The following is a 57671-nucleotide window of genomic DNA, read 5'->3' as shown; positions in this document are numbered from 1 at the left end:
GGGCCGATTACTTTGGCTGGAGCAATGATGCGACATCGATCTACTGGTCCGTGGGTTCGACAATTTACCGGGTGGCCTTAGACGAGGTTGTGGCTGAAGGTCCCGGATCGCAGCGTTCAGTGCCGGTTGAAGCGTCTTATCCGGACGTGAGAACCATCACCGTCAGCAAGCCTCGCGTCGAATCGGGGCGTGCCGTGCTTTTGACGGGCGCAACCCTTTTTCCGATGGACGACCGCACCCAGCCTCAGCGCTCGCTGGCAAACGCCGACATCCTCCTGGCGGACGGCAAGATCGTCGCTCTCGGTGCTGCTGGTACAGTTCAGGCGGATGATGACGTGCCACGCATAGACCTTTCAGGACATTATATCATCCCCGGTCTGATTGACGCTCACTATCACGTCGCTGACATCCGGCGCGATGTCCTTCAGCTCGACAGCTGGGGCCTTCGGACCAATCTGGCGTTCGGCATTACAACGCTGTTTGACCCGTCATCGTTGACGATCGACATGTTGACCTATCAAGACCTGATCGAGACCGGCGACGTTGAGGGATCAAGGCTGTTTACGACTGGCCCTGCAATTTTCGACTTCAATGACTTTCGCGCCAAGGAGCAGGTGGAGGCCGTTCTCACACGCTATCGGGACCATTATCGTCTTCGAAACCTGAAACAGTATCGCGTGGGAAACCGGCGCGTGCGCCAGTGGTTTGCCCAGGTCGCAAACGAGCTCGGCATGACGCCGACGACGGAAGGCGCGCTCTCCTACAAGCTGGGGCTTAGCCAGATCCTTGATGGCTATTCGGGCAATGAACACGCCATGCCACCGCCTGTGCTGCACCGGGATGTGACGGAGGTTTTTGCACGCAGCGGTACCAGTGCCACGCTTACATTGATGATTACGCATGGCGGCAAGCCGGCGGACACAAGTTTCATTGCAAGACGTCAACCGCTCGACGACAGCAAGTATGCGCGCTTCGCCCCTGACTGGTTCATCCAGCGGGAATTCGCGGACGCTGGGGAACTCAATCCTGAGCAGTACCTGTATCAGACCTTCGCTGCCAGTGCGCGCCGTATCCAGCAAGCGGGAGGGCGCGTCGGGGTTGGGGCACATGGTGACCTTCCGGGCCTGGGCACGATCTGGGAAACGCAAGCCTATGTGGAAGGGGGGTGGACCCCTGCTGAAGCTTTGTGGGCTGCGACAATGGGCAGTGCGGAGACAATTGCACGCGACGAGACCCTTGGAAGCCTGGTGCCCGGAAAGGTCGCCGATCTCGTCGTTCTCGACGCCGACCCTACGCAGGACATTCGCGCGATCGAGACGGTCGTCCAGGTCATGAAAGACGGTCATCTCTATGATGCCGACACCCTGGTTGAAAGCCCGCTGACGCGCACGCAGTAACCGGCATGTGAATTCGGCAGTGCTTGAAAAAGCAGCACCAGACGGCGTGTTTTTGGCCATCTGCGTGCGATCAGGTCATATATTGTCTATAGTGGGCCAAATCGCGCGTCATTGAATTGTCATATCAGTTCTGACCAGCATCATCACTGGACCCATCGAGAATACATGAGCTTGATATGAAGAGCACCGTCGATATCGATCTGGATTGCAGAGCCGTCGTGGGCCTGGCAGACGAATATCCTGCCGGCTTCAGGGACCCCGAACATTCACATGAGCGGATACAGCTTCTCTACGCGTCATCCGGCGTGATGTCCGTCGTAACCGACACGACAAGTTATGTGATACCGCCGCAACGTGCTGTGTGGATTCCGAGCGGTGTCCCTCATGAGGTGTCGTGCCGGGGGCCTGTGTCACTTCGGTCGCTATACATCGATCCAAGATATGAGCGTGGAGAACCGTATTGCCACATCGTCGAGGTGAGCCAGCTTCTCAAGGCATTGATCATTGAGGTTACCCAGATCCCGCTCGACGCCGAGCTGACTGATCGCGATGAGCAGGTGATGAGCCTGCTGATCCGCGAGGTCATCGACTCCCGCAAGATTCCGTATGCTGCGCCAATGCCGAATGACCGGCGACTGGTGCGGGTGTGCCGGGAGATACTGGAAGATCCTGCAGATCAGCGTGACACGAATGAGTGGGCCTCCATGGCCGGGATGAGCCGTCGTTCCTTCACACGCGCTTTCAAGCGGGAGACAGGTATGGGCGTGGCGGTGTGGCGCCAGCAGGTCCGCCTTCTGGAAGCAATTTCTCTCTTGTCCACGGGGGCACCGGTGACCTCAGTGGCGATGGATGTGGGATATGAAAGCCCGAGCGCATTCTGCGCCATGTTCCAGAAAACCTTTGGCGTCCCGCCAAGCAAATACGCCTTTTGAACAAGGCGGGTCCAGCATGCACACGGGCTCACGCAGTGTTGCTCGCCGGTTCTTGCACTCTTGTCACCCTGCAGGATCAGGGGGCTGACGTCTGCGATTTGGTCTTTCGTTGATCTGACCGGACAAGGGCTGATCAGGCTTGGTTTGCGTCCCGTGTGCACTGAGAACTCGTCCATTGGTGCTTGAGGGCATGAGCTTCTTCATACGATGCAGTACGATTTCCATCAGCGTCAGGGCGGACCCTCCACCGTTACATGAGCGAGGCCGCCGGACTCACATTCTACAGTCTGGCCACTATCTATGCCTGGCGATGACACTCGAGAATGGTTGGATCTGCGATGAAAACTGACCTCAGATCAACCAGCTGAACCACTGACGGACAAACTTATACCAGCGGCCACGCCTGTGCTTCGCATACGTGTCGCCGCACCATTTTCGATATCGCGTACGAAGGAAGAACGGTTATCGGCGTCGGCGCGCGCAAACAGTCCAAGCTCGATCGTGTCTGAAATCAATCTCGACGTACCCAGTTCCATGCCGACATAAGAACGAGTCGCTGATATGTCTCCGGGACTGACGAAACCAGCGCGTAGCAGCACATGGTGTGTCCAGTCGCCGGTGTTCCAGCTTGGCTCGACGAATGCTTCAAGCCCCCAGTCTTCGAATTCCACATCATGGAAGGCAATGACACCGGGGGCGAGTGGCGCATCAAAATTGAAGATGCCCAGCAATTCCAGACTGTGCTCTGCACTCTCACCAGGATAAGTCAGCAGATTGGCGGAGAGGTCGGCAATCATGGCATCGCCATTTATGATTACTCCCAAGGCGTAATCGGCTTCGTCATCGAATGCTTTCTGATCGTTCCCAACAGGCAGGAGGCGATAGAAAGACGTGTAAACGGAAGCGCTCGGAAGCGCGACTTCCATGCCTGCACTAAACTCTACAGTCTCGCCTCCAATTTGCTCACCACGATCAAACACCGCAGAGGACGCGGCGACATCGACGGTCCATTCGTATGATTGCTGTGCATCGGCTGCTTTTGTCATGAAAGCCACAGCCGCCGTCAGGACAATCCAGTGCATTGATCTGCGACGGGTGCTCTCAAAGATCGGGCGGTAAGGGACCATCATTTCCTCGGTGAATTATCGAACCGTCGGGCCGGACGGATTCGCGGGTGGACCGTTTCAAGCGGGACTGGAGAGTCGGCGGCCAGTCTGCGAAGTGAGTGACCGGATATCGAGACGCTCCTGCCGCTTGTGCTGTTCCTGCACTCTCCAGGTGAGATGCTGGATATGACGCTCGAAGCCATAGTTCAGGCTGGAGTGAGCTGACCGTTCATCGCTGTGAGCACTTCAGGATGTGTAATTTCTCCTGCCCTGATGTTCAGACCCGCTGCCAGGTGCGGGTTTGCTTCGAGCGCTGCGTCGGTGCCTTGGTTTGCGAGCGCAAGAGCAAATGGCAAAGTGGCGTTTGAAAGCGCAATCGTTGAGGTCCGGGCGACAGCGGCCGGCATGTTGGTGACGCAGTAGTGACAGACGCCGTCGATGAAATAGACCGGTTCATCATGTGTTGTCGGTCGGCTTGTCTCGAAACACCCGCCCTGATCGATCGCGATGTCGACAACCACTGAACCTGGTTTCATCAGGGCAATCTGTTCCCGACTGACAACTTTCGGTGCTGTGGACCCTGGAAGCAGAACTGCGCCGATAACCAGATCTGCGGTTTTCAGATGGCTCTCGATCGCGGCGGAGGTGGAGAACAGGCAGCGGGCACGTCCATCAAAAATCTCGTCGAGCTCGCGCAGGCGGTCCAGCGACGTATCGAGGATGGTGACATTGGCCCCAAGGCCAATGGCCATTTCCGCCGCATTCTTGCCCGCGACGCCGCCACCGATGACGAGGACATTTCCTGGGGCCACGCCGGTCACGCCGCCGAGCAGTGTGCCCGAACCCCCATTTGCAATCTCTAGATACTTTGCGCCAGCCTGCACGGAAAGCCGACCTGCGACTTCGCTCATCGGGGTAAGAAGGGGGAGGCGGTTGAACCGGTCCGTAACGGTCTCGTAAGCAATGCAAGTTGCGCCAGATTTCATCAGGCCGCGGGTTTGTTCGGGATCCGGCGCAAGATGGAGGTAGGTGAACAAAGTCTGCCGGGGTTGAAGGCGCGCGATTTCTACAGGTTGAGGCTCCTTGACCTTCACAATGAGGTCAGAGTTTTCAAACAGTGCGTCTGCGTCAGGTGCGATCACGCAGCCGGCCTCCTGATACATCTCATCGGCAAAGCCGACTGCGGCGCCAGCATTCGTCTCAACAAATACGGTGTGGCCTGAGCGGACCAGTTCCTGAGCCCCTTGAGGCGTCAGGCCAACCCGGTATTCGCGATTCTTGAGTTCTTTGGGGGTGCCAATGCGCATTGAAATGTCCTCGTGTCGAAGAGTGTTTGGTTTGGGAGGAAGCGCCGCTTGTTCTTTAGAATTCGGCGACAAGATTGAAGCGGACGCGTTGTTGCCAGTCGGTGCTTGGTAGCCCGCCGAGTTCGATGTCCTTCAACCGGTAGGCATAGATATTTGCGCCGAGATCGATGTGGTCGGTCAGTGCGTAAGTCAGGCCTACGGCGTGCTGCAGATAATTTGACCCGAGCGGAATATTGTCCTGTGCGAAGGCAGCGAAGACAGCGTCAGCTTCGGCGACATGGTAGGCATAGTCGACGCTCAGGCTGCCAGGTGTAGCCGTCTGCCCGGCTGAAGCAGAAAGCATGTACCCGGTATCGTAGTCATCAGCCCCGAGATTCTCGACATACTCCGCCGCAAGGCTGATGGGCCAGCGCCCGCCAAGACCATCATAATTGACGCTGGCAATGATATCGAAAAGGTCAAAGTCAGATATGTAAGCGCCGTCGGAGCCGAGCCGGTTGGTCCGCGTATCGCCGGCGTTCGCAGTCGCCATCGCCTCGATTTCGTAGTCGTAGTAGCCGGCGGCGAGTCCGAAGTTCCACTTGTCCGAGGCTTGCGTGTCCAGCGTGATCTGGCCGCCTCTTGCCGTGCTGTCAGGGCCAACGACCGACCTCTCAATCGGAAAATAAAGAACGTTGCCGGCAAGCCGAGCTACATTGTTGTCATACGCCACATATTGCGCGGCGATGCCTTGAGGGTTTACGTCACCGTCCCAGACCAGATCAGTGCGTCGGAACGGGTTCGCAAACTTGCCTCCCGTCAGGCTTAGGCTGCCGAAGGACTTTTTAACATAGAGCTGGTCGAGGCTGACTTGCAGATCGTCCGCGAAATTTGAAAGCGAAACATCGGCGGAATTTGGATCATCCGGGTCGCCGGTGACGATGCGAGCTCCAATCTCAAAGCTTGGTGAAAACTGGTATCTCGCAGCAAGTCTTGCGCGCAATGCGCCGCGGGAATCGCTGCGTCGGCCGTCCGAGGCGTTATTGTGTTCGTAACGCAGACGAGCATCGCCGCTCACCGATAATTTCGGCAGGGCCGGAGAGGCTGTCGTCGGCTCAATCCCATTGACCCGTGACGTGGCGAGACGCTGGGTCTCTTCGCGCATGGGTGCCGGATTTACCGGCTGAGGGGCGCTCTCCAGCAGCGCTTCGAGGCGGGCCAGACGTTCCTCCTGCGCACTTAGCCTTTGCTGAAGTTCAAGGATCTGCGCATCCTTGTCCGGCAGGTCGCCCGATTGGGCTGTTGCCGAAAGACCGGAAAGGGCGATGATCGCCGTGAGGCTGACGGCTCGAAGGCATTGGCTCCGAATAGTTGCGCGCTGTTGGAGCTGTCGGGACATCATATACCTCCCATCGCGATGTATTTGATGTCGAGATAATCATCGAGGCCGTACTGCGAGCCTTCACGCCCCAGGCCGGACTCCTTGATGCCGCCAAATGGCGTTTCTGCACTGGAAATGGCGTTTCCGTTCAGGCCAATCATGCCGGCTTCAAGTCTTTCGGAAACGGACCAGGCGCGTGACATGTCGCGGGTCCAGAAGTAGGCGGCAAGGCCGTACGGCGTATCGTTGGCGAGCTGAACAGCTTCTTCGTCAGTATTGAATTCAATGACGGGAGCCACCGGTCCGAAGATCTCGGTGTTCGCGATGCTCATGTCGACCGTCACGTCTGAGAGTATGACTGGGTCGAGGAAGCAACCGGTCCGGTCCGTGTGTTGGGCGGTACAGCGTTTGGCGCCGCGGGCGAGAGCGTCTTCTACAAGCGCAATCGTCTTCTGTTTCGCCGTCGCATTGATCATCGGACCGATATCGCAGCTCGGATCGAGTCCTTCGCTGACGCGAAGGCCGTCGACGGCAGCGACGAATTTTTCAAGGAATGCCTCCTTGATAGAGGTGTGGACGAGAAAGCGGTTTGCGCTGACGCAGGTCTGGCCGGCATTTCGGAACTTCGCAGCCACGGCACAGGCGACAGCCTTGTCGAGGTCGGCATCGTCAAAGACAATGAACGGCGCGTTGCCGCCAAGTTCGAGCGACAGGCGCTTAACGGTGTCCGCAGCCTGACGCATAAGCAGTTTCCCAACGCGCGTTGATCCTGTGAAGGATATCTTGCGCACGCGCGGATCGCTTGTGAGGACGCCCGCGACATCTTCAGCCGTGCTCGAGGTGATGACCTGAAAGACGCCAGCGGGAATACCCGCCTCGTCGGCCAGGCAGGACAATGCCAACGCCGAAAGCGGAGTTTCTTCTGAGGGTTTCAGGATCACGGCGCATCCTGCGGCCAGCGCGGGCGCTGCCTTGCGCGTGATCATGCCGCTCGGAAAGTTCCATGGGGTGATTGCGCCTACAATGCCAACCGGCTGCTTGACGACAATCTGTCGTTGGGTGGGAAGGGCTGTCGGAATAACATCGCCATAGGCGCGCTTTGCTTCTTCCGCGAACCACTCGACGTAATTGGCGCCGAAAGTGACTTCCCGGCGGGCCTCAGCGAGCGGTTTGCCCTGTTCGCGCGTCAGAATTTCGCCCAGTTCAAGTTCGTGCGCCACGATCAGGTCGAACCAGCGACGCAAAATACTGCTTCGGTCCTTGGCAGAAAGCGCGGCCCAGGCCGCCTGAGCAGGCGCGGCAGCGTCGACCGCTATTCTTGCGTGCGAAGCCCCGAGATCTGCGACCTTTGCGATTTCCGACCCGTCCGCCGGATTGACAACCGCGAAGGTGGTGCCGGCTGTGTGTTCAGCGATTTTGCGCGATATGCGCTGCCATAGAGAAGGGGTTCCGGCGCCCGTCGGGGCCGGCTTTTCGAGCTTGATATTCATGTTAGTCGAGTCCCAGCCTGGAAGCGGCTTCACGAAGTCCGGCATCTGCCTTGTCGATCATTTCGTCGATTTCAGCATGCGTAATGGTGAGAGGCGGGCAGATAACCATCGCCTGTCCGACGGCCCGCATGATAAGACCTTTCTCAAGACAGATGTCCCGGCAGATCATGGCAGCGTTATCCTCAGCGGCGAATGGCTCGCGTGTGTCGCGGGACCGTACAAGCTGAAGGCCGGCAAGCGCCTGGGCGCCGCGAACTTCACCAATTATGGAATGGCGCTCATAGAGGTGGGCAAGGCCGCTCTGAAGGTATGGACCGATGTCGTTCCTTACCCGTTCGACCAGGCCTTCACGCTCGATGATGTCGATATTGGCGTGAGCAACCGCGCATGAAACCGGGTGTCCGGAATAGGTGTATCCATGCGAAATTGGACCGCCTTCGTTCAGCGTCTCGAAGATGCGGTCGCTAAAGGCCACAGCCGAGATGGGCAGGTAGCCAGAGGACATGCCTTTCGCCATCGGCATGATATCGGGCTGAACGCCATAATACTGGCAGCCAAACCACTCGCCGAGCCGGCCAAATCCGCAGATGACTTCATCAGAGACGAACAGGATGTCGTGTTTGCGGCAGATGCGTTCAATCTCCGGCCAATATCCCGGCGGCGGCGAGATTACACCGCCCGCGCCCTGTATCGGTTCACCAATGAATGCAGCGATATTGTCGGCACCAATCTCGAGAATCTTGTCCTCGAGCGCCTGCGCTGCGCGGAGGGCAAATTGTTCCGGGCTCAGATTCCCGCCATGAGCGAACCAGTGCGGTTCCATGATGTGTTCGAAACCGGGCAAGGTCGACGACCCCATATCATGCATATGCTTCATGCCGCCGAGGCTGGTCGCTGCCAGCGTGCTGCCATGATAACCGAGGTGGCGGCCGATGAACTTGTACTTCTCCGGCTTGCCCTTCAGGTGCCAATAGTGCCGCGCCATCCGGATTACGGTGTCGTTGGCTTCTGATCCTGAATTGGCGAAGAAGAAGTGGTTGAGGTCACCAGGGGTGATTTTGGAAAGGCGCTCCGCAAGAGCGATCTGGCTCGGTGTAGAGCTCTGGAAGAATGAGTTGTAGAAAGGCAGCTCTTCCATCTGCCGTGCGGCGACGTCGACCAGTTCCTGACGGCCATAGCCGACATTTACGCACCACAGCCCCGCCATACCGTCGAGAATCCGGTTTCCATCACTGTCTTCCACATAGCAGCCATCTGCCTTGGTGATCACTCTGGTTCCGCGCTCTGCGAGCGACTTCGGATCGCAAAACGGATGAATGTGATGTGCGGCGTCGATAGCTTGCAAGTGCGCCGTTCTGGTCTGAGTGATCGCCATCTGGATTCCCCTTGAGAGTAGTTAAGGCCAATTGACCGCCCAAACGCGCCTGAGTGGAGATGACTAAAGTGATGAGGGCGGTGCGCTTAGAGCACCGGTGGCCTGCAAGCTTGCTCTAATCTTCATTTCCGAGGTTGCGCATCAATGCCGCGATCTGGGCTTCCGCTACGCCTGGAAGGGCTTCCAGCGCAGCGATGACCCGCTCCCGATCGGCAGGTGGATGCTTCTGGCTGAGTTTGGTGACGCCATCTATGCGCTCGACAGTTATCTGGAAGGAGCGGATGCGCGGTAGCAGGCTGTCGATCTTGCCGGCGGGCGCGTCCTTCATGAGCCAGCTGGTGCCGGTTCGTGCCTCGCTGCGGTCGATCGTCTTGCGCATGATGGCCAGCTGCTTTTCATCATCATCGATCGGAGTGAGGGTGCCTCGCACCTGGGCGGCGACATAGTTCCAGGTCGGGACAGTTGGCTGGTCCTTGTACCAACTCGCGGAGATATAAGTATTTGGACCGTGGAAGGTGGCCAACGCCTTCATGCCGGACATCAGTGTTGCAGCCTGCGGATTGTCGCGAGCCATATGTCCGAACAGAATGCGTTCACCCATCGGACCATCTTCAAGATACATGGGCACACTGGTCGCATACGGCATACCATTGTGCGCCGTTACGATCTGACCAAATGCATGATGGCTGATAATGGCTTCCGGGTCAGACGCTCGATAGGATTGAGGAACGAACATTCTCCAAGAGCTGGCTATGTCAGTCATGATGACCTCCTGAGTCTACAATTGACTCTGAGTGTCGCGGTAGAGAATTGACTTGTCCGGCGCGTAATCAGGACTGCCTGGTGATAAATCAGCACCGCATCCAGACCGCTTAGCACCTGAGCCATATCCCGACAGACGCTACGGTCTCACCCAACTGTTGAAGAACACCGGCTTGGCCGGACATTCAGGAAAGGGAGATGGTCCTGTGAATGGTCTAGTATCAAAGTCAGATGCCCGCTTCGAAGAACTTGGCGATATTGTCGATGCCTATGCCGGCAAGCTTATGCCGAACGTGCAGATGCAAACCTTTGCGAACACTCACGAGATCTTTCCGACGCGAACAATTTCGAAGGGTGGCGAGGTTTCAGCGATCCCTGAGGCCGATGCATCCCTTATCGATTTGATCATACCGTCAGGCGGAGCGAGCTATGACCTGTATGATTATGTATCCCGCAACCGGCTTGTCGGCCTCCTGGCGTTGAAGGATGGCGAAATCGTTCACGAATATTACGATCAGGGTATTGATCGAGAGACGCGCTGGATGTCGATGTCGATGGCCAAGTCGGTGTCTACCACACTCGTAGGCGCTGCTATCAGGGATGGTTTTATCGACAGCGTCGATGACCAACTGGTCAAATACATGCCGGAGCTGTCAGGTAGCGGCTATGATTGTGTTTCCATCCGTCACCTCATGCAGATGACGTCTGGCGTGAAATGGGACGATACCCATACCAATGCAGATTCGGAGCGTCGTACGATGCTGGATCTTCAGGTCGCTCAACAGCCCGGTGCGATCATGGAATTCATGGCCTCCCTGCCACGAATTGCCGAGCCGGGATCAGTGTGGAATTACAGTACTGGCGAAACCCATGTGGTTGGAGCGTTGGTGCATGCGGCGACCGGAAAATGGCTCGCCGATTATGCGTCGGAGAAGATCTGGTCGAAAGCTGGAATGCAGCAGGACGCAGCCTGGTGGCTCGAAGCGCCCGATGGTCTTGAGGTTGCCGGCAGCGGCATTTGCGCATCTTTGCGTGACTATGCTCGCCTCGGACAATTTGCACTGAACAGAGGCGTCGTCGATGGGGAAGCAATGGTGCCGGACGACTGGTTCACCGAAGCGACCAAGGTGCGTGTGGTGAACGCCGATACGCTCAATTACGGTTATATGTGGTGGCCCGTGCCGGACCGTGAGGGAAGCCATCATGAGGGCGCATACAGCGCACGCGGCATCTTCGGACAGTACATTTATGTCAACCCCACCCGGAATATCGTGCTGACCGTCATGAGCTGCAGGGCCAAGCCGAAATTTTCTGAAGCCATCCCGGATAATGACTTCTTCAACGCTGCTGCTACAGCGCTGGGCTAAGCAGCGGGAACGAGCTCCGGCATGTCCTTCGCAACGGTTCCGGCGAGCCAGGTGCGAAAGCGCCTGAGGCTCGCTTCGTCCCAACGATCCCGGCGCGCGATCAGCACATAATAGCCGGGACGTGGTGGGAAAGCAGGATTATCCTTTCCGATCCAGACAAGGTCCCCGCGCGAAAGGTGCTTTGACGCGACCATAGGGTTTGTGAGCGCGATGCCGCGGCCATCACGCGCTGCGTCTGTCGTCAGGTTGCCTTGCCAAAGGCGAGGCCCTTTGAGCCCACTCCCGCAATCAACACCCAACGAAGTCAGCCACAACTCCCACGTTCTGGTTGTATTTTCATGGAGCAACTGGTGCGCCAGCAGATCGCTCGGAGAAGTTATCTCGGGATGCCGTTCGAGGTAATCGGGACTTGCGACCGGGATGATCGGGGATTCTGCGAACGTTTGATACCGCAAGTGTGCCGGCAGTTCGTCCAGATCTTCGTAAGAAGACCAGAATCGAATGTCTGCATTGGCTTCGTGTGACAGAAAGTCAGGTTCGGTGACTGAAGGCTTGAGCTCAATTTCCACGCCCTTGTTGGCCTTCTCAAGCGAAGCCAGGCGCCGTGACAACCATTGCTGGGCAAAACCCGGAGTGCTCCAGATCATCAATTGATGATGGATGCCCTGGTTCATCAGGTCGAGCGTCGCATATGAAATGGCGTCGAGCGACTTGGCGATCGAAGCGTGATAATCCTTGCCGGCTTCTGTCAGAACCAGGCCTGTCGGAACACGCTCGATGAGCGCAATACCGACCCATTCTTCCAGTTTGCGGAGGTGCCGACTGAGGACGGCATGGTCACGGTCGAGCCACTTCGCCGCTTTGCGGACGCCCCCTAGACGCGCCACTGCATCAAATGCTCTCAGTCCTTCAAAAGGTGGAAGCGATTTTCGGGCAGGCGGCTGCTGTCCGAGATACAATGAAGAGTCGGTGGGGTCGGCCAAGACTTGTCTCCTGCGTTCATCAAAGTGACACAGACAGTACACGGCACGGTTTTCATCGAAGTCAAGCTGCATTGGTGCGTTTTTAGCAACACAGTTGTTGGTGCGCTTGAAACTTTGGCAAAAGCCTATTTCAGCGATCTGCAGAACGAGCAGATCGTTGACCAACCGCACGTCGAGTCAGCCAGAGTCGGATGCCGAAATAGGCCATGACAAGAAGCCAGATACCTACGGCAAAGTTGATCAGTCTTCCTGGCAGGTCGCCAATCTGGCCGGTGTGGAGCGGATAGAGCGCTTCAGAAAGTCGTTCATTGGCTGAGCTGTTTGCCGCGTCATGGCTCATCAGCACATCGCCTCCGAGACCGACATAGACCCTCGTCGCTCCATAGAGACGGGGCATTTCTCCCGGTGCCTTGAGGCGGAACCGGTACCACTGCCGGGTTTCAGAAGGCAGCGAAATCGCGATCAGTTCTGAGCCTGGATACTCAGCCAGGGCCGTCTCGATGGCCTCGGCGAGACCGACCGGCGTTTCGACAATCGAGTCGACGTTGTCCGGTGTTGGCTCGGTGACATTGATAGCTTCGTCCAGGGCATCAGCCTGGGTGAGCGCGGCCCCCGCCAGCACGACGATCAGTGCAGGCAGAGCACCCCATAACCCGACCCTCCAGTGCCAGCCGGAGAGCGACACCCCGGGTGGAGCGCTGTTGGCCTTTGCAAATTCCTTGAAGCGTCGCCGTCTCGACCAGCCCATGACGATGGCGAAAATGATGTTGGACGCGAGCAGAAGACCCGACACACACAAGAAGAGGTAGCCAACGGTTCCCAACATCAAGGACTTGTGAAACTGGGTCACCGTTTCAAAAACTGCGCCTTCCGAAAAGAGCGCGGAGTCTGAACGCTCGCGGATCCGGTTGCCTGCGCCGTCGATCCTGACTGTTTGGGAATCGCCATCGCGCATCAGGTAGGCATCGTACTGGCCGTCGCGCCCGCCTGAAATCCAGATGGACGAAATGTCCGCCCCTTCTTTCTGCAGGCTTTCTACGGCATTGGCGAACGCCTGCGCATCAGTCTCCCGGGCCGGATTGCCGATCAGGAAATCATCAATGTCGGCCCTGAACGCGATTACCAAGCCTGAAGCGGCTTGCAGAATCCATAAAGTGACGAAAATCAGACTCAGCCACCGATGGATGATGCGGAAGGTAGCAAAACTCATGATGAACCCAAATTCAGTGGAAATAACGCAGCCCAATGTATCGCAGGTGAGGCACGCATTGCCCCAGATGCGAAGTGTGCGGAGAGTGGTGATATAAACGCACCGCCTGATGCGCGCTTAGCGTCTTCGCGCATGACAGCTGTGCATGATGAGTTTGAGATCGGAGGAATTGGCGGAATCATCATGCCGCGTGATGGTGGTGATGTTCGAACGCCGTCAGTGCCAGCCGGAGGAGGAACACGATGGGAAAAACAAACCTGATAGCTGCGACGGTTGCCGCGGCAATCTTCGCCGCAGGTAACTCCAGTGCGCAGGACTGGGACGTCACCAATACGGGCGAACCCTACAAAAATGTCGAGTTCACCGTGGACGAGGGCACCTGGATCAGCCTCGATATCAGCCCGGACGGCCAGACGATCGTGTTCGACCTGCTCGGTGATATCTACCGGATGCCGGCTAAAGGTGGCGTGGCCACACTTGTTCATGGTGGGCCCGCAATGCAGCATTCACCGCAATTCAACCCGGATGGAACCCGCATCGTCTATATCAGCGACGTGGATGGCGGCGACAATGTCTGGACATCTGACCCGAATGGCTCTCGCCCGACACAGGTTTCATTCGAAACTTCTAGGGCGGTTGTCGAGCCAACATGGAGCGCGGATGGTCAGACAATAGCGGCCGCAAGACATTTCGACACCGCCGACAAGCTGCATTCGTCGGAGCTAGTCACATATCCAGCCGGAGGCGGGCCTGCCGAACAGATTGTCGCCATGCCGGAAAATGGTGAAAATGTGCATGACGCTGTCTATGGGCCCGATGGCGAGAGTTTGTTTTTCGTCGAAAAAATCTCGCATGTTCACGCGTCAGGCGTCTATGTCGATGCCAGTCACAAGAACTTTGAGATCCGCAGAAAGCAGCTCTCCACCGGCGAAATAAAATCCATTGTTGGCGGGTTTGGAGGCGCAACCACGCCGGTCATTTCGCCCTCCGGAGACCGAATGGCTTTCGTCCGGCGTGTCCGCGACGAAACCATGTTGTTCATCTATGATTTCGGGACGCGTTCCCAATATCCGATTTATGACAAGCTGGACCGGGACGGTCAGGCCGACTTTCTCGGACAGGGAAATTATTATCCTCGGTTTGACTGGTTCCCCGATGGGGAGGCCATTGCCATCTGGGCCGGCGGCAAGATCAAACGCATCGACGTGACAACAGGCGCCGCCGAAATCATTCCATTCTCGGTAACCTCGCGCCATCGCCTGACTGAGCCGGTACGGGTCACGCAGGATCTCGCGCCCGAGACATTCAAGGTGAAAGCTGTGTCCCGGATTGGCCTTTCACCTGACGGTCAGAACCTTGTCTTCACAGCGCTGGGCAAGATTTGGGAACAATCGGTTACCGGCGGCGATCCAGCGTTGGTCGCTGATACCGCAGCATCTCAATCGGAAGCCACCTATGCACCGAATGGTGAAGCAATTGCGTTCGTCGAGTGGGACGATGTTCATGGCGGCGCGCTGAAGCTTCGCACAACCGGCGGCGCCGTACGTACCTTGTTCTCTTCACCCGGTATTGTTCGGCAACCGACCTATTCGCAAGATGGCTCAAAAATCCTTTTCCAGATTGCGGAGGGCGATGATTGTCTCGGGGGGTACAGGGCAGACCCCGGACTCTTCTGGATCCCGTCACAAGGCGGTGAACCGACCAGGATTGAGGCAATTGGCGGCAACCCACGGTTTTCTCCCGACGGCACACGCGTATTCTTTACGACAGAAGCCTATGTCGACGGTACGCTCGTCACGACTCTGGAGAGCGTTGCGCTCGACGGGTCTGAAAGACGGGTCCACCTTCGAACGGCCGATTCCGACACCAATGAACTGAAGCTCAGTCCGGACTTCAGCCACGTCGCGTTCCGCCACTATCAGAATTACTACATCGCCGCTTTTAGTGCAGACGATGCTGAACGCGTTCTGGACGGCAACTCGGGCACGAAAATCGAAACGGCCGGTGGCTATGAGCTGACCTGGTCAGCCGATTCTTCTGCCGTTCACTGGGCGTATGGGCCGGATATCCTGACGGTCTCTCTGAATGACGAGATGCCCGAACCTGAAGTCCTCACCAGCGTGGACCTGGAACTGCCAGTCGACAAGCCGCAAGGTGTGACGGCCTTCGTTGGCGGACGTGTGATTACAATGGAAGGTGAAGAGGTCATTGAGAAGGGTACGGTTGTGGTCGAGGGCAACCGCATCCGCGCCGTTGGCCCATCCGCTTCAACCCTGGTGCCAGACAATGCTCATATTGTGGACACAACCGGCAAGACCATCATGCCGGGACTGGTTGATATGCATGGCCACCTCGACACCTGCTATTACGCGTCCTCCGGACTGCTGCCCCAACAACAGGCGTCGCGATTTGCGGCTCTGTCCTTCGGCGTCACGACCAATTACGATCCGTATACATCCGAATTGCCGACCTATAGTGCGCACGAACTGGCACTATCAGGCGGGGCGGTCAGCCCGCGCTCGATCGATGTTGGCTACGTGCTGTATGGGCGCAAGCGCAAATACGACCCTGTCTATGTGCCGATCCGGAGCTTCGCCGACGCACAGGCTGCGATGGCAAGGAAGGCCGCACTCGGCGGAACGATCGTGAAGTCCTATCGGCAAATCCTGCGCCGCCAGCGCCAGATGCTGAACAAGGCAGGACGCGAAGCAGGCATCATGGTCGATGTCGAAGGCGAGAGCCACTTCTTCAATGGTGTGAGCGCAATATTGGATGGAAATGTAAACCTCCAGCACAATGTCCCGGTCGAGACGCTCTACGACGACTTCATTCAGCTTCTGGCGGCTTCGGATGTTGCTCACACGCCAACGCTGATCGTCCTATTCGGAGAGATGATGGGGGAAAATTTCCTCTACCAGTCTTCCCGGCTTTGGGAGGACCCTCGCGTCAATGACTTCGTCCAGACGACAACGAGTTCCTACAGTCCGCTCGCTGTCCCGGTCGGCGCGCCTGCCTATGTGCGCGGCATGACGGGTGTAAATGCAGTCGACGAGATCTGGGATATCGGTTTCAGAGCGGCGGCGCGTTCAATGAAAGAGCTCGTGGATGCAGGCGGTCTGGTGAATGCAGGCTCGCATGGCCAGGTGTTCGGACTTGCGATGCACTGGGAAATGCAGCTGCTTGCCGAGGGTGGCATGTCCGCGTTTGAAGTCCTGCGCGCTGGAACCATCAATGGCGCGAAAACCCTTGGACTGGAGAACCAGATCGGCTCCATTCGAGAAGGCAAGCTCGCCGATCTAATCGTGCTGGATGCGAACCCGCTGGAGAGCGTCCGCAATACCGAAACCGTATCCATGACGATGGTGAATGGACGTCTCTACGATTCTTTCAGCATGAACGAAATTGGCAATTACGACCGACCCCGCCGACCCTTTTACTGGGAGGTCAATGATGTGCCGAAATCCATCAATTGGAAGCCGGCATGGGCCCACTAGTGGCCTTGTCCTGGCGTGAACAGACGAGAGGGGCGAAACATGAGTGATCTCACCGGTGAAGAACAGGTGGCCGCGACGGCTAACCCGGCTGCGACAAAGGCTTCGGGTGAGTTTCTGGGCCATCCGAAGGGGCTGGCTTATATCGTCTTCACCGAAGCGTGGGAGCGGTTTTCCTTTTACGGGATGCAGGCTCTGCTGATCCTTTATATGGCGACCTATCTGTTCCTGCCGGAAAACTCAGGAAATGTTGCTGTCTTCGAGCCATTCCGGGCGTTCTTTGAGGCTATCTTCGGGCCACTTTCCGTACAGGCGCTCGCGTCGCAGGTCTTCGGCGCATATGTCGGCCTGGTGTACTTCGCGCCAGTCCTCGGCGGTCTAATCGGCGACAGGATTCTGGGGCGGCGGAAGGCTGTCCTGATGGGGGCGAGCTTCATGGCGGTGGGCCACTTCCTGATGGCGTTCGAGGCCAGCTTCCTGTTCGCGCTCCTGATGCTGATCCTCGGATCGGGCCTGCTGAAAGGCAATCTGGCCGCACAGGTTGGTGCGCTATATGACAAGGCCGACAAGCGGCGTGACTCCGGCTATTCCATCTATGTTTTCAGCGTCAATGTCGGGGCAACGGTCGCGCCGCTCATATGCGGTACCCTCGGCGAGCTTTACGGCTGGCATTATGGTTTTGGCGCCGCCGGGATCGGCATGTTGATCGGCCTCGCCATTTATATTCTGGGGCAATCTCACTTGCCGTCTGACCGCGTAGAAGCAGAAGGCGAGGAGCGCCCAAAGCTCCAGAAGGGCGACGGAATCGTTATCTTTTCGATCCTCGGCATGCTGGCGTTGACGTCCCTCTACTGGACGGCGCAAAGTCAGGTCTGGAACGCTTACCCCTTGTGGCTTCGTGAACATGTCGACCGGTCTGTGTTCGGTCTGGATGTGCCGGTGACCTGGTTTCAGTCGCTGGACTCGCTGGCGGTACTGGTGCTTGCGCCGCTTGTTCTCTGGTACTGGCGCCATCAGTCGAAACGCCAGACCGAACCAGGAGACCTCATAAAGCTTGTCATCGGCTGTTCCATCTTTGCTGCAGCATTCATCCTTCTTGGCCTTGGTGATGTCTTTGGCGGCAATGACCAGACCGCATTGATCTGGCCGGTGATCTTCCACTTCATCTGTGGAGTCGGCTTTCTGTATGTCGGACCAATCGCCCTCGCACTGACATCGCGAGCTGCGCCCGATGCCGTTAATTCCATGATGGTTGGATCGTATTATCTCGCGATTTTCTTCGGCGGCATATTCAGCGGCTGGCTGGCCCGTTTCTACGAGCACATGCCGACAGCGAGTTTCTGGCTGATGCATGCTGCGATTGTCGGGCTGGCCGCAATCCTGATCCTGATCCTGCGCCCCCTCCTGACCCGGACCATGAAACTGGATGAATCGCCCGCGGTCCCGCAGGGCGGACTGACTACACAAGAGGCATGAAATGAAGACCAGAACTTGTTCTCGCGCGGTCGTCGTCGCGACTGCCGTGCTCGCTACGGCTTGCTCGCAGACAGTGGCCGGAGATGAGGCGGTAGATGACGTATCAATTGTGATCTGTCCCGATGCGAGCGCGGACAGAACCTGCAAGTATTCAGGTCTGACGGGACTGCAGGCCGCGATTGATGAAGCGCAGCAGGGAACGGAACTTCGCCTTCTGAAGGGCGACTACCTAGCCAGCGATTATCGCGATGTTCCCTTTCAGGACCTCCATGTTCGCGGGGCGCTGGTGATCGACGGGAAGGACCTGTCGATCTTCGCAGATGAAGGGGCGGTCATCCGTGGACAGGACGATTTTCCCGTGAGTGCGATCGTCATCCGCAAATCCATGGTCACCATTGAAGGGCTACGGATCGCGGATTTTGGGTATGACGAACCTGAAGACGACATTTACGACGGACATGGCATATTCACGATAGGAAGCGATGTTCGCCTGGAACGGGTGCAGATCGAGGGCGTCGACAAGATGGCCCTTACCGGCCGCGATGATGGAAAAATCGTCGCCCACCAGCTGGATATTGTACAAAGTCATCTCGGCATCTGGCTCGAGGAGACGGCGAGCGCAGACATCAGGAATAGCCGGATCTCAGGAAGCGATTCCGCCGCACTGGCCATTTATGGCAATGCGAGCGTGACCATCAGAGACAGCGAAATCGATAGCAATGAAGATGATGGCCTGTACACGGAAGATCAGGCGCGCATCGTAAGCCTCGACAATGCCCTTCGGAACAATACGCCCTTCGGTGCGAGAGCCGCCGGAGAGAGCCGGATTGTGATTTGCCGGGGTGAAATGTCAGGAAATGCAGCGGACATCGGGCAAGAAGGTTCCGGCCGTGTCGTAATTGACGACGCCGAAGTCTGCGCCAGCAGCTGATGCGCTGACGGCGCGAACTTCCTAAGCTTCACAAACAACCGCTGTATGACGTCAGACGTGTGCTGGCGGTGGGGGCGTGCGTGGCCGCAGCGGCTGACATGTACGCGCCCCTGATGGCGTGCCCCCGGATTGGTGGAGGTCTAGACCTGCCGTGGCCAACTGTCCTCAGCCGACAAAGAATAGCCCGGTCCTTGCAGGGACCGGGCTATTTATTGTGATGAAGAGACGGGACTTGCCGTCTGAGGTCGAGCAGCGTCCGGAAGTTTTGAAGCTGTTCCGGACGCTGCAGGTTTTCCAGGTGCCCCTAGAAATCGTATGCGGCACTGACACCGATAACGCGAGGGCGAGTGCGGTTGGCGTTTGCCCAGCCCTGATAGGGGTCGATCGACGCGTTCTCGTCGGTCAGATTGGTCGCGTATACTTCCAGTGCGACGGCACCGAGTTGGACGCCAGCGCGGGCGTTCAGCAGATCCAGTTCATCGGACATCTGTGGCAACGCGCTCGGGAGGAAGCTGGAGCGGTCGATGTACGAGACTGCGTCGCGATGATTGAAGTCGACACGTACGAACGCCGGATACTGTGACGCGAAGTCAAAGTCGTAATTGACCCCGAGCGTATAGCTCAGCTCTGGAGTGTAGTCGGTGGGGTCACCAACCTCGTTGACCTGGTCAGTATCTGAAGTCTCAACGATTTCGCTGTCGAGATAAGCAGCATTGGCTGAGAAGGTGAGGCCAGAAACCGGTTGATACGCAATGCCTGCCTCAATGCCTTTGACTTCGACCTTGCCGATGTTGCTGGACTCGGCAAGGAATGCGCCGTTCACTTCGGTCAGACGGCGGCGAACCATGTCTTCGTATTCGGTGAAGAAGACGGCAACATCGTACTGCAGGGTCCGGGTGGTTCCCTTTGTGCCGAGTTCATAGGTCATGATTTGCTCAGGACCGTACGGATCAAACGGTGCAGAGTTGAACCCGCCACTACGGAAGCCTGAACCGGCACTCGCATAGATGGTTGCGTTCGGATCATACTGATAGGTCAGGTAAACACGGGGATCCACGGAATCGAACTTGGCGGAATTTTCCGTCCCGGTACCGGGAGCGTATTCGATCAGGCTGGTTTGCTCATCTTCGAAGTATCGAATGCCGGCACCAATCGTCAGCTTGTCCGTCAGATCGTAGGCGCCATCGGCAAAGATGGAGTAGGAATCGGATGAAGATCCGGAGAAGTAGTACAGGCCGTCATAAAGTACACCTCCGCCAGTGTATATGTCCGCGGCCGGCGCGTACAGATACTCATAGTCCACGACAAGCGAGCGTTCCCCACTGCTGTAGAATGCGCCAACGGTCCAGGCGAACGCGCCATCATCGTTGGACAGGCGAAGCTCCTGGGAAAACTGTTCTGCTTCAACGAAACGCTCATCATATCCTTCCACGACGCCGTACGAGTAGTTGCCTTCGCGCGGGATGTAGGTGAACGGATACGCATGGTCATGCTCGATCTGCGTGGTCGAGGATGTGAGTTCGGCAAAGCCGAAATCATAATTCAGCTCGAGATTGTAGATGTCGAAGTCGAACTGTTTCGGCATGGTAATTTCACCACGGTCGGGGCCGACGTCGACTGTGCGATCAGCTTCCTCGTAACCGAGACCCAGTTCGGTTTCGGCGCGATGTACCTGAATGGTTGCTAGCGCAGAAAACTTGTCCGTTGGAACCCACAGGATCTTGCCACGGGCGTTTACAAGCTCGGTACCGTTGCCATCTTCCTTGCCGGCCTCAGGCTGGTCGATCCAGCCACCGCCGCCTTCGAGCCCAAGCGCAAATCTCACGGCAAGTTGGTCTTCGATCAGAGGGGCGTTGAAGATGAATTCGCCTTTCTGGCCCATTTCTCCGTCGGAAACCGTGTAGAGTTCGCCCTTCACGCGCCCCTCAACACGATCGAGAGCCGGATCGGCGGTGATGTAACGAATGACACCGCCTGCAGCACCCTGGCCATAGAGCGTGCCTTGTGGCCCTTTCAGAACTTCGACTCGTTCCAGGTCCAGTGCTACCGGGCTGAGCTGGTCATAGCCGCTGAGAGAGAGCGGGGCTTCGTCGAGATACATGCCAACAAGCGCGCCGGAACCTGACTGGTTCGCCAGGCCGCGAATAAAGATCGTGTAGCTACCCGGGCCGTCTTCGCGCATCGTCAAACCGGGTACGTTGAAGGACAGGTCTTGCACGCTATCAATGCCAAGCTTGTCGATTTCATCACCCGACAAGGATTCAATTGCCATTGGAACATCGATCAGGCGTTGCTCGCGCTTTTGCGCTGTCACCATGACTGTCGATTGGACGTACTCGGAATCTTGCGATTCAGGTTCTGTCGTCTGGGCGTTTGCGGGTGCCGCATGGAGCAGAGCAACCAACACACTTCCAGAGGCTAATAGATTGGACTTTTTCATTGGTGTACCCCTCGTTTCTAATACCGATGAGTATGTAAGACTGACATCCGGACGATTGAGCAGATGCCAAAAGCGAAAAGCATGGTGCGCGCGATGCACCGCCTTGCCGGTGACTTTTTGGATTGAGATTTAGTGTATATCCGGGGCGTGAGGTGGTCGGCAGGATCGAAAAGTCCGCCTTATGACCGAGGGCTACGGTTCCGGGCGGCACCAGATACGGCACCGCCGGCTTCTAGCTCAAGGATGTGTTCAGGACAATAGCCGAGCACATCGTGAAGAACCGCTGCGGTGTCCTGGCCGAGTGATGGAGGCGCCGATCCGCTGTTCACGGGCGTTGCACCCAGCCGGATGGGACATCGCACGGCAGGGATGGTGCCGAGGTTTTGATGGGTGAGTTCGACCTGCGTTCCGCGCGCTCGCACATGCGGATCGGCGAAGACGTCGGCGAGCGTGTTGACGGGGCCGGCCGGCACTTTGCTGTTCGCCAACGCGCTCATCCATTCAGATGTGGTGCGAGTGCTGAGGGCTTCGTTGATAGCGCGAGTGAGCTGCTCTCGATGTTCGACCCGTGCCGAATTCGTAGCAAATCGATTATCGTCCGGATAATCGCCTAGTCCGATTTCACCGCAGAGAGCGCGAAACTGTCGGTCATTGCCCACGGCCAGAACAAGATAGCCGTCGGCAGTCTTGAATACATCGTAGGGGCAGATGCTGGGGTGGGCATTGCCAAGCCTGCCCGGACTCACGCCCGTTGCCAGATACGCCTGCGACTGGTTGGCCATAGCGGCTATCAGGCAGTCGAGAAGCGAGACATCAATTGCCTGTCCCTTGCCGGTGCGCTGGCGGCTGAGCAGCGCGGCCTGGATGGCATTTGCGGCATAGAGACCTGTGAGGATGTCAACCAGAGCAACGCCAACCTTCATCGGGCCTGCGCCCGGTTGGCCATCGGGTACACCCGTCACACTCATCAAACCACCCATCGCCTGAATAAGCAGGTCGTAGCCGGGCAGGGCCGCGTATGGTCCTGTCTGGCCAAAGCCTGTAATCGAGCAATAGACGAGCTGAGGATTTATCTTGAGCAGGCTGTCTGCATCCAGGCCGTATCTGGCCAGCGCGCCTGTCTTGAAGTTTTCGATGACGACGTCGCTCGCCGCCGCTAGCTCTCTGATGACGGTCTGTCCGGCCACGGTTGAGACATCAACGCAGATCGACTTTTTATTTCGATTGGCACTCAGAAAGTATGAGGCTTCCCGCTCGTCTGAGACTGCGCTCTCCTGAAAGGGTGGGCCCCAGCTGCGCGTGTCATCTCCCCCTTCAATGCGTTCCACTTTGATCACTTCCGCTCCGAGGTCACCAAGAAGTTGCGTCGCCCACGGACCAGCCAGAACACGGCTCAGGTCAAGGACCCGAATATTGTCTAGCGCCTTTGCCATCACGCAAACGCCGCGATGCCTGTCTGCGCACGGCCGAGGATCAGCGCATGAATGTCGTGCGTGCCTTCATAGGTATTTACCGCTTCCAGATTGCACATGTGACGCATCACGTGGAACTCGTCGGACACGCCATTGCCGCCATGCATGTCTCGCGCGGTGCGCGCGATATCAAGGGCCTTGCCCGCGCTGTTGCGCTTGATGAGCGAGATCATTTCGGGCGAAGCGATACCGGCATCAAGCAGCCTGCCAACTTTCAGGCAAGCCTGAAGGCCGATAGAGATTTCGGTCTGCATGTCAGCGAGTTTTCGCTGGATAAGCTGATTTGCCGCGAGCGGTCTGCCGAACTGGTGGCGGTCCAGCGTGTAGGAGCGGGCAGCGGTCCAGCAGCTACGCGCGGCGCCGAGTGCGCCCCAGGCAATTCCGAAGCGGGCCTTGTTGAGGCATCCAAAAGGCCCCGACAGCCCTTTTACGCCGGGGAGGAGATTGTCTTCTGGAACAAACACGTCATTCATCACGATCTCGCCGGTGGCAGACGCTCTGAGGGCGAGCTTACCCTTGATTTCCGGTGTCGACAGGCCTTGCATTCCCCGCTCGAGGACAAAGCCGCGAATGATGCCATCAAGTTTCGCCCAGACGACCATGACGTCTGCAATCGGGCTGTTCGTGATCCAGATTTTTGCGCCGTTCAGGCGATACCCGCCTTCCACGGCGATGGCGCGCGTGGCCATGTTTCCAGGGTCTGATCCATGGTCGGGCTCCGTCAGTCCGAAGCAACCAATGAGATCTCCTGCAATCAAGCCGGGTAGCCACTTCTGGCGCTGGGACTCGGACCCATAGGCGTAGATAGGATGGATCACCAGTGATGACTGGACGCTCAAGGCAGAGCGGTAGCCGGAATCCACCGCTTCAACCTCGTGGGAGACGAGCCCATACGCAACATGGCTCACACTGGCACCGCCGTATGCTTCGGGCATGGTAGGGCCAAGCAATCCGAGGGCGCCCATATCCTTCATGATTGATCGGTCAAAGCTGCCGTTTCGATTGGCTTCAGTGATGCCGGGCAGCAGGCGGGCCTGGGCGAAGTCATGCGCGGTTTTCTGGACTGAGCGCTCAATCTCGGTCAGCTCATTGTCGAGCAAAAGGGCATCGGCCCAGTCAAAGGCAGAATGTCTGGTCATGGGAATTGTCCGCAATTTGGGTTTCTGGGATGGGTGTCAGTCGCTGACGCGGTGGCCGACCTGCTGCCAGCGTCCCGGGTTGACGATCACCTTGTCGCGTTCGAATTTTACAGCGAATGGATAGCGCCCGCGTTCGACCGTAAACGTGTCTTTTGATGCTGCCAGAAGCGGGCGGGGATGGCCTGTTTTAACCTGGAAAATGTCGCGCTCTCCTGATGCTTCGGCAATCAGGTTACCGCTTTCCAGGCGAACCGTGAGCTCAGCAAAGTGACTGAATCTGTAAGTTCCTTCATAGGCGCGAAGTGTCGACTGAGGTAGAACCAGACCAGGATCAGGCAGCGGTTGGGTCACTTGTGTGGCTGGGACAGCTGCGAGAATCGCATCCCACATCAGTTCCGACGCCGTGACGCCGATCTCCATGCTGGGCAAACCAGCTCCCGGGCCCTCGTCCACCTCGTTGGTCGAAACAGCATACAGAACATCGCCATCAAATTCGCTGGCGAAAGGCTGAATGCCACGCGCCATGGACGTGTGGACCTGGACAGCCAGTCGCTGGAGTTCCGCAGAACTCATCGAGCGGTTGGTGACAACAACGCTGATGGTTGTGTTCTTGCGTTCGACATCGCCTCTTTCACTCTCACCATTCCAGCCGGGCTGAAGGCTTGCTGGCGCCGATTGCATGAGATCGCTTGCCTTGAGATTTTCGGGCCAGCCATCACCCTTGAAGCAATGGACAACGTTTCCGTCTCGGTCGGTGACGACACCGAGCGCGTTCACGACCGTGAACACAGCGATCTTCACATCACCGATCTGTCGATACGCGCTTCCCTGGCCGGAACGGGCATTGCAGCCAAAGATGCCGCCATTCATTGCGGATCGACCGGCACCGTACGCGCCATTCGGAAATACGCCGGTCCTGGCCGCCCGCAAAGCGAGTTGGGCGAGCCGTTTGTCGGGATAGATTTCATTGAGGCGCCGGCCGCCAAAATCATAAATGATCGAGCCGACCACCAGACCCACATTGTCCCAGTGGCCGCCGCGATACCGGTCGTCAATCAAGGCCGAGTTCGCCCCCGTTACCGCCTCCAGACCGTACCAGGAACCACCAGCAAGCACGATGGCATCCAGTTCCGGTTGAACATAGCCGAGTTTGAGATATTCCGCATTCACCGTGCCCGGCCCGCCACCACGCGCATCGACGGCAGCGTTCACCTTCTTGCCAAATCTGAGAACGGTCAGACCGGTGGGACCATCTTCGTACTGACCCGTACCAATGCGCAGCATCGGCCAGTCCATCCGGGTCACGGATTCGCTGTCGAACCCGTCATTGATCAGCGCCGGCAGGCCATCCTGCGAATCTGGTTCTGCGGATATCGGCGAAGCAGTGGCCGCGCATGAAGATAGCAGGCCCATCACCGCTGCTGTACCCAGAACGCGGATCAGGTTGAACGAGCTTTTGGATCTGGCCATGTGTCACGTCTCCGGTCGATTATGATCGGCACAATAGGCGCGGATGTCAGCCAATCGACAGATGCGATATACGAAATGAGTGGTGATGTTTTGACACCGGGCGAAAGCGTTCAGTTTTCGTTGATGGTGCGCGCCAGACGGAAACCGACAGTGAAATATCCTTGTGACCGAGGGCCGGGGAGCCGGTATCGTGGAGACAGGTAATCGCCCGCATCGCCGTATGAACCACCGCGAATCGAGCGTTTGTCGGGCGTTTCACAGTCGGTCCGTGCCGATCCATCGACCGGCGCACCTTCATACATGTCCTGGTGGCAGTCGGCTTGCCATTCCCAGACATTGCCTCGCATGTCGTAGATGCCGTACCTGTCGGCCGCAAAGCTGGCGACCGGAGCCGTCTTGATCCATACGTCGCGTCCGGAAGTCTTGCCCCCACAACACGGGTCCAGCCCGATATTGGCTTCATCGTGATCGACAATTCCGTTGTCGCCCTCAATGCCTCCGGTGGATGCGACATATTCCCACTCAGCCTCGGATGGCAGGCGATAAGCGATGCCGGTCTGCTCGGACAGCCAGTTCGCATAAGCGACAGCATCGTCCCAGCTCACGCATACGACAGGATGGTTTTCGTCTTGTTCAAAACCGGGGTTTTCCCAACTCCGCGTCGGATCGACATGCCACGATCGCGTATCCGTATAGACATTGCAGTCGCCCCCGGATTCATGACCGGTAGTTGCAACGAACTTTCGGAATTCTCCAACGGTCACTTCGGTCCTGGCGAGAGCGAAGTCCTGCCGGAATATCACTTCGTGGCGAGGGCCATCAATTTCGCCGTATCCATAATCAATTGTCTGGCCCATCTGAAAGGATGTAGCGGGAATGACGGACATTCCTGCGCTACTCGCGCACGATGCAACAATGGCGAGAGCGCTTATGGATGCTGCGAATTTCAGTGACATCTGTGGCTGGTCCATGTCGATTTCCAATCTATGTCGTTTCGTTCGAATTTTTCCCAGTAGAACTGTCCGCGTGGTCGGTCGTAATTTCCGATCTCGTTCATTGTGAATGCGTCATAGAGGCGTCCATTCACCATCGTCAGGCTCACGCTGTTGGTGTTGCGGATGTCTTCGGTGGGATCCTTGTCCAGCACGATGAGATCGGCCAGCTTTCCAGGCTCGATCGAGCCCAGCTGGTGATCAAGTCCGTAAGTCTTGGCCGGGTTAAGTGTCGCCGCCCTCAAGATGTCCATAGGGGCAATCCCGCTTTCAGCGAACAGCAGCATTTCCCAGTGCATGGCAATACCTGAAGCTTGCCCATGAGAGCCGACATTGACGGTGACACCCGCGTCGATGAGCTTTTTCACCGACCGGCCGACGGAGCGAAAGCCGATATCGTAAATCTCGTCAGCAACATGGATTGAGTGCATGGCGCGGACAGCAAGCGGGGCATCGCCAGGCCCGAAGAGTGGATTGTAGGCGTTGTTCACGTCAGCGATGAAGGATTTTACCTTTTCCTCCTCCCACGGACGTTCCGTCTGATAGATGAAATTCTCACCGAACAGCTCGCCAAACACCACGATCAGCGTTGGCGTCATGGATGTGTCAGCAGCGGCGATCAGTTGCTGAAGGTCGTCATAATAGGTGGCGACGGGAAGATTGTGTTCCAGGTTGGTATGCCCATCCAGCAGCATGCCGATATTGGTGTAGAATTGACCGGCACCTTCACCATCGACCATGAAGCCCCATTCACGTGCGGCTTGCACGAGCCGCTGGCGCTGTATGCGGGTCGAGAGTTTATAGCTCTTGAGAATGGATGAACCGAGGGCAGCACGACGTTCGAGGACATCCCGGGCGTCATCGAGCGAGGCTAGCGGGTGATAAACGCCGTCAGTCCGCGCTTTGAGACCATGAACAACTTGACCAGACTTCAGCCAGCGAGGACCAACCAGTTCGCCAGCTTGCGTCATCTCTCCACTTTCATAGGACAGCAAGTCATTCGAGTAAGGATCGAAGTTCGTGGTGACGCCGTAGGCGAGTGCAGCGTACCGCGTCGGTTGTTTCTGCGGCATCGTTTCGGACCGCCAACAGCAATCAATGTGTCCGTGAGCGTCGAAAAAGCCTGGCATGATGACTTTCCCGGAAATATCGATCTGTTTGGCGTCAGCCGGGATATCAACAGTTCCCTGAGGGCCAACCGCGACAATACGATTGCCATCGACGACCACGACGCCGTCTTCGATGATGTCTCCCACGATCGGGACCACCTTGCCGCCGGTAAAGGCAATCTGCCCCTCGGGTTTATCGAACGGTACTGACATCTGGATGGACAGCGAAAGATTACCGGGACCACTCGCGTCGGGCGCAGTCGCGAATATGTCCGGACCAAGTGTCCAATAGAGCTGTGATGAGTCGGCGGCCCAGCTGAACTCATAACCGCCAACTTCGCTGAGAAGGCGTGCGGTTGGATTGCCTTCTGGCGTGACCGTGACCGGACCTGCTTCAATATCCAGAGGCATGAGGTAGGGGCGCTGGTGGTGTTTGAAGGCTAGCCAGTTCATGTCCGGGCTGGGCGTCATCGACAGCACGTCAGATGTCTCTGCGACGGCATGTTCGCGAATATCAGTTCCGTCGATGGCTACGCTGGCGAGGACAGCGGCGCGCTCATCATAGTAGTCAGGTTCGGCGAAATACACGATGCGCGTGTCGTCGGGCGTGAAGCCCGCAAGTCCGGTGCCCGGCACAATAAAGCGCGTCTCTCCGCTCATCACGTCGGCAATGTAAATTCCGACTTCGGGGCCGGCATTGCTGACCGATGGATCCGGCGCCTGGATTCTATATGCGATTTGCGTACCGGAATTCGAAAAGGCCAGATCGGCGAGGACTGCTGGGCTCTTGGCAACCACCGACTCTGATCCTGCACGCATGTCGCGAACAATGAGTCGGCTTCCGGTGTCATCATTCCAGCTGACATAGGCCAGCTGGCGACCATCCGCAGACCAGGCGGGTGAAGACTCTGCAGCGTCACGATCGGTCAACCGCGTCGGCGTTGTCGGTTCAAGGCGGTCTGTCCGCCACAGTTTGCCGAGCGCACGAAACACGAGCCCGCTACCGTCGGGCTGGACAGTCAATTGGCGAATGGTTCGTACATCCACCTGGTCTGGTGCGAGGTCCTGACGCACCCGAATTGCAGGCTGAATTTCATGGACGGCGTTGACGCGGAACGGGATCTCGGTCGCGTCCGCGGTTGCTGTATCAATCTTCAGCAGTTTGCCTTTCGCCCAGATTGCGATGGTTCGACTGTCCGGGAACCAGTCGAATGCCGGATAATAATGTTCCTGAGGCAGATAATCTCCATGCAGGTCGCGTCCGAGATCCTGAAAGATCGGTCGCTCCTCGCCTGTCTCCAGGTGTTTGACGAACAGCACCGTTTTCGCCCCCAGTCGGCGAATGAAAGCGACTGATTTTCCGTTCGGCGCGACTTGCGGCGTTGTCGCTCCCCCATAACCTGAAATAGCCTGGGTGATGTCGCCGGTTTCAAGGTTCAACCTGTTTATCGCAAAGTTCTTCAGACCTGTGTTCATATAGACGTAGTGGTCGCCTGCGATGCGCTCAGTGAAGTACATGTCGCGGCCATTCGGGGCGAAGCGAGGTTCCTGTACATCCTTGCCACTTTCCCGGGGCTCGACGATCAGCTCGTCTCGGGATCCATCCAGTGAATATTGGCGGATCTCGGAATTTCTCACGCGGAATATGTCGGAATAGGAAATGACGGCTGCAACTGAACGGCCGTCCGGTGACCATGCGGGGCCGGCGACGTAGGCATGTGTTTCGTGCGTGACCTGCCTTGGCTGAGACCCGTCCGTGCGCGACACCCACACATTGTCTGCACCCGTCTCATCGCTGAGATAGACAAGTGACTGGCCGTCCGGGCTGAATTGCGGACTGCGTTGCGTCGCAGATCCACGATGAATGGCGGTCGCCATGCCACCGTCAGCGGGCAGAATGTAAATGTCATTCAGAAGATCGAACGCGATAGTCTTTCCGTCCGGGCTGATATCAAGGCTCATCCACGTCCCTTCATCGAGGTCCAATGTGACGGTCCTGCCGGATATTGGCGTCGCTGCAGGTGCGAGTTGGGCGCAGGCGATCAACGCCAGAAGCGCCAGTGAAGCACAGACAGTAAGAAAGCGGATTTGCATGATCAGACTCCTTCAGCCTCGTCCGTAACATTGGTCGATCAGACGAGGGTGATGCAAACTTTCCGGCCGGCGGTGCGAAACACGCACCGCACCCGTCGAAATATGCATTGGAGCAGCTCCGTCAGCTCAGCCAAGTGTGCCAGGGCAAGCGAGGAGAGAAATCATGGCTTCCAATTTTCGACCGGTTCACCGCATTCTCATGTCTGCCTTGTTGGTTCCAGTGGCTGCATGCGTAACTCCAACCGCTCCGACGATAGATGAAGCGACAATTGTTTCTGAGCTGTTGGCCGCTGATCAGGCCTATGAAAGGTACAATCTGGAATTCGGCTATGAGGCCGCTTCACTTGAATTCATAGAATTCAGTGAAGCCTTCATGATCGAAGCCGGCGAAGGCTTTCTGACGGGCAAGGCCGATATCATGGCGGAGCGTCAGCTGGACACGGTGCCCTCGCCGGTCCACTGGAGTCCCATCGGCGCAAAAGCGAGCGAAGCGGGTGATTTTGGAATTACGTGGGGGACATTCCTTGTCGAATATGAAACGGAATTGACCGGCAACTACGTCACTGTCTGGAAAAAAGTTGACGGGGCCTGGAAGATCGTGACCGACGTCGCTGTCGATGATCCGATCAACGACTAGCTGGGTGGGGTGCACGCAGTCAGCCGATACTGGACCCGGTTGAGGCCGTAGCGGTACGCCAGGCCGCAATCATCTTGTCAATCTGATCCTCATGGCCGTCATATCCATAGACGTCCGAATAAATCGTCGATATCCAGCGCTGCAATATCTGCTCGGACAGAGAGAAGCGCTGCCGCCCGGGATGAAGCATGAGGTTCAGGGGAGGCGGCGCGTGCTCGTTCAGTTGAGGCATACGGTAGGGCAATCCTTCAATCAGAATGCACCCGAGCCGCATATAGTACCGCTGCCGGCGCAGTTGAAGGCTGCGTTCCTTTCCTGATCCTGTAACCGCTTCGACTTCGACCAGCATGATGCGTCGCCCCATGAGCTCGAGGGCATTCCGGAAGAGAAGCTGGCCCAAACCCTTATTCCTGCATTCCGGACGGGTTGCCATGTATTCCAGAAGGCCGACGGGCTGGTGCTCGGACCGATAAATGATCGAGAAGCCTGTTACGAGAGTGCCGGCCTTGGCCGCGACGATGGCATAGTCCGGTCTTTCCAGGAGAGCGTGGATCTCGTCCCTCGATTTTCGCTCGGAAGGTGGCAGCGCCGTTTCGTAGATGTGCTGGACCTCATCCATTTCCGAAAGATCTGTGGCAGTCAGGCGAATTAGCGGCATGTTACGGTCAGGCGGGTCCGATAAGATTGGCACTACGAAAGTCGATATTCAGCGCACACTGTGGATGTGCGTAAGCTGGCAAGTGCGGCGCAGCCAGCATTTTTTGCCATTCAGCAATTCTGGATCGGGTTAAAGTGCGACGTTCACAGATTAATCGCAAGCGCTCCAGTTCTCAGCGAAGTCGATCCGACGATTGCACAATATGGCTGCGCTGGACCGAACACCCTTCCACGCCTTCGGGCTTGGTCTGCGGGCGAGCTGTTTAATGGTGCGAAGGGCTGGTCGGACGTAAGAGCGATGCAGACCGTGCAACATTTCAACACATGTGGGTGCGCGCCTGTCCTGATACAGACTCGAAATGGCCTAGCCTTGCCACTCGCCGTATCCGCCGCCGGCGGGCTTTCAAATCGAAACGTGACGCTGCCCTTCTTGAATGCCGCGATTCCAGCCTGTGGAGCAGAGGCGTTCCGCGGGGGTGAAGCGTCCAGGCTCACAACCGCAGTGGCCAATGTCTTGCTTCAGCTTGTTCAGCGAGTAGGACTTCGAGCGGCGCAGGGGCTTTCGGGACTCATGCATGTCTGCAATGTGCAGGTCGACGAGATCGATAAGGGTATTGAGATGCTTGGGACGGGATTTGGAAACGCTTTCGCCGCGATCGATGCGGCGGCGTTTGAAAGTCCCGGCGGCGTGGCAGCACATCTCGTGTGCGCTGCGTGTGCACACACAGATAAGAACCGGTACAAGCGTGTACGCTTCTATACAAAAAAGCGTGCACGTTCCTGCTTTAGTGCTTTGAGGTCGCTGAAAAAATGCAAATAGATCAAGCCTATAGATTTTCCGTTGCCCCTATGATGGACTGGACGGACCGGCATTGCCGGATGTTTCACCGGGCCTTGTCAAAGCGTGCCTTGTTGTGGACTGAAATGGTAACGGCGGATGCGGTGATCCACGGCGATCGCGACCGGCTGATCGGGTATTCGGATGCAGAACATCCGGTTGTGTTGCAGCTTGGTGGATCCGATCCGGCGAAGCTCGCTGAAGCGAGCCGGATCGCCGAAGACTTCGGCTACGACGAGGTAAACATCAATTGCGGCTGCCCCTCAGACCGGGTGCAGTCTGGCCGGTTCGGGGCCTGCCTCATGCAGGAGCCAGACATCGTCGCCGAGTGCGTTGCGGCGATGCGGGAGGCGGTCTCCATTCCGGTGACGGTCAAATGCCGCGTGGCCGTCGATGAAGACCCGCCGCGCGAGACGCTGTTCGGCTTTGTCGACACGGTTGCCGCCGCTGGATGCGAGATCTTTACCGTTCATGCGCGCAAGGCCTGGTTGTCGGGGCTTAGCCCGAAGGAGAACCGCGACATCCCACCGCTGGATTACGGCCTGGTCGCAGACCTCAAGGCTGAGCGGCCGGACCTCACCATTATTCTCAATGGCGGCATCAAGACGCTCAAGGAGAGCGCCGAACACCTGAAGACCTTCGATGGTGTCATGCTGGGACGCGCTGCCTACCAGACGCCTTACATCCTGGCAGGCGTCGACAGGCTGATCGAGCGCGGAGAGGGCGGTGATACGTTCGACATGCAGGCCCGCCTGGACGCGCTTGACGTGTACCGCCCGTATATGGAGGAGCAGCTGGCGGCAGGCTGGAAGCTGTCCGCTATGACACGTCACATGATGGGACTGTTTGCCGGACAGCCCGGTGCGCGCGGCTGGCGGCGCACGCTCTCTGAAAAGGCGGTGAAGCCGGGTGCCGGCCTGTCCGTGCTCGACGAAGCGCTGGAGCATGTTACCAACGCGGTGGTGGACGCCTGATGGCAGACTTCATCGCACAGTATGGCGTGCTGATCGCGTCGCTTCTTGCCGCGGGCGTGGCTGCCGGGATTGCTGCCGGATTGTTCGGCATTGGCGGCGGCGCCGTCATCGTGCCGGTCCTGTACTTCCTGCTGACCGCGCTCGGCTATGAGAGCACGGCAATGCATGTGGCGGTCGCAACGTCTCTGGCCACTATCATCCTCACATCGATCCGCTCGGTCATGGCGCATAACAGGCGCGGCGCGGTGGACTGGGCGGTGATCAGGGGCTGGTCTGCCTGGATCATGGTTGGCGCTGTCCTCGGCCAGCTTGTGGCTGGCTATGTGTCAAAGGACGGCCTGACGCTCTTCTTCGGGGCGATGCTGCTCATCCTTGCAATGCAGCTCTATTTCGGCCGGCCCAGCTGGAAGCTTGCCCATGAGCTTCCGAAGGGGGTGCCGCGCGCTGGCCTCGGGGGGCTGCTCGGGGCGTTATCGGCGGTCATGGGGATTGGCGGTGGCACGTTCGGGGTCAGCCTGATGACAATCTGCGGGCGGCCTATCCATCAGGCCGTGGCGACCGCGGCGGGCTTTGGTGTGGCGATCGGCCTGCCGGGGGCAATCGTCGCCATGCTCAACGGTATCGGAAAGGAAGGGCTTCCGCCAATGTCGGTTGGTCACGTCAACCTGCCGGCTTTCGTCCTGATTTCGGCCTGCACAGTCACCATGGCCCCGCTCGGTGCGGCGCTCGCGCACAGGCTGAATGCCAATCTGTTGCGCAAGCTGTTCGGCGTCCTGCTGGTGCTGGTCTCGATCCGGATGATCTGGAAGACTATTGCCGGATGATCATCCGGTCGCCGCGAAACTCATAGGAGTATAGCTCGCGCAGGAAGCTCATTCCGAGAAGTGACTGGGTCAGCTCCTCCTTCATGACAATGCCCTGAACATCCTTCACCTCGACCGTGCCGATCTTCATCGACTCAATGGTGACATAGGCACCGAACGTCTCGCCGCCCGCCGTCCGGATGCGGGCATCATAGGTCAGGTCATCCGGGCGAAGGCCCATCTTGCGCGCATCATCCTGCGTGATGGCAACCGTGCTTGCACCTGTATCGACCATAAAGTCGACACTCGCCTTGCGATTGACCAGGGTGCGCGCCCAGTAATGTCCGTCACTGCGGATGGCGAGGACGGCGGACCGGCGCAGGCCATCAGCCTTATCGGGCTGGACTGTGTTTACGGACGCGACGGGTTGAACCGTTTCGTCTTGCGGCACGTCTTCAAGCCTGGGCACAATCAGAACGGCGATCGCCGTAGCGATGACACCGGCAGACGTCAGGAGCGAGAAGACCCTGGTGCTCATGGTGTCGGCCCGAGCTTTCCCAACGCCTTGAGCCGGTCCATGCGGCTGGCAAGCTCTTTCATCACGTCCCGGCGTTCTTCGGGCGTCATTTTGGTCCAGCTCCCGATTTCCTTCAGCGTCCGGCCGCAACCGAGGCAAAGGCCGGTCTGGCCATCGACGGCGCAGACACTCTGGCAGGGAGAGAGGATTGGGGTCATGACAGGCGCTTATAATTCCGCTTCGTGATATCTTGTTTAACCGAGTGCGAAAAAATCACGAATCCTTCATTGACTTCAACTGTGGTTTCAGGCGCTTTGCCGCGAGGGACTGTCGGAAGGGAAATGGTGTGAGCCAAACAGCTGAATCTGCAACACCGTTCGACGATGTTCGCGATCTCGCAATGCGCGACGTCCAGCCGGACGAAGGTCCGGCCGAACAGGTGCGCGAGGCGCTGCTTGGCATGGGCAGGGAGGGCGATTTCGGCCGTCTCGGTAAAGCCTCGCAGTGGCTGGCGCGCTGGCAGCGCCGTTATCCGCCCCGCATCGAGAATGCGACCCTTGCCATTTTTGCGGGCGCTCACGGGATCTCCGGCGGCAGCGATGTTTCCTTGTCCAGCGATGACAGCACGATGTCCAAGGTCGGTGCACTGCGGGACGGCAAGGCGCCGCTTTCGGCCATCGCGGCGCAGGTCGGGGCCAATATTCGCGTCTTCGAACTGGCGATCGAGCAGCCAACAGCTGACTTTACCGATGGGGCGGCGATGAGCGAGAAAGAGTGCGCGGCGACCATCGCTTACGGTTTTGAAGCGCTGGAAGGGCAGCCTGACGTCCTCGGACTGGGAGTCATCGGTGCAGGGATCGGCACTGCGGCAGCCGCTGTAGCCTGTGCGCTTTATGGCGGCACTGCCGACTATTGGGTCCGTCCAGGGCCACTCGCTCCACGCAATGTCAGCGGGTCGCGTACTGACGTCGTGAACGCGGCCCTGGCGCGCCATCGCGGGCATCTCGACGATCCGCTCGAAGCGCTGCGTTGTGTCGGCGGGCGCGAGCTTGCCGCCTGCGTGGGGGCGATCCTCGCCGCACGCATCCAGTCGGTTCCAGTCGTGCTGGACGGTTTTGCGACGACGATTGCGGCCGGGATCGTGCACGCCATCAACCCCGCGGCGGTCAGCCATGTAATGTCCGGTCATGTTACGAAGCGCCCGGCGCACCAGGCTGCGCTTGACCGGCTGGACATGGCGCCGCTGCTTCCACTTGAATTCAATACGGGTGGAGGCATGGGATCGACCGCCGCCATTGGTCTACTGAAGACGGCTTGCGCACCGTTTCTGGGGCAGCCACAGTCAGGTTGAGACCGAGGACAACTGCTTTTGGGGTGCGACAAGGTTTACGTTGACGTGCACGTCAACTTGCTTTCGTTGCACGCCGCATGCACAAAACGGATAAGCATAGTAAGATAACATTGAGGAACCGCGCATGAATCTCGAATTCACCCCGGAGGAAGTGGCCTTTCGCAAGGAAGTCCGAGCCTTTATCGAAGAGAACTATCCTGAGCATCTGCGCGGCGTCGGGGCCCGCGAAGACCTCAGCAAGGAAGACATGCTGGCCTGGCACCAGATCCTCGGTGAGAAAGGCTGGTCTGTTCCCGCATGGCCTGAAAAGTATGGCGGCACCGGCTGGACGTCGACACAGCGTTATATCTGGTCGGAAGAGAATGCGCGCATGGACACGGTCATGCCGCTGCCTTTCGGCGTCTCTATGGTCGGCCCCGTTATCTACACCTTTGGCTCAGAGGAAATGAAGGCCAAGCACCTGCCGGGCATTCGCGAAGGCAAGGTCTGGTGGTGTCAGGGCTATTCCGAGCCCGGCGCCGGTTCCGACCTTGCTTCGGTCAAGACGACGGCCGTTCGCGATGGTGATCATTATGTGATCAACGGCCAGAAAACCTGGACGACGCTCGCCCAGCATGCCGACTGGGGCTTCTTCCTCTGCCGCACCGATCCTAACGCATCCAAGCCGCAGGAAGGCATCAGTTTCATCCTCGCCGACATGCGCACGCCCGGCATCGAAGTGAAGCCGATTATCACCATCGACGGCGGGCATGAAGTCAATGAAACGTGGTTAACGGATGTTCGTGTGCCGGTTGAAAATCTTGTCGGTGAGGAGAACAAGGGCTGGACCTACGCCAAGTTCCTGCTCGCTCATGAACGCTCCGGTATTGCAGGGGTGGCTCGTTCCAAGCGGGGCGTAGAGAAGCTGCGCCAGATTGCATCGACCGAACTTCTGGACGGCAAGCCGCTGATCCAGAATGATGACTTCCTCAGCAAGATCAGCCAGCTTGAGATTGACCTCACGGCGCTCGAATTCACCGAGCTGCGGACGCTCGCCAGCGAGGCGGCTGGCAAGGGACCCGGCCCTGAAAGCTCGATCCTGAAAGTAAAGGGCACGGAGATTCAGCAGCGCCTGACAGAGCTCACGCTCGAAGCGGTCGGCCATTATGGCCACCCGTATTTCCGCGGCTTTCCGGCGGACGGCTCGAACGAGTTTCCGATCGGTCCGGACTATGCCCACCAGGCCGCACCAAGCTATTTCAACATGCGCAAGACGTCGATTTACGGCGGTTCCAACGAGATCCAGCGCAACATCATTACGAAGATGATATTGGGTCTCTGAACCTGAGAGGGGACAGAAATGCGAGGGGTCCTTTCCTGTATTGCTTTGGGGATGAGTGCGCAGGCAGTGTCTGCGCAGTCAGCCTATCATCCACCGCCGCCCGGCACATTGCTCACATGGAGCTACAATTTTGACGGTGACAGCTTCACACGGCTCAGTGAAATTGTCGCAATTGGCGAGGACTTCGTGATCTATCAGCCAGACATCCGCTATACGGCGCGAAACTCCAGCCAGTTCGTGGTGGAGTTCTCGGGTGTGCATGCCCAGACCTGCAACCAGCCCCTGCCTGCGGATGAAGACCGGTTGGCGCTGTCATCTCTGTGGCCGCTCGTTCCGGGGGCGTCGGTTTCGGTCAAGGGTGGCGCGTCGCCGTCGCAGTATCTCGTTCAGGAACGCGCATCCGTTACGTTTCCGGCCTTCGCCCAGTTTGAGTCAGAGGCGATGCGCATACAAGGCCAGGTTGGCGAGGCCGAGGTTCAGCTGATTGTGTCCGACGAACACAGTATCCCGATCAGCATGGTCTGGTCGGAAGGCAATGTCGGACGCGTGATCGAGATGATCGAGCCAAACGGCCAGCCCGGCGAAGCAGTAGACCTCTCAAGCCTCGGTTATTGTGCGGGGCTGCTGCAGTGATGATTGGGCGTCCCCCGAAGTTCGCAGGCCTGTTGGTTGTCAGCGCCCTGGCGTCTGTTGCCGCGTCTGCCGAAGGGGAGTTGCTCAAACCGGGCACCGTGGCTTTCTGGTCGAGCAATTTCGATGGTGAACAGTCAAACTACCAGGCGAAGGTCGTGGCGGCTGGCGACGACTTTGTGCTGTTCAGGCCGAATTATGACGAATACGTCATCGAGGCGGACGATGCGGCGTCGGAGATGTTCGTTGAGTTCTCCGGCCTCTTTGTCCGTTTTTGTGACGAAGAGATGCCGACCTCAGAAGAGCGGGCATCCCTAGCCGGGATGTGGCCTCCGGAACCGGGCACCGTCACCGAAATCGACGGCGTGGCTCCCGCAAAGGTGACGATCGAAGAAGAAACCACGTTCTTCTTCATGGGCGAGGACCGCAAGGCATGGTCGGTCAATGCCGAGTATGAGGGTGAACTGGAGACTTATGCAGTGCTGGACGATCTCAGAATGATCGCATCCATTGAGTGGCTGGAAGGGGACGGTTCGGAGCGCCTGATGGCCATTAATACCCGGGGTGCTGCCCCATCGAGTGAAGATCTAAATGAAAACGAGCTGGGCACGTGCGCCAGCCTTAATGAATAAACGCGGCGAGCGCGCTGCGGTTAACGGGAGAAACAAGAATATGGATTTCAATTTTTCTGAAGAGCAGACCATGATCCGCGACAGCCTTGCACGGCTGCTGCGTGACCAGTACGACTTCGACACCCGCCGCAAGGTGGTCGATGGCGATGCCGGCTGGCGTCCGGAGATGTGGCAGCAGTTTGCTGAGCTGGGCCTGCTTGCTGCGCCATTCTCTGAAGAGGATGGCGGTCTTGGCGGTGGTGCGATCGACTCCATGGTCATCATGGAAGAGTTCGGCAAGGCGCTCGTGGTTGAGCCTTACGTCCCGACAATTGTCTGCGCAGGCGGGTTCCTGAAACATGCCGGGACGGCTGAGCAGAAGTCCGAGCACCTCGAAGCCATCATTGGCGGTGAACGCGTCTTCGCCTTCGCCTATGCCGAGCCACGCGGCCGCTATGACCTCTTTGACCTCGAGACGACCGCCAAGAAGGATGGTGACAGCTATACGCTCAACGGCCACAAGGCTGTTGTGATCGGCGCCCCATGGGCAAGCCATCTCATCGTCACCGCCCGCACCTCCGGTGACCGCCGCGACAAGTCCGGCATTTCCGTCTTCATCGTTGAGAAGAATGCCGACGGCATTACCACGCGCGACTATCCGACTGTCGATGGCCGCCGCGCTTCGGAAATCTATTTCGAGAACGTCTCGGTTCCGGCTGCAAACCTGATCGGCGAAGAAGGCAATGCCCTGCCTCTTATCGAGCAGGTCGTCGACGAAGCAACGGCGGCTGTCTGCGCCGAGGCGATGGGCGCGATGGGCGTCGCCCACAAGATGACCGTCGAATACTCACGCCAGCGCAAGCAGTTCGGCGTGGCGATCGGCAAGTTTCAGGTCCTCCAGCACCGCATGGTCGACATGTTCATGGAACATGAGCAGTCGATCTCCATGACGTACATGGCGACGCTGAAGCTGGACGAGGACGAAGTGACCCGCAAGAAAGCCGTCTCGGCAGCGAAGGTTCGCATCGGCCAGGGCGGCCGCTTCGTTGGCCAGGAATCGATCCAGATCCACGGCGGCATGGGCATGACGGACGAACTCGCCGTCGGCCATTACTTCAAACGGCTGACCATGATCGACAGCGAGTATGGCAATGTCGACCACCATCTGCGCCGCTACACCTCGCTTAGCGCAGGCGAGCTGAAAGTGGCTGCTGAATAGCACGTCAACTCCTTCGACAGATTGACGTCTGCCCCCGTCCTGCCAAACTGGCTGGGCGGGGGCTTTCTTCTCGAGGAGGAAACATGAGACGGACACGAGCCCTGGCGGCGAGCCTTTTGCTGTTTTCGGGTGGCGCGCTGGCACAGGAAGATGCCGCAGACGCTATCGCCACACCGCCGCAACCGTCCTGCGAAGGCGATGAATACCGCGCCTTCGACTTCTGGCTTGGCGACTGGACGGTGACCGCACCGGGTGGCCAATCTGCCGGCACGAACTCCATCACCAGTGAAGAGAATGGCTGCCTGATTGTCGAGCGCTGGTCAGGCGCGCAGGGGTCGACCGGGCAAAGCTTCAACTACTACAATCCGGCCACCGGCATGTGGCGCCAGGTCTGGGTAAGCCCCGGCGCGCTGATTGATTATCAGGGCGGTCTCAACCAGCGCGGCCAGATGGTGCTGGAAGGCGAGATTTCCTATCACAATGGCAACTCGTTTCCATTCAGGGGAGAGTGGACGGCGAATGAGGATGGATCGGTCCACCAGCACTTCGAACAGTACAATCCCGAAACTGAAGAATGGGACGTCTGGTTCACCGGCATCTATCGCAAATCCTGACAAGGCTCGACAGAGACACCCGGAGCCTGCAATAGACCGTCCGGAAAACCAGAACACCGAGCGGAAGGAATGCCCCATGTCTGTCATCAAACTTGAGAAAAACGGCGCGATTGCAACGCTGACCCTGACACGTCCAGACATGATGAATGCGCTGGGGCAGGAGGGTGATGGTCCGGCCGTTGCCGCCGCCTGCGCCGAGATCGAGGCTGACCCCAGCATCCGCGTTGCGGTCCTGACCGGCGAAGGCCGCGCCTTCTCTGCGGGCGGTGACGTCAAGGCGATGCGTGACAAAGAGGGCGCCTTTGGCGGCAGCCCGTATGATGTGCGCCAGGGCTATCGCCGCAACATCCACATGATTGTGAAGTCTCTCTACAATCTCGAAGTCCCGCTGATCTCTGCCGTCAACGGTGCCGCAATCGGCCTTGGCTGTGACGTTGCCTGTATGGCCGATGTGCGGATCGCATCCGACAAGGCGAAGTTCGGTGTGACCTTCCTGAAGCTTGGCCTGATTCCGGGCGATGGCGGGGCCTGGCTCCTGCCGCGCATCATCGGCTCTGCGCGCGCAGCCCAGCTTCTCTTCACTGGCGATGTCATCGATGCGCAGACGGCGCTCGACTGGGGCCTCATCTCCGAAGTCCATTCGAGCGAGGCGCTGATGGATTCGGCCTATGCGCTCGCCGACCGGATGGCGGCCCAGCCGCCGCAGTCGCTGCGCCTGGCCAAGACGCTGCTGCGTCACGGTACAACGGCATCCTATGAGACGATCATGGAGATGTCGGCGGCAGCGCAGGCGCTGATGCACGAGACCGAGGACCATATGGAAGGTGTTCACGCCATCCTCGAAAAGCGCGCGCCGAAATTCGAAGGCAAATAGGCGATGCCATCCCCTCGTCGTCTGATCTCCACAGGGTCGCCCTTCGAGAAAACGATGGGGTATTCGCGTGCCGTTGTGCAGGGCGACTGGTGCTTTGTTTCCGGTGTCACAGGCTATGACTATACCACGATGAGCATGCCGGGGGATGCCAGCCTCCAGACCCGCAATTGTTTTGCGACCATCCGGTCCGTGCTCGGCGAGGCAGGCTTTGAGATGAGCGACATTGCGCGCGTTCAATACACCGTGGTTTCGCGGGATCTCGTGGCGGATATTCGCCCCGAACTTGAAGCGGCGCTGGGGGACATCCGGCCCGCCGCGACCATGGTGATTGCAGGCTTGATCGAGCCCGACATGAAGATCGAAATTGAGGTCACTGCCTTCAGGGGCTGACGCGACGTCGGGCTTCACAACGGCTTGTAGGTTCGATGGAGTCGGCTATGTTCACCGCAAACAGGATCATGGGAGGATCAAGATGATCGGAGTCGTTGCGAAGCTGACAGTGGCCGAAGGAAAGAATGCGGAGTTCGAAGAAGTCGGCAAGGAGCTGATGTCGAAGGTCAAGGCGAATGAAGAAGGTACGCTGACCTATCAGCTCTACCGCTCGAAGGACGATCCCCAGACCTATATCTTCATGGAAGAATATGCGAGCGAAGACGCCATGAAGGCGCACGGCGCGACCGAATACTTCAAGGCGCTTGGTGCCAAGCTCGGCCCGTGCCTTGCTGGCCGGCCACAGATCGACCGCTACGATATCATCGAATAGATCCTGACGCCTCAGGAGCCGCATGACAGAGCTCAGGAAACCCGGTCTCGCTACCCGCCTTGCTTTCGGCATTGGCGGCGCGGCCGACGGCATCAAGAACAACGGTTTCGATTATTTCCTGCTGTTCTTCTACAGCCAGATCCTCGGTGTTCCGGCTGCACTGGTCGGCCTCGCGCTGATCCTGGCACTGATTGTCGATGCGGTGTCCGACCCTGTGGTCGGATACTGGTCCGACAATGTGCGCACCCGTTTCGGCCGGCGTCATCCTTTCATGTATGGCGCGTTGATCCCGGTGGCGGTGGTCTATTTCTTCACCTGGAATCCGCCTGCCGGTCTGGTCGGGAATGATCTCTTTCCGTGGCTCCTAGCGATGACGATCCTCGTGCGTCTGGCTTTCACCTTCTATGACGTGCCCAGTACCGCGCTCGCGGCCGAGCTTACGCAGGATTATGATGCGCGCACGTCGCTCATGTCGTTTCGCTATTTCTTCGGATGGTTTGGCGGGCTGTCGATCCAGATCCTGCTTCTGTGGGTGCTGCTCCAGAATGACTTCACCAATATTGCAGGCTGGAACACTTATGGCCTCGTGGCCGCGGCCTGCATCTTTGCGGCGGTGCTGATCTGTGCCGCCGGTACGCACCGGCATATCAGACACCTCAAGCCGCCGCCGGCAGCGCGGAACCTCACGCTGGGCAAGATTTTCGGCGAGATCGTGGAAACCATATCGAACCCATCCTTCCGCGCGCTTTTCCTTGCGACACTGTGCGGACTGATTGCGTCGGGCATCTCGGCAACGCTGAACCAGTATATCAATTCCATCTTCTGGGGTTTCGATCCGCAGCAGATCGCGGGCCTGACTGTCGCCGTCTATGTCTCTGCCGTGCTGGCGCTGGTGCTTGCACCGCTGATCGGCAAGACGTTCGGCAAGAAGCGCGGGGCGATCTATACCGGCATCCTCGCCTTCACCATCGCGCCCATGCCGGTGTTCCTGCGCCTGCTTGGCCTTCTGCCCCCGAACGGTACGGAGGCGCTGTACTACTTCGTCCTGTGCGTCACCGTTTTCGATGTGGCGCTCATCATCGCCTATCAGATGCTCGCCGCCTCGATGATTGCCGACATTGTCGAGGATAGCGAGATCCAGACGGGGCGGCGCTCGGAAGGCATTTTCTTTGCGGGGATCAGCTTTATCCGGAAGCTTTCGCAGGGGGCGGGCGTGCTGACGGCCTCCGTCATCCTGTCCATTGCCGGGATCGTTGCCGGCACCGCGCCGGAGCTTGTCGCGGACTCCTCCACCCGGACGCTGGGTCTCGGTTATGCGATTGGCGTCCTGACATCCTGGACGCTGATGCTGGTCTGCATTTCCTTCTACCGGATCAGCCGCGAGAGCCATGACGAGACCCTTTCTCGCCTTCGGGCGCTCGAAGGCGCGCAGGAAAGTGGCCCGGGCAGCCAGTAGTGCGGCGGCGATACTTGCAATCGCCAGTCACCTTGCCTTTCTCTTTTGTCATCAGCTGCCTGATTGCACTCATGGCAGCGCCGCAATAGAGCCATTTTCATGATGCATATCAAAACCATGACCCGACATGTTTCGAAACTGCTTCTTGTAAGTATGGTTGCAGTCCTGGCGTTGCTCGCCGTTGTGATCAGCCCGCTTTTTTCCTTTGGGCAGCCAGCGGGGGCGCAGGGTAGCCTGTTTGGTATCGACAAGCGCGTGCCTCAGAGCCAGGCTGAGGTCGAGTTGAGCTATGCGCCGCTCGTCAAGCAGGTCTCGCCGGCGGTGGTCAGCGTCTACAGCCGCAAAATTGTCCGCCAGAACGCCTCGCCCTTTGCCAATGACCCGATCTTCCGTGAATTCTTTGGCGGCGGTCCCCGCGAGAAGGTGCAGAACTCGCTCGGTTCGGGCGTGATCGTCTCTGAAAGCGGCGTGATCGTCACCAATAATCACGTGGTCAATGGTGCTGACGAGTTCCGCGTGGTGCTGTCGGACCGCCGCGAATATGCGGCCGAACTGATCCTCGCCGATGAGCGCACCGACCTTGCCGTGCTGCGCATCGATACCGAAGGCGACCCGCTGCCGACCATTGACTATGCAGACACGCGCGACACCGAAGTGGGCGATATCGTTCTTGCGATCGGCAATCCGTTCGGCGTTGGCCAGACGGTGACGACGGGCATCATCTCCGCCACGGCGCGGACCGATGTCGGCGTCTCCGACTATGCCTTCTTCCTGCAGACCGATGCGGCGGTGAATCCCGGCAATTCCGGCGGCGCCCTGATCAACACGAAAGCTGAACTTGTTGGCGTGAACACGGCGATCTTCTCGCGGTCCGGCGGCTCGAACGGGATCGGGTTTGCCATCCCGGCAGAGATGGTCCGGCGCGTGGTGGACGCGGCCGTCAATGAAGGCATGATTGTTCGCCCATGGCTCGGCCTGAAGGCCCAATCGGTGACCTATGACATCGCCAAGTCCCAGGGCATGACACGGCCGGTCGGCGTCATGGTGACCGAAGTGTTCGACGAAGGCCCAGCCGACGAGGCAGGCCTTGCGCGCGGCGACCTGATCACCATGATCGATGGCCGCGAAGTCTATGACGAAAAGGGCCTCAAATTCCTCGCTGCGACGCGCTCTCCGGGTGAGACATCCGTGCTGACACTTCTGCGTGGTGGCAAGTATGAGACGGTCCGCGTGACGCTCGCCCCGCCACCTGGCGCAACCGAAGCCGAACTTGAACTCCTGGATGGCCGTCATCCTTTCTCCGGCGCTGAAGTTGCCGAACTCTCGCCTCGTCTTGCCGAGGAGCTGGGCCGCGACCCGTTTGCGACTGGCGTGCTGGTGACCCGGATCATGCGCGGTGCCTATGCCTGGCGCATTGTGCGGCCCGGCGACCTGATCGTCTCGGTCAATGGCAAGAGCGTGAAGACGCTGGAGCAGCTCGACAAGGCGCTGGCCGAGGATGAAGCGACCTGGGCGATCGAACTCGACCGGAATGGACGCCGCATCAGCGGGACGGTGCGTCTCTAGACGTCCGGACGGTTCGGCCTCGCTATCCTGAAAGGCGAGTGCTAGGCTTCCGGCACATCTGTCAGGGAGACTATCTTGGATATTAAATGGACCATCGCGCTCGCCGCCGGCGTGACCGCCGCATGCGCGCAGACCGCCACGACCGATACGGCCGAGACCAGCACAAGCATCGCCCCGGTTGAGACGGTCGAGACTGAACCCGTCAGCGTCACCGAATACCCGGCAGCGCTGTTTCATGAGACGACGAGTTATAATCTCGGCTCTTCCTCCGGCTTCGTCTTCGCGCCGGGCGGCGACGCAATTCTCGCATCGACCGACGTCACCGGCATCTTCAACGCGGTCACGCTGGATGCGGCCGGCAATGTCACGCCGCTGACGGCCTCGGACGACCAGGCCATCTATGCGCAGAGCTTCTTTCCGGCCGATGACCGCGTTCTTGTCACCTCCGACAGTGGCGGCAATGAGATCTTCCACGTCTATGTCCGCGAGGCCGATGGCACCCTCACAGACCTCACGCCCGGCGAGGAAACCCGCGCCAGCTTTGCCGGCTGGCGGGATGATGGCGAGGTCTTCTACGTCGCAACGAATGAACGCGATGCGACGACCGACGACCTCTACGCCTACAGTGCCAGCGACTATTCGCGTGAGATGGTGTTCGAGAATTCCGGTATGTCGCTTGCCGACATTTCGCCCGATGGCCGCTGGCTGGCGCTGACCAAGGAACGCACCAGCGCCGACTCCGATATCTATCTGGTCGATCTCTACGAGGAGACACCTCAGCCGAAACTTATCACCGAACATGTCGATGATATCGCATATGGCGTCTACGACTTCACCGCCGATAGCGAAACGCTGATCTATGCCACCAATGAGTTTGGCGAGTTCAACCAGGCCTGGACCTATAATCTCGCCAGTGGGGAACGTGCTGCGCTGATCGAGGCGGACTGGGATGTCTCCTTCGTGTTCGACAGCCCGACCGGGCGTTACCTCGTTTCGGCCATCAATGAAGATGCCGTCACCGACCTCACCATACACGATAATGAGACGGGGGAGGATGTTTCGCTCTCTGGCATTCCTGATGGAGAACTTGGCCAGGTGCGTTTCAATGCCGATGAGAGCAAGATCGCCTTTGGCGTGAACACCGACACATCGCCGTTCAATCTCTATCTGGCCGATCTTGAAACGGGCACCGCGACTCGCCTGACCAGTGCGCTGCCGGAAGGCATCGACGAGAGCGATCTCGTCACCGCGTCTGTCGTTCGCTATCCGAGCTTTGACGGGCTCGAAATCCCCGGCATCTTCTACATGCCGCAGCAGGCCTCGGCCGATAATCCTGTTCCGGCGCTCGTCTGGGTGCATGGCGGGCCGGGCGGTCAGTCGACCAAGGGCTATTCGGCGATGATCCAGCACCTGGTGAACCATGGTTATGCCGTGCTCGCGGCGAACAATCGCGGCTCGTCAGGCTATGGCAAGACCTTCTTCCACATGGATGACCGCAATCATGGCGAGGCGGATCTGCAGGACATCGTCTGGGCGCGGACCTACCTTGAAGGCGTCGAGGGGATCGACCCGGACAAGATCGGCATCATTGGCGGCTCCTATGGCGGCTTCATGGTGGCGGCCGCGCTGGCCTTCGAGCCGGAAGTCTTCGATGTCGGTATCAACATCTTCGGCGTGACCAACTGGGTGCGGACGCTGGAAAGCATCCCGCCATGGTGGGGCAGCTTCCGCGATGCGCTGTATGACGAGATGGGCGACCCGGCGACCGATATTGAGCGCCTGCGCCGTATCTCGCCGCTCTTCCATGCGGAGAATATCGTGAAGCCAATGCTTGTGATCCAGGGCGCGAACGACCCCCGCGTGCTGCAGGTCGAGAGCGATGAGCTGGTTGCCGCCGCCCGCGAGAATGGCGCGACGGTGGAGTATGTCCTCTTCCCCGATGAAGGCCATGGCTTCCAGAAGCGCGAGAACCGCATCACGGCGTCCGAGGCGTTCGTGACGTTCCTCGACACCTATCTCATGGGTGAGGTTGAGAGCGACGGGGTGGTTGCGGCGGAATAAATTTCATGGGCGTCATCCCGGCCGCAGTGCCGGGACCCAAATCGGCCTTTCAACTGGGTCCCGGATACTCGCTCGCGCGAATTCCGGAATGACGACAATCAGGCTTCATCATCAGGCCGCCATGCTCTCCCGTGCTCCGATCGTGGTGCGGTGGAGGAGGCGGTCATGGCCCTGATAGCCGCCGGTCGCCATGTGCAGGCAGGAGCGGTTGTCCCACATGAGCAGCATGTCTGGCTGCCATTTGTGGCGGTACTGGAACTCGGGGCGCGTCTGCCAGCGATAGAGCTCGGTAAGCAGCGTCCAGCCTTCTTCCTCAGCCATCCCCTCGATGCCGATAATGTAGCCGACACAACCGAACAGGCCTTCCTCGCCGGTTTCGGGATGCTTGCGGATGATGGGGTGAAGCTCGGTCGCCATCGCCTCGTCTGACGAGCGGATATCCATGCTGCGCCCCTCATCCTTTTCGCCATAGAGGCCAGCCTTGCCGTAGCCATTGCGGGCCGAGTGGATGGCCATCCTGCCTTCGAGCTGGCGGCGTAGCTCATCCGACATTTCGGCAAGCGCCTTGTGCTGGTTGGTAAAGAGGGTGTCGCCGCCAATCGGGGGAATGGTGATGCCATAGAGGCAGGTGCCGGCGGGCGGGGTCTTCTGGAAGCTCCAGTCTGTGTGCCATGTTTCGGCGAAGACGGGGCCGGTCTCGTCGGCCTTGCGTTTGACAGCAATGATGTGCTTGCGGCCGGGGATTGGCGCGATGTACGGATCTTCTCCGAACGGGCCAAAGTATTGCGTGAAGCGTTCGAGGTCATCGTCGCTGAGCTTCTGGCCGGGAAAGGCGAGCACGTGATGTGTCAGCCAGGCGGCGCGGATATCGGCGATGGTCTGGTCATCCAGCGGCCTCGAGAGGTCTGGACCAGTGACACTCGCGCCGCATGCCTGACCGCTTGGCGTGATGGTCAGTGTCATGATGCGTTTCCTCCAGAACCAACCTTATCACGGCGCGCGGCGTGGGCTAGGGGTTTGCCATGAGCGATCTCTTCTCTGCATCCGGTATGGCCGATGAGGCACCGCGTCCGTTGGCAGACCGGTTGCGGCCGGCGAAGCTGTCTGAGGTGGTCGGGCAGGACCATCTGATCGGGCCGGAGGGGGCGCTGGGGCGGATGCTGGCGACGAAGCGGCTCTCCTCGATTATTTTCTGGGGCCCGCCGGGCGTCGGCAAGACGACGATTGCGCGGCTGCTCGCCAAGGAAACCGATCTGGAGTTCGAGGCGATCAGCGCGGTCTTCTCTGGCGTGAAGGATCTGCGCGCGGCCTTTGACCGGGCCGAGAACCGGCGCGGCATGGGCAAGGGCACGCTGCTCTTTGTTGATGAGATCCACCGCTTCAACCGTGCCCAGCAGGATGGCTTCCTGCCCTTCGTCGAGGCGGGCGTGGTGACGCTGGTTGGCGCGACGACGGAGAACCCAAGCTTCGAGATCAATGGCGCTCTGCTTTCGCGCTGCGCAGTGCTGACGCTCAAACGCCTGACGCCGGAAGCGCTGGAGGAATTGCTGCAGCGGGCCGAGGCGCTGGAGAATCGCAAGCTGCCGCTCGATGCCCGCGCCCGCGAAGCGCTGATCGACATGGCTGATGGCGATGGCCGCTACATGCTGAACCTCGCCGAGCAGGCCTTCACGCTGGCCGATGAGGGCAGGGCGCTCACCGCTGAGCAGCTGTCAGCAGCCCTCCAGAAGCGGGCACCCGCTTATGACAAAGACCGGGAAGAACATTACAACCTCATCTCTGCGCTGCATAAGTCTGTGCGCGGGTCCGACCCGGATGCGGCGCTTTACTGGTTCGCCCGGATGATCACGGGCGGCGAAGACCCGCTCTATCTCGCGCGGCGGCTGGTGCGCATGGCCAGCGAGGATATTGGCCTTGCTGACCCGACCAGCCTGATGATCGCGTCGGAAGCGGCGCGCACCTATGAACGGCTCGGCAGCCCGGAAGGCGAACTCGCGCTGGCGCATGCCGTGGTGCATATGGCGACCGCGCCAAAGTCGAACGCGGTGTACGTCGCCTGGAAAGCGGCGCAGCGCGCGGCGAAGGAGACCGGGTCCCTGATGCCACCAAAACATATCCTCAATGCCCCAACCGCCTTCATGAAGGAAGAAGGCTACGGCAAGGATTATAACTACGATCACGATGCCGAGGATGGATTTTCCGGCCAGAACTATTTCCCGGACGGGATGGCGCGGGTGAATTTCTACCAGCCGAAGGGGGAAGGTCGGGAAGGCCCGATTGCCGAACGGCTCAAACGTTGGGCAGAGCTGCGCAGGAAGAAAGGCGGTTAGCACTGCCAATCTTGCGGCGGGGCGCGGAGTCTGATCGTATACACTTGGCTGATAATTCTCCCGGAGTGACCCAATATGATGTCGACGTTCAACAAACGCCTGCTGGCGGGCGTGTTTGCTGTGTCTGTAGCCGCGTGTACGCCGGAAGCTGGCGAGACGGGCAGCGAAATCCTGCCGAACAATTCGGGCGCGGCGCATGCGGTCGCTCCGTCGAACGGCGTTCCGGCGGACGTGATCGAGCTGCACAAGTCGATGCTGGTCATGGACACCCACCTCGACACGCCGGCCTTCTTCCACACTGACAGCTACACCTTCTCCGAGCGGGGAAGCTATGGCGCGGACGGAACGCAGGTCGACCTGCCACGCATGAATGATGGCGGGCTGGATGGCGGCTTCTGGGTGATCTACACCGCGCAGGGCCCGCTCGATGAGGCGTCCTATGCCGCTGCACGCAACAGCGCATTGCTGCGCCAGATGGCGATCCGCGAGTTTGCCGCGAAATATGCCGACGAGGTGGAGCTGGCCTTCACGGCGGATGATGCCGAACGGATTGCGAGTGAAGGCAAGAAGGTCGTCTATCAGAGCATCGAGAACTCCTATCCGCTCGGCACGGACGTGTCGCTGCTCGAGACCTTCTACATTGGGGGTGTCCGCATGGTCGGACCGGTGCATGGCCGCGACAACCAGTTCGCAGACAGCGCGACGGACGTGACCAATAATGCCTATGGTGGCCTGTCGCCGCTGGGCGAAGAGCTGATCGCGAAGGCCAATGAACTCGGCATGATCCTCGACGCCTCGCATGCCGCAGACGAGACGGTGTACGACATGATCGAGGCGTCCACCACGCCGATCATCTTCTCCCATACCGGTGTCGACGGGATGTATGAGCACTTTCGCAACATTCCCGATGAACTGCTCATCGCTGTGGCCGAGGATGGCGGCGTCATCCAGATGAACGCGCTCGGGGCGTATCTGGAACTGCTGGAGCCGTCGCCGGAACGGACCGAGGCGCTGGAGGCGCTGACGGCACAATATGGCGAGTTCAGTGAGATGGATGCCGAGACCCAGGCAGCCTATCGCGAGGCGCGGCGCGAGGTTGATGCGCAGTTCCCGGCGCCGCAATCCTCCTTCGAGAAATTCATGGAGCAGACCCTCTACGCTCTGGAGCTTGTCGGCCCGGACCATGTCGGCATGGGCGCTGACTGGGATGGTGGCGGCGGCGTTGAAGGCATGATCGACATCACCTTCCTGCCAAAGGTGACGGCGGCGCTGCTCGATGCCGGCTATAGCGAGGAAGACGTCGAGAAGTTCTGGTCCGGCAATATGCTGCGCCTGCTGCGCGAGGCCGAAGCGGCACGGACGTCAACGCTGACGTCTCCAAAGATCCTGAACTAGGCCGCGCGGAACGGGGAGGGTGATGATGGCTGACTGGCTGACGATCACACCACCGCTTGTCGCGCTCGCCATCGCGGTCTGGACGCGGAATGTCTACTGGTCTCTCGGCATCGCCATCTGGCTGTCCGAGACGCTGATCGCGAGCTTCAACCCGGCGCTTGGCCTGCTCAACTCGATCGAGCGCAGCGTCGAGGTGCTGGGCGGCGGGGGCAATGCGCGCATCCTTCTCTTCTGCCTGATCATTGGCGCGCTGATCGAATATATGCGCCGGTCGGGCGGCATTCAGGGCATGGTCGACTGGCTGGTCCGGTCTGGCGCAGCGAGTACGCGGCGGCGGGCCGGGACGGTGACGGCGCTGACCGGCACGCTGATCTTCGTCGAGACCAATATCAGCCTGCTTGCGACGGGCATTATGGGCCGGCCGCTCTTTGACCGCCTGAAGATGAGCCGTGAACGGCTCGCCTATCTGATCGATTCCACCTCTGCGCCGGTTAGCGTGATCATCCTCCTGAATGGCTGGGGCGCCTATGTGCTGGGCCTCATTTCCGAATACGAGCTTGGCAATCCGATCTCGGTGCTGGCCGCGACGGTGCCGCTGAATTTCTATGCATTGCTGACACTGACTGGTGTGTTCCTCACAGTGATGACCGACCGCACTATAGGCCCGATGAAGCAGGCGGAGGAAACTTCGCGTGCGGCCGCCGGGAAAACCCATATGGCAGACGAGATTCCGCCAGGGCGGGCAATGGATATGGGCTTGCCGGTCGCGGTGCTGGTGCTCGGCGCGCTCGGCTTCATGTTCTGGACTGGCGAGGGCAATCTGCTCAACGGGTCAGGCTCGCAATCCATCCTGTGGGCGGTGTGCCTTGCGACCGCTGTTGCGTTTGTCTTGCTGGCGCGCTCTGGCCGGGAAGAGAAGGGCAAGCTGATCGATACCGGCTTCAAGGGCATGGGAGACCTGTTGCCCGCTGTTGCCGTGATCTTCATGGCGCTGGTGCTGGGCGCGAGCCTCAAGGCGCTTGGGACGGGCGAAGTGCTGGGCAGTCTTGCTTCCGGCTTCCCGCTGCCCTGGACGCTGCCGGCGATCATCTTTGTGGTGGCGGGGCTCGCTTCCTTCACGACGGGAACGAGCTGGGGCACCTATGGTATCCTTGTGCCGGTGGCCATCCCGCTGGCGATGGGAAGCGGTGTTCCACCCTCACTGGCGCTGGCAGCGGTGCTCGGCGGCGGCGTCTTCGGGGACCATTGCTCTCCCATTTCCGACACCTCGATCATTGCGAGCTTTGCCGCCGAGTGTGACCATATCGATCATGTGCGCACGCAGCTGCCTTATGCGTTGATGGCAGGGGCCGGCGCCGTGATGCTGTATCTCGCCGCCGGCCTGCTGAGCTAATCCTAGCCGAAGAGTTCGCCGAGGAAGTCCTTGAGGGCGGCGATAGAGCGGCGTTCGGCATCCTTGTTGTAGACCGTGCCGAAATCAGGATCGTTCGCGCCCGGATTGGTGAAGGCGTGCATGGTGCCGCCATAGGCGTGGAGCTGCCAGTCGGCGTTCGCATCGGTCATTTCCTTCGCGAAGGCCATGACGTCTTCCGGCGTTGCCATCGGGTCGTCCCAGCCATGCAGGACGAGAATTTTTGCCTTCGTCTTGTGGCCGTCCGTATTGCCCGGCGCGCCGAGCAGGCCGTGGAAGGACGCAACCCCGTCAACCGCCATGCCGGTGCGGGCCATGTCGAGCACGCTGAGCCCGCCAAAGCAGAAGCCGATGGCGGCAGCCTTGTCACAGCCTGATTCCTTTTTCGCGGTCTCAAGACCGAGCTTCAGGCGATTCTGCAACTCCGAGCGGTTGGAGGCGAGCGGGTTCATCAGGGCCTGGCACTCTTCGGTCGTCTCGCCGCGCTTGCCGACGCCATAGACGTCCATCGCAAAACCGGCATAGCCCCACTCGGCCAGCATGTCGGCTTTCTTCTTGTCGAAATCGCTCTGGCCGCCCCAGGCATGAGCGATCACGACGACCGCCTTGGGGGTGCCTTCCGGCATGGCGAGATAGCCTTCATAGGACTGGCCGCCAGCTTCATATTCGAGAGATTTCGTTGTGATGGACATGTCTGTTTTCTCCTTGCTTGTTCGTCGCCTGCACACTTAGGGGCCGCGATGCGTGACGACTAGGGGCCGGACTCAAGTCTTTTGCCGCGGAGGGCGGCGGAGTTTTGTTTGCTGGCAAGGCGCCGTTGCGCTGGAAGGCCGGGGTCTTTCAAGCGGTGGCAACACGGCCAGCGGACAAAAGACCGCTGCTCGGCGTGGCAATGGCGGAATGCCTCAATCAGCTGAGCGGCGGCCTGCAGCGTCAAGTCGCTTGAACGGACATCTGTCCGTCCTGCGCGCCTTTCCTCGCACGCCTTGCTCACCTCATTGCCTCCCCGACAAAAGAATTGATTCCGGACCCTGCCCTTGCCGGAACGCGCGGACTGGTTTTCTGTTCGGTTACAAGGGAAAATGACCAGACAAGAATGCGAAAACGACAGATAATCATCGATTGCGACCCCGGCCTGGACGATGCGGTGGCACTGCTCACGCTGTTTGCGGCTTCCGACACGCTGGAGACAGTCGGCATCACGACCGTGGCGGGCAATGTCCCGGCGAAGCTGACGCTTCGAAACGCGCGGATCATTCGCGAGCTTGCAGGCATCGGCAAGGAAGTTCCGGTGTGCGGCGGGGCGGAGATTCCGATGCTGCGCGATGCGGTGACGGCAGAGGATTTTCACGGCTCGACCGGGCTTGGAAATATTGCCTTTCCGAAGCCGCAAGTCCGCGCGTCCCGCCAGCATGCCGTGAACTTCCTGGTAAAAACATTACGAGCCACCAAGGGGATACCGGCGACGCTGGTCGTGACGGGGCCGATGACCAATGTGGCGCTCGCCTATCTGATGGCGCCGGACATCGTGTCCGGGCTCAAGGAGATCGTCATCATGGGCGGGGCGGACAGCGAGGGCGGCAATATCACGCCGCATGCCGAGTTCAACGTGTTCGCCGACCCGCATGCTGCGGCTGTCGTGTTCGGTATGGATGTGCCGATGCGGCTGCTCAATCTTGATGTGACGCATCAGATCCGTACCAGCGATGAGGAGGTCGAGCGGGTGCGCGCGCTGGGCTCTGTGCAGGCTGTGGCGGCAGCGGACCTGCTGGCCGCGTCGAACCGCCTTGAAGAAGAGGCCAAGGGGCGCCATGCGCCCTTGCACGATCCGTCTACCGTGCTCGCGATCTTGCGTCCGGACCTGTTCGAGGGGCGGAAGGCGAAGGTGAGCGTCGTCACCGAGACTGGCGCGCGTTTCGGAAAGACGGTGCCGGAGTATCGCGAGGATGGGAATGTGCTCTGGTATGACAAGGCGGATGCGGGGGCTGTGTTCTCTGAAATGCTTGGGCAGCTGGGAAGATACACGGCATGAGCAGGCCGGGGATAAAAATAGTCGGCTCGATCAATCTGGACCTGGTTGCGAGCGCGGACCATTTGCCGACACCGGGTGAGACCGTCACCGGCGCGACCTTCGCCCAGCATGCCGGGGGTAAGGGCGCGAACATGGCCCTGGCGGCGCAGCGGCTCGGCGCGGCGGTGGAGCTGATCGGCCGGGTTGGTAAGGACGCCTTTGCCGAAGGCGCGCTGGCGCTGCTGAAGGCGGGCGGCGTGAACCTCGATGGCGTCACCGAGGATGAGAGTGCACCGACGGGCGTGGCGCTGATCGGGGTCGATGCGAAGGGCGAGAACCAGATCATCGTGGCGAGTGGGGCAAACGGTCATCTCGATGCAGCGGATGTGGCGGGCGCTGGGCCGTGCGACGCCGTCCTCTGCCAGCTGGAAGTGCCTGTGCCGGCGGTGATGGAAGCGGCGAAGATCGAGGCCAGGCTGTTCGCGGTGAACCTTGCGCCGGCGCTGCCTGTGCCGGCGGAGCTGCTGGAGCGGGCGGACCTGCTGATCGTCAACGAGGTCGAAGCGGCCTATTATGGCGAGGCGCTGCATCGCGGCGGTGGGCTGGTCGCGCTGACGCTCGGCGGAGAGGGCGCTGTGCTCTATCGGGCGGGCGAAGAGGTCGCGCGGATGCCGGCCTATGCCGTGCCGGTCATCGACACGACGGGCGCTGGCGACACCTTCTGCGGCGCTCTGGTCGTGGCGCTCGCCGAAGGGATGGAAGAGGGCGCAGCGCTCAGATTTGCTTCCGCAGCGGCAGCGCTTGCCGTGACGAAGCCGGGCGCGCAACCTGCCATCCCGATGCGGAAGGATGTGGAGGCCTTCCTGTCAGACAAGGCTTGAGGCATGGGCGAGATACCCTGGACACGAAACCGGACGAACCCCGCACGCGAAGAAGCGATACGGGCGCTCGTACGCGGTGTGGATGCCATGCCATCGACAGCGCATCATAGCCGGCTGGCGCAGGTGGGGGATGAAACGCTGCTGCTGGAGCTGTTCGAGCATCCGGAGGTCAATCGCTGGATCTATTCGATACCCAGGCCGCTGACGCTGGAGACTGTGCGCGCCTTTATCGAGATGAACCTCGCCGCGAAGGAGCAGGGTGAGGGAATCCTTTCGCTGAACTTCGATGAGACTGGCAATCTCTCCGGCTATTCCGAAGTACGGGTCTGGCCGGAATGGGCGGCGGGGGAGCTGGCCGGGGCGATGCGGCCCGACTTGCAGAATTCAGGTCAGGGCGGGGTCGGCATGGCGAAGACATTTACGTGGATGTTCGATGCGCTGGACCTCGACCTCCTCTGCAATACGACGGCGCTCGACAATGTCCGTATCCAGAGACTGTTTGAGAAGACGGGGTTTGACTACAGGGGCGATATCGAGAGCACACGTCCGGATGGGTCTACACGGGCGTCTCAGGTGTGGGAAATTTCCCGTGAGACATGGATGGCGAGGCAGGGCGGGTAGCGTTGCTTGCCCCACCCCGACCCTCCCCGCAAGCGGGGAGGGGGAAGGCGTTGTGCCAGGATGCTGACATTGTGCCAACGACCGAATGGTTCGACTTCGCTCACCATGTCGGCCTGATCCGATGTCAGAAATAGCCCGACATGGTGAGCGAAGCCGAACCACTGGCGGGCGAATTGCTCAGACGTGTGCGACCATCGCCCCCTCCGCTCTGGGGAGGGTAGGGGTGGGGCGCTAATCCTCAATCAGTCTCCCATCCGTGTCCCGGACCTCAGGCCCGTTGACGCGGGCGCGGCCGTCGCCGAAGGGGGCGTCGCGGTCTTTCAGCGCCTGGCGGAGGCCCATTTCGCCGACCTGTCTGACGAAGGCGTGGGCAGACGCGGCCTGGTGGCCCCTCACATCATTCTCCACGGCGAGGCGCTGCATGGTGCGTGCGCCCATCAGCTCCATGCCGAGATTTACCGCCCGCTTGTTGGCGGCGAGGATGTCGGCGTCGATGAGGGCCATGCGGGAGGCGAGGCCTTCGACTTCGGCTTCGAGCCTGTCGGCCGGGACCGACTTCAGCGCGAAACCGAGCTGGGCGGCTTCGGTGCCGGTGATGGAGTCGCCGGTGAGCATCAGCCGCTTGGTCCATTGCGGGCCGACATTGTAGAGCCACATCTGGTTCGGCAGCGCGCCGAGATTGCGGCCCGCCGGGAAGGAGACCGTCGCATCATCGGCGATGATGACGATGTCACAGAGCAGCGCGATATCGGTGCCGCCGGCGACGCAGGGGCCGTGGACCTGTGCGATGACCGGCTTGTGCATGTCGAAAATGGACATGCGGTAGCGCTGGGCACGTTCGAGCTGCCAGATATCATCATCGACGCTGCGCGCGCCGCGCTTGTCGTCTGTCTCGGCATCGAGGCGGGAGACGGGCACGGCGGCAGATCCTGACAGGTCATAACCTGCCGAGAAGCCGCGGCCTGCGCCCTTGATGATGACGCAATGGACGGCGCGGTCATTGTCTGCCTGCCAGAGAGCTTCGGCCATTTCGGCCTGCATCTTCATGGTGAGCGCATTGAGCTTGTCTGGCCGATTGAGGGTGATCCGGGCGCGGCCGTTCTCGACCTCATAGATGATCTCTTCGAACATGGGGCTCTCCTCAGACGTCGGCTTCGACCTTGTAGACCTTGCGGGCGACGGCGCTGAACATGGCGTCCTTCTCGGCTTCGGAATGGCCTGCCGTGATCTTCTTGGCGGCGTTCCAGTAGGTGCGATAGCTGAGCGACAGGCGGTCGACCGGGAAGTTGCTCTCCATCATGCAGCGGTCCGGGCCGAAGCATCTGATCATGTGTTCGTAATAGGGGCCGTGGGCGTCAACGATCTCGTCTGATGTTGCCGGTGTGTCGCGCGTGTCCCAGCCAAAGCCATTGTCCGGCATGGCGAGGCCGCCAAGCTTGGCATAGACGTTCGGGTTCGCGGCGACGGCTTCGATGTCGTCTTTCCATTTGGAGAAGTTCGCCTTGTGGCTGCCGGCATAGGGGCCGACGCCGAGCGGTGTTCCGAAATGGTCGAGGATCATGGTGGTGCCGGGGACGGCGGCGGCGAGGTCTGCGAAGTCGAGAATCTGGGTATGATAGTTCCAGGTGTCATAGGTCATGGCGCGCTCACCCAGGCGATGCACGCCGCGCCGGAAGTCTTCATCCTTGTAAAGACCTTTCGGGGCACGGGGCTTGATGCGGAACTCGCCGCTGGCCTCATCGTAAGGGCCGGCATGGCGGATACCGCGAAAGAGACCCTTGGCCGCTTCGATATGGGCGTCGAGCACCTCGTCCAGCGTGTCCAGCGGCAAGCGAAGGTCCGCATGGCCGATGAAGGCGGCGATGGTGGCCTTGCCGGGTTCGGCAGCCGATTTTGCGGCGGCTTCAGCGATGTATTCGGTCTCACCGATCGGTTTGAGATGGTCCGGGCCGTCCTTGCGATAGGAAGAGCCGCATTCCATGAAGATGGTCTGGGTCACCTTGTGGCCGTCATCGGTATCGGACCAGAGTTCGGGCAGGTCATAGACGATGCCGGCGGGGTTATCAGGGCGCCAGAGATGGTGGTGCGGATCGACGATTTCCCTGTCCGGGTCGATCACGTCTTCGCGGTGCTGGTTCAGCCATTCATCATTGTCGAACATGTCCTGCCTCCCATCGGTCTCTTGCCCGGACCATGCGCCCATAGGAAGGGCGAATGAGGCGCGGTT

General features: G+C 59.4%; 48 protein-coding genes (1 of these 48 running past the window's edge). 27 read left to right on the top strand and 21 right to left on the bottom strand.

Annotation, left to right across the window (positions count from 1 at the left end):
* Nucleotides 1-1397, top strand: the end of a protein-coding gene (locus B8746_RS14295) for an amidohydrolase family protein (RefSeq protein WP_158084644.1). It extends 1684 nt beyond the left edge of the window; the window shows 1397 of its 3081 coding nt (coding positions 1685-3081); the start codon falls outside the window, past its left edge; its stop codon occupies nucleotides 1395-1397.
* 176 nt (nucleotides 1398-1573) lie between these two features.
* Nucleotides 1574-2329, top strand: a complete 756-nt coding sequence (locus tag B8746_RS14290) for an AraC family transcriptional regulator (protein ID WP_084394384.1) — start codon at nucleotides 1574-1576, stop codon at nucleotides 2327-2329.
* A 356-nt stretch (nucleotides 2330-2685) separates the two neighbouring features.
* On the opposite strand, the gene B8746_RS14285 is transcribed toward B8746_RS14290, so the two are convergent.
* The 6 genes from B8746_RS14285 to B8746_RS14260 all read right to left on the bottom strand — a co-directional run bounded on the left by B8746_RS14285 (nucleotide 2686) and on the right by B8746_RS14260 (nucleotide 9730).
* Nucleotides 2686-3375, bottom strand: a complete 690-nt coding sequence (locus B8746_RS14285) for a hypothetical protein (protein WP_143434611.1) — start codon at nucleotides 3373-3375, stop codon at nucleotides 2686-2688.
* Nucleotides 3376-3641: 266 nt separating this feature from the next.
* The gene (ald, locus tag B8746_RS14280; protein ID WP_084394382.1) at nucleotides 3642-4742 is read right to left on the bottom strand and encodes an alanine dehydrogenase; all 1101 of its coding nucleotides are present in this window, start codon (nucleotides 4740-4742) and stop codon (nucleotides 3642-3644) included.
* Nucleotides 4743-4797: 55 nt separating this feature from the next.
* Complete coding sequence (locus tag B8746_RS14275; RefSeq protein ID WP_158084643.1) at nucleotides 4798-6120, bottom strand: putative porin; 1323 nt, start codon at nucleotides 6118-6120, stop codon at nucleotides 4798-4800.
* Nucleotides 6120-7592, bottom strand: a complete 1473-nt coding sequence (locus B8746_RS14270) for an NAD-dependent succinate-semialdehyde dehydrogenase (RefSeq protein ID WP_084394380.1) — start codon at nucleotides 7590-7592, stop codon at nucleotides 6120-6122. The genes B8746_RS14275 and B8746_RS14270 overlap by 1 nt, the downstream gene beginning before the upstream one ends.
* Before the next feature lies 1 nt (nucleotide 7593).
* Nucleotides 7594-8967, bottom strand: a complete 1374-nt coding sequence (locus tag B8746_RS14265; protein ID WP_084394379.1) for an aspartate aminotransferase family protein — start codon at nucleotides 8965-8967, stop codon at nucleotides 7594-7596.
* Nucleotides 8968-9082: 115 nt separating this feature from the next.
* A complete protein-coding gene (locus B8746_RS14260; protein ID WP_084394378.1) occupies nucleotides 9083-9730 on the bottom strand; it encodes an FMN-binding negative transcriptional regulator in 648 nt (215 codons plus the stop codon).
* Nucleotides 9731-9935: 205 nt separating this feature from the next.
* Between B8746_RS14260 and B8746_RS14255 the strand changes: the two genes are divergently transcribed.
* Complete coding sequence (locus B8746_RS14255) at nucleotides 9936-11096, top strand: serine hydrolase domain-containing protein (RefSeq protein WP_233124333.1); 1161 nt, start codon at nucleotides 9936-9938, stop codon at nucleotides 11094-11096.
* Here the strand turns inward: B8746_RS14255 and B8746_RS14250 are convergent.
* Entirely contained in the window at nucleotides 11093-12244 is a 1152-nt protein-coding gene (locus B8746_RS14250; protein ID WP_198943744.1) for a LysR substrate-binding domain-containing protein, read from the bottom strand. The two genes, B8746_RS14255 and B8746_RS14250, sit on opposite strands and share 4 nt — an antisense overlap.
* Nucleotides 12210-13289 carry a PepSY-associated TM helix domain-containing protein gene (locus tag B8746_RS14245; protein WP_143434610.1) on the bottom strand — a complete coding sequence of 360 codons (1080 nt, stop codon included), beginning with the start codon at nucleotides 13287-13289 and terminating at the stop codon, nucleotides 12210-12212. Before B8746_RS14245 ends, B8746_RS14250 begins: the two co-directional genes overlap by 35 nt.
* A gap of 242 nt (nucleotides 13290-13531) precedes the next feature.
* Here B8746_RS14245 and B8746_RS14240 point away from each other — a divergent pair, with 242 nt between their 5' ends.
* Genes B8746_RS14240 through B8746_RS14230 form a run of 3 tightly spaced genes read left to right on the top strand, consistent with a single transcriptional unit; the run spans nucleotide 13532 to nucleotide 19187 of the window.
* Nucleotides 13532-16783, top strand: coding sequence for an amidohydrolase family protein (locus B8746_RS14240; RefSeq protein WP_084394375.1), 3252 nt, complete (start codon nucleotides 13532-13534; stop codon nucleotides 16781-16783).
* A gap of 39 nt (nucleotides 16784-16822) precedes the next feature.
* The gene (locus B8746_RS14235) at nucleotides 16823-18256 is read left to right on the top strand and encodes a peptide MFS transporter (RefSeq protein WP_084394374.1); all 1434 of its coding nucleotides are present in this window, start codon (nucleotides 16823-16825) and stop codon (nucleotides 18254-18256) included.
* 1 nt (nucleotide 18257) lies between these two features.
* On the top strand, nucleotides 18258-19187 hold the full coding sequence (locus B8746_RS14230) for a right-handed parallel beta-helix repeat-containing protein (protein ID WP_084394373.1): 930 nt from the start codon (nucleotides 18258-18260) through the stop codon (nucleotides 19185-19187).
* 304 nt (nucleotides 19188-19491) lie between these two features.
* On the opposite strand, the gene B8746_RS14225 is transcribed toward B8746_RS14230, so the two are convergent.
* From B8746_RS14225 to B8746_RS14200, 6 genes are all read right to left on the bottom strand, one after another.
* Nucleotides 19492-21504 carry a TonB-dependent receptor gene (locus tag B8746_RS14225; RefSeq protein ID WP_332882117.1) on the bottom strand — a complete coding sequence of 671 codons (2013 nt, stop codon included), beginning with the start codon at nucleotides 21502-21504 and terminating at the stop codon, nucleotides 19492-19494.
* 302 nt (nucleotides 21505-21806) lie between these two features.
* Entirely contained in the window at nucleotides 21807-23060 is a 1254-nt protein-coding gene (locus B8746_RS14220; protein ID WP_084394371.1) for a CaiB/BaiF CoA transferase family protein, read from the bottom strand.
* The gene (locus B8746_RS14215; RefSeq protein WP_084394370.1) at nucleotides 23060-24238 is read right to left on the bottom strand and encodes an acyl-CoA dehydrogenase; all 1179 of its coding nucleotides are present in this window, start codon (nucleotides 24236-24238) and stop codon (nucleotides 23060-23062) included. The genes B8746_RS14220 and B8746_RS14215 overlap by 1 nt, the downstream gene beginning before the upstream one ends.
* 36 nt (nucleotides 24239-24274) lie before the next feature.
* Complete coding sequence (locus B8746_RS14210; RefSeq protein ID WP_095380894.1) at nucleotides 24275-25708, bottom strand: P1 family peptidase; 1434 nt, start codon at nucleotides 25706-25708, stop codon at nucleotides 24275-24277.
* Nucleotides 25709-25818: 110 nt separating this feature from the next.
* Entirely contained in the window at nucleotides 25819-26679 is an 861-nt protein-coding gene (locus B8746_RS14205) for a formylglycine-generating enzyme family protein (protein WP_084394369.1), read from the bottom strand.
* Nucleotides 26655-29903 carry an amidohydrolase family protein gene (locus B8746_RS14200; RefSeq protein WP_084394368.1) on the bottom strand — a complete coding sequence of 1083 codons (3249 nt, stop codon included), beginning with the start codon at nucleotides 29901-29903 and terminating at the stop codon, nucleotides 26655-26657. Before B8746_RS14200 ends, B8746_RS14205 begins: the two co-directional genes overlap by 25 nt.
* 163 nt (nucleotides 29904-30066) lie before the next feature.
* On the opposite strand from B8746_RS14200, the gene B8746_RS14195 reads away from it, so the two are divergent.
* The gene (locus tag B8746_RS14195; protein WP_084394367.1) at nucleotides 30067-30540 is read left to right on the top strand and encodes a DUF4440 domain-containing protein; all 474 of its coding nucleotides are present in this window, start codon (nucleotides 30067-30069) and stop codon (nucleotides 30538-30540) included.
* A 19-nt stretch (nucleotides 30541-30559) separates the two neighbouring features.
* Here the strand turns inward: B8746_RS14195 and B8746_RS14190 are convergent, their stop codons facing one another.
* The gene (locus B8746_RS14190) at nucleotides 30560-31198 is read right to left on the bottom strand and encodes a GNAT family N-acetyltransferase (RefSeq protein ID WP_084394366.1); all 639 of its coding nucleotides are present in this window, start codon (nucleotides 31196-31198) and stop codon (nucleotides 30560-30562) included.
* A gap of 809 nt (nucleotides 31199-32007) precedes the next feature.
* Here B8746_RS14190 and dusA point away from each other — a divergent pair.
* Both dusA and B8746_RS14175 read left to right on the top strand, forming a co-directional pair.
* Complete coding sequence (gene dusA, locus B8746_RS14180; RefSeq protein WP_084394364.1) at nucleotides 32008-33009, top strand: tRNA dihydrouridine(20/20a) synthase DusA; 1002 nt, start codon at nucleotides 32008-32010, stop codon at nucleotides 33007-33009.
* A complete protein-coding gene (locus B8746_RS14175; protein WP_084394363.1) occupies nucleotides 33009-33833 on the top strand; it encodes a sulfite exporter TauE/SafE family protein in 825 nt (274 codons plus the stop codon). Before dusA ends, B8746_RS14175 begins: the two co-directional genes overlap by 1 nt.
* Here B8746_RS14175 and B8746_RS14170 read toward each other — a convergent pair.
* Entirely contained in the window at nucleotides 33820-34350 is a 531-nt protein-coding gene (locus B8746_RS14170; RefSeq protein WP_084394362.1) for a retropepsin-like aspartic protease family protein, read from the bottom strand. The two genes, B8746_RS14175 and B8746_RS14170, sit on opposite strands and share 14 nt — an antisense overlap.
* Nucleotides 34347-34547 (bottom strand): DUF1289 domain-containing protein, encoded by a 201-nt coding sequence (locus tag B8746_RS14165; RefSeq protein WP_084394361.1) that lies wholly within the window; start codon nucleotides 34545-34547, stop codon nucleotides 34347-34349. Before B8746_RS14165 ends, B8746_RS14170 begins: the two co-directional genes overlap by 4 nt.
* A gap of 128 nt (nucleotides 34548-34675) precedes the next feature.
* Here B8746_RS14165 and B8746_RS14160 point away from each other — a divergent pair, with 128 nt between their 5' ends.
* The 12 genes from B8746_RS14160 (at nucleotide 34676) to B8746_RS14105 (ending at nucleotide 46795) form a co-directional block, all read left to right on the top strand.
* Complete coding sequence (locus B8746_RS14160) at nucleotides 34676-35680, top strand: nicotinate-nucleotide--dimethylbenzimidazole phosphoribosyltransferase (protein WP_233124330.1); 1005 nt, start codon at nucleotides 34676-34678, stop codon at nucleotides 35678-35680.
* Nucleotides 35681-35804: 124 nt separating this feature from the next.
* Nucleotides 35805-37001, top strand: coding sequence for an acyl-CoA dehydrogenase family protein (locus tag B8746_RS14155; RefSeq protein WP_084394360.1), 1197 nt, complete (start codon nucleotides 35805-35807; stop codon nucleotides 36999-37001).
* Nucleotides 37002-37052: 51 nt separating this feature from the next.
* Complete coding sequence (locus tag B8746_RS14150; RefSeq protein ID WP_084394359.1) at nucleotides 37053-37634, top strand: hypothetical protein; 582 nt, start codon at nucleotides 37053-37055, stop codon at nucleotides 37632-37634.
* Nucleotides 37634-38263: a hypothetical protein gene (locus B8746_RS14145; RefSeq protein WP_084394358.1), complete on the top strand. Its 630-nt coding sequence runs from the start codon at nucleotides 37634-37636 to the stop codon at nucleotides 38261-38263. The genes B8746_RS14150 and B8746_RS14145 overlap by 1 nt, the downstream gene beginning before the upstream one ends.
* A 40-nt stretch (nucleotides 38264-38303) precedes the next feature.
* Entirely contained in the window at nucleotides 38304-39461 is a 1158-nt protein-coding gene (locus tag B8746_RS14140; protein WP_084394357.1) for an acyl-CoA dehydrogenase family protein, read from the top strand.
* Between the two features lie 83 nt (nucleotides 39462-39544).
* Nucleotides 39545-40075 (top strand): invasion associated locus B family protein, encoded by a 531-nt coding sequence (locus tag B8746_RS14135; protein WP_143434608.1) that lies wholly within the window; start codon nucleotides 39545-39547, stop codon nucleotides 40073-40075.
* Nucleotides 40076-40151: 76 nt separating this feature from the next.
* Nucleotides 40152-40949, top strand: coding sequence for a crotonase/enoyl-CoA hydratase family protein (locus B8746_RS14130; protein ID WP_084394355.1), 798 nt, complete (start codon nucleotides 40152-40154; stop codon nucleotides 40947-40949).
* A 54-nt stretch (nucleotides 40950-41003) separates the two neighbouring features.
* Entirely contained in the window at nucleotides 41004-41339 is a 336-nt protein-coding gene (locus B8746_RS14125; RefSeq protein WP_233124328.1) for a RidA family protein, read from the top strand.
* An 82-nt stretch (nucleotides 41340-41421) separates the two neighbouring features.
* On the top strand, nucleotides 41422-41712 hold the full coding sequence (locus tag B8746_RS14120) for a putative quinol monooxygenase (RefSeq protein WP_084394353.1): 291 nt from the start codon (nucleotides 41422-41424) through the stop codon (nucleotides 41710-41712).
* Between the two features lie 22 nt (nucleotides 41713-41734).
* Entirely contained in the window at nucleotides 41735-43168 is a 1434-nt protein-coding gene (locus tag B8746_RS14115) for an MFS transporter (protein WP_084394352.1), read from the top strand.
* 102 nt (nucleotides 43169-43270) lie between these two features.
* Entirely contained in the window at nucleotides 43271-44734 is a 1464-nt protein-coding gene (locus B8746_RS14110; protein ID WP_370233935.1) for a Do family serine endopeptidase, read from the top strand.
* Nucleotides 44735-44809: 75 nt separating this feature from the next.
* Nucleotides 44810-46795 (top strand): S9 family peptidase, encoded by a 1986-nt coding sequence (locus B8746_RS14105; protein WP_095380893.1) that lies wholly within the window; start codon nucleotides 44810-44812, stop codon nucleotides 46793-46795.
* A 111-nt stretch (nucleotides 46796-46906) separates the two neighbouring features.
* Here the strand turns inward: B8746_RS14105 and B8746_RS14100 are convergent, their stop codons facing one another.
* The gene (locus B8746_RS14100) at nucleotides 46907-47758 is read right to left on the bottom strand and encodes a TauD/TfdA dioxygenase family protein (RefSeq protein WP_084394351.1); all 852 of its coding nucleotides are present in this window, start codon (nucleotides 47756-47758) and stop codon (nucleotides 46907-46909) included.
* Between the two features lie 59 nt (nucleotides 47759-47817).
* On the opposite strand from B8746_RS14100, the gene B8746_RS14095 reads away from it, so the two are divergent.
* The 3 genes from B8746_RS14095 (at nucleotide 47818) to B8746_RS14085 (ending at nucleotide 51913) form a co-directional block, all read left to right on the top strand.
* Nucleotides 47818-49125, top strand: coding sequence for a replication-associated recombination protein A (locus B8746_RS14095; RefSeq protein ID WP_084394350.1), 1308 nt, complete (start codon nucleotides 47818-47820; stop codon nucleotides 49123-49125).
* A gap of 75 nt (nucleotides 49126-49200) precedes the next feature.
* Nucleotides 49201-50520, top strand: coding sequence for a dipeptidase (locus tag B8746_RS14090; protein ID WP_084394349.1), 1320 nt, complete (start codon nucleotides 49201-49203; stop codon nucleotides 50518-50520).
* 25 nt (nucleotides 50521-50545) lie between these two features.
* Nucleotides 50546-51913: a Na+/H+ antiporter NhaC family protein gene (locus tag B8746_RS14085; protein WP_084394348.1), complete on the top strand. Its 1368-nt coding sequence runs from the start codon at nucleotides 50546-50548 to the stop codon at nucleotides 51911-51913.
* Nucleotides 51914-51915: 2 nt separating this feature from the next.
* Here B8746_RS14085 and B8746_RS14080 read toward each other — a convergent pair whose 3' ends face one another.
* Nucleotides 51916-52623, bottom strand: a complete 708-nt coding sequence (locus B8746_RS14080; RefSeq protein ID WP_084394347.1) for a dienelactone hydrolase family protein — start codon at nucleotides 52621-52623, stop codon at nucleotides 51916-51918.
* A gap of 404 nt (nucleotides 52624-53027) precedes the next feature.
* Here B8746_RS14080 and B8746_RS14075 point away from each other — a divergent pair, with 404 nt between their 5' ends.
* The 3 genes from B8746_RS14075 to B8746_RS14065 are packed head-to-tail and all read left to right on the top strand — an operon-like array spanning nucleotide 53028 to nucleotide 55444.
* A complete protein-coding gene (locus B8746_RS14075; protein WP_084394346.1) occupies nucleotides 53028-53963 on the top strand; it encodes a nucleoside hydrolase in 936 nt (311 codons plus the stop codon).
* Nucleotides 53960-54823, top strand: coding sequence for a ribokinase (locus tag B8746_RS14070; protein ID WP_084394345.1), 864 nt, complete (start codon nucleotides 53960-53962; stop codon nucleotides 54821-54823). Before B8746_RS14075 ends, B8746_RS14070 begins: the two co-directional genes overlap by 4 nt.
* 3 nt (nucleotides 54824-54826) lie before the next feature.
* Nucleotides 54827-55444 (top strand): GNAT family N-acetyltransferase, encoded by a 618-nt coding sequence (locus B8746_RS14065; protein ID WP_084394344.1) that lies wholly within the window; start codon nucleotides 54827-54829, stop codon nucleotides 55442-55444.
* A 231-nt stretch (nucleotides 55445-55675) separates the two neighbouring features.
* Here B8746_RS14065 and B8746_RS14060 read toward each other — a convergent pair whose 3' ends face one another.
* Both B8746_RS14060 and B8746_RS14055 read right to left on the bottom strand, forming a co-directional pair.
* Complete coding sequence (locus B8746_RS14060) at nucleotides 55676-56575, bottom strand: crotonase/enoyl-CoA hydratase family protein (RefSeq protein ID WP_084394343.1); 900 nt, start codon at nucleotides 56573-56575, stop codon at nucleotides 55676-55678.
* 10 nt (nucleotides 56576-56585) lie between these two features.
* Nucleotides 56586-57671 (bottom strand): amidohydrolase family protein (locus tag B8746_RS14055; protein ID WP_233124323.1); only part of this gene is annotated, 1086 nt, incomplete at its 5' end.

Source organism: Henriciella pelagia (assembly GCF_002088945.1).
GTDB lineage: Bacteria > Pseudomonadota > Alphaproteobacteria > Caulobacterales > Hyphomonadaceae > Henriciella > Henriciella pelagia.
This window is presented reverse-complemented; position numbering and strand designations above follow the sequence as displayed.

What these genes read in the sequence shown, in the direction of transcription:
- B8746_RS14095 (WP_084394350.1), top strand. Translation starts at nt 47,818, where the DNA reads ATGAGCGATCTCTTCTCTGCATCCGGTATGGCCGATGAGGCACCGCGT.
- B8746_RS14135 (WP_143434608.1), top strand. Translation starts at nt 39,545, where the DNA reads ATGAGACGGACACGAGCCCTGGCGGCGAGCCTTTTGCTGTTTTCGGGT.
- B8746_RS14240 (WP_084394375.1), top strand. Translation starts at nt 13,532, where the DNA reads ATGGGAAAAACAAACCTGATAGCTGCGACGGTTGCCGCGGCAATCTTC.
- dusA (WP_084394364.1), top strand. Translation starts at nt 32,008, where the DNA reads ATGCAAATAGATCAAGCCTATAGATTTTCCGTTGCCCCTATGATGGAC.
- B8746_RS14200 (WP_084394368.1), bottom strand. Translation starts at nt 29,903, where the DNA reads ATGCAAATCCGCTTTCTTACTGTCTGTGCTTCACTGGCGCTTCTGGCG.
- B8746_RS14125 (WP_233124328.1), top strand. Translation starts at nt 41,004, where the DNA reads ATGGGGTATTCGCGTGCCGTTGTGCAGGGCGACTGGTGCTTTGTTTCC.
- B8746_RS14150 (WP_084394359.1), top strand. Translation starts at nt 37,053, where the DNA reads ATGAGTGCGCAGGCAGTGTCTGCGCAGTCAGCCTATCATCCACCGCCG.
- B8746_RS14260 (WP_084394378.1), bottom strand. Translation starts at nt 9,730, where the DNA reads ATGACTGACATAGCCAGCTCTTGGAGAATGTTCGTTCCTCAATCCTAT.
- B8746_RS14210 (WP_095380894.1), bottom strand. Translation starts at nt 25,708, where the DNA reads ATGGCCAGATCCAAAAGCTCGTTCAACCTGATCCGCGTTCTGGGTACA.
- B8746_RS14120 (WP_084394353.1), top strand. Translation starts at nt 41,422, where the DNA reads ATGATCGGAGTCGTTGCGAAGCTGACAGTGGCCGAAGGAAAGAATGCG.
- B8746_RS14165 (WP_084394361.1), bottom strand. Translation starts at nt 34,547, where the DNA reads ATGACCCCAATCCTCTCTCCCTGCCAGAGTGTCTGCGCCGTCGATGGC.
- B8746_RS14145 (WP_084394358.1), top strand. Translation starts at nt 37,634, where the DNA reads ATGATTGGGCGTCCCCCGAAGTTCGCAGGCCTGTTGGTTGTCAGCGCC.
- B8746_RS14190 (WP_084394366.1), bottom strand. Translation starts at nt 31,198, where the DNA reads ATGCCGCTAATTCGCCTGACTGCCACAGATCTTTCGGAAATGGATGAG.
- B8746_RS14195 (WP_084394367.1), top strand. Translation starts at nt 30,067, where the DNA reads ATGGCTTCCAATTTTCGACCGGTTCACCGCATTCTCATGTCTGCCTTG.
- B8746_RS14060 (WP_084394343.1), bottom strand. Translation starts at nt 56,575, where the DNA reads ATGTTCGAAGAGATCATCTATGAGGTCGAGAACGGCCGCGCCCGGATC.
- B8746_RS14090 (WP_084394349.1), top strand. Translation starts at nt 49,201, where the DNA reads ATGATGTCGACGTTCAACAAACGCCTGCTGGCGGGCGTGTTTGCTGTG.
- B8746_RS14110 (WP_370233935.1), top strand. Translation starts at nt 43,271, where the DNA reads ATGCATATCAAAACCATGACCCGACATGTTTCGAAACTGCTTCTTGTA.
- B8746_RS14170 (WP_084394362.1), bottom strand. Translation starts at nt 34,350, where the DNA reads ATGAGCACCAGGGTCTTCTCGCTCCTGACGTCTGCCGGTGTCATCGCT.
- B8746_RS14235 (WP_084394374.1), top strand. Translation starts at nt 16,823, where the DNA reads ATGAGTGATCTCACCGGTGAAGAACAGGTGGCCGCGACGGCTAACCCG.
- B8746_RS14265 (WP_084394379.1), bottom strand. Translation starts at nt 8,967, where the DNA reads ATGGCGATCACTCAGACCAGAACGGCGCACTTGCAAGCTATCGACGCC.
- B8746_RS14215 (WP_084394370.1), bottom strand. Translation starts at nt 24,238, where the DNA reads ATGACCAGACATTCTGCCTTTGACTGGGCCGATGCCCTTTTGCTCGAC.
- B8746_RS14205 (WP_084394369.1), bottom strand. Translation starts at nt 26,679, where the DNA reads ATGGACCAGCCACAGATGTCACTGAAATTCGCAGCATCCATAAGCGCT.
- B8746_RS14100 (WP_084394351.1), bottom strand. Translation starts at nt 47,758, where the DNA reads ATGACACTGACCATCACGCCAAGCGGTCAGGCATGCGGCGCGAGTGTC.
- B8746_RS14230 (WP_084394373.1), top strand. Translation starts at nt 18,258, where the DNA reads ATGAAGACCAGAACTTGTTCTCGCGCGGTCGTCGTCGCGACTGCCGTG.
- B8746_RS14075 (WP_084394346.1), top strand. Translation starts at nt 53,028, where the DNA reads ATGCGAAAACGACAGATAATCATCGATTGCGACCCCGGCCTGGACGAT.
- B8746_RS14175 (WP_084394363.1), top strand. Translation starts at nt 33,009, where the DNA reads ATGGCAGACTTCATCGCACAGTATGGCGTGCTGATCGCGTCGCTTCTT.
- B8746_RS14220 (WP_084394371.1), bottom strand. Translation starts at nt 23,060, where the DNA reads ATGGCAAAGGCGCTAGACAATATTCGGGTCCTTGACCTGAGCCGTGTT.
- B8746_RS14085 (WP_084394348.1), top strand. Translation starts at nt 50,546, where the DNA reads ATGGCTGACTGGCTGACGATCACACCACCGCTTGTCGCGCTCGCCATC.
- B8746_RS14155 (WP_084394360.1), top strand. Translation starts at nt 35,805, where the DNA reads ATGAATCTCGAATTCACCCCGGAGGAAGTGGCCTTTCGCAAGGAAGTC.
- B8746_RS14080 (WP_084394347.1), bottom strand. Translation starts at nt 52,623, where the DNA reads ATGTCCATCACAACGAAATCTCTCGAATATGAAGCTGGCGGCCAGTCC.
- ald (WP_084394382.1), bottom strand. Translation starts at nt 4,742, where the DNA reads ATGCGCATTGGCACCCCCAAAGAACTCAAGAATCGCGAATACCGGGTT.
- B8746_RS14270 (WP_084394380.1), bottom strand. Translation starts at nt 7,592, where the DNA reads ATGAATATCAAGCTCGAAAAGCCGGCCCCGACGGGCGCCGGAACCCCT.
- B8746_RS14275 (WP_158084643.1), bottom strand. Translation starts at nt 6,120, where the DNA reads ATGTCCCGACAGCTCCAACAGCGCGCAACTATTCGGAGCCAATGCCTT.
- B8746_RS14245 (WP_143434610.1), bottom strand. Translation starts at nt 13,289, where the DNA reads ATGAGTTTTGCTACCTTCCGCATCATCCATCGGTGGCTGAGTCTGATT.
- B8746_RS14290 (WP_084394384.1), top strand. Translation starts at nt 1,574, where the DNA reads ATGAAGAGCACCGTCGATATCGATCTGGATTGCAGAGCCGTCGTGGGC.
- B8746_RS14115 (WP_084394352.1), top strand. Translation starts at nt 41,735, where the DNA reads ATGACAGAGCTCAGGAAACCCGGTCTCGCTACCCGCCTTGCTTTCGGC.
- B8746_RS14065 (WP_084394344.1), top strand. Translation starts at nt 54,827, where the DNA reads ATGGGCGAGATACCCTGGACACGAAACCGGACGAACCCCGCACGCGAA.
- B8746_RS14285 (WP_143434611.1), bottom strand. Translation starts at nt 3,375, where the DNA reads ATGACAAAAGCAGCCGATGCACAGCAATCATACGAATGGACCGTCGAT.
- B8746_RS14225 (WP_332882117.1), bottom strand. Translation starts at nt 21,504, where the DNA reads ATGGTGACAGCGCAAAAGCGCGAGCAACGCCTGATCGATGTTCCAATG.
- B8746_RS14130 (WP_084394355.1), top strand. Translation starts at nt 40,152, where the DNA reads ATGTCTGTCATCAAACTTGAGAAAAACGGCGCGATTGCAACGCTGACC.
- B8746_RS14140 (WP_084394357.1), top strand. Translation starts at nt 38,304, where the DNA reads ATGGATTTCAATTTTTCTGAAGAGCAGACCATGATCCGCGACAGCCTT.
- B8746_RS14070 (WP_084394345.1), top strand. Translation starts at nt 53,960, where the DNA reads ATGAGCAGGCCGGGGATAAAAATAGTCGGCTCGATCAATCTGGACCTG.